The sequence below is a fragment of the Pseudanabaena sp. lw0831 genome, assembly GCF_016584665.1.
Classification (GTDB): Bacteria; Cyanobacteriota; Cyanobacteriia; order Pseudanabaenales; family Pseudanabaenaceae; genus Pseudanabaena.
This window is the reverse complement of the sequence record NZ_BBJB01000048.1, coordinates 57,672-103,695: the sequence shown is the minus strand read 5'-3', so window position 1 is coordinate 103,695 and position 46,024 is coordinate 57,672. Positions and strand designations below refer to the sequence as shown.

Sequence of the window (46,024 nt, the reverse complement as noted above, 5' to 3'; positions counted from 1 at the left end):
GCCCGCCGTAACATTTTGGCTTTTTAATAAGAGAATGCGCTTTGCTCGTTCTCTTACTTTTAGGGATTAAACTGAACCTGAGTTGTCTGGTTCAACTGGCTTTGTAGGATTCTTTTTCTGAATCCCCTCTTCCTTTATGTCTAAACTACCTGACAGAAAATCATCAATTTCGGCTCTAGCTGTGTTGATTGGATCTTCAATAGAATCGAATGCAGAAAAGTCAAACTCAGGCTCACTATCTAATTCACTATTGATATCTTCACCCTCTAAAGACTCATCATTAAAGTTAGGCAAGTGTGGCAATGTTTGCAAGTCTGGTAAATCCATTGATAGACTATCAAACTTTTCATCGGCTTCATTCATGAGACTGTCTAGCAGATTATCAGCAAACCCATATATGTCGCCATCCGATATGGCATTAACTTCATCTTCAGATGGATATCCAATAGATATATCATCATCTGAGTCAGCAAATTTTGCACTACTTACATGACTGTCTTCAACTACCTCATCAAGCCAATTATCTGAGAAATCCAGAGAAAGATCGGGCATGGATTCTGTAAATTCTGAGTCTAACCCAAAGTTACTAGTCTCAGAAATACTCAAGTCTAGGGAATCTTCAGCAGATTCTGCATCTAAATCGTTTGCACCATCAGCGATCGCCTCAAATATAACTGATTCTTCTAAATCAAAAGCGTTGTCAGCAAAGTTTTCTCCATCCATGATTTCACTAAACTTGACCGATTCGTCATCAGACTCTAAACCTCTAGTCAGTTCAGCAAAAGCTGGGGTATTGTCATCTATATCAAAATTAGCTTCAGAATTGCTTACGAATTCATCGTAGGTTAAGTCTGTTCCTTCCTCTAGATTGTCACTTAATACTGAGGATAAATCTGCTTCTGGTTCATTCAGCAGATCTTCGTCAAAAGTTATTGGAGATTCTTCTTCCAACGAATTTGTTGAAACCCCAAAATTATCAGAGTCATCCAATATGCCAAAGTCAAACATTTCATCCATTAATGCATCGTCAGTTTCTTCCATTAGCGACAAGTCTGGAAGAGTAAAGGTTGAAATAGCGCTGCCAGCGACAGAAGAGGGATAATCATCAGCCAACTCTTCCTCAATTTCAGGGATTTCCCCTAAATCTGATGCGATCGCATCAGTCAGCCAGATTGCTTCAGAGCCATGAACTTGTGGATCTTCACTTTCATTAAGCTCTGAGTCACTCACCAATTCATTGGAGGAAAAATCTACAGGAGATTCTTCCTCTAATGAATTGGTGAAAGCATTGAAATTGGGAGCATCAACCGATATGTCAAAGTTAAATTCATCATCCATTAATGCATCGTCAGTTTCTTCCGTCAGAGACAATTCTGGAAAAGCAAAGGCTGAACTAAGGCTATCAGTTACAAAAGAAGATTGACCTTCAGAACCTAGATCCATTTGGTCAGTTGACAGATCCTCTTCTATCTCAAAGGAGAAGTCCTCAGAAAGCTCATCAGACAGTTCGTCAGAAATATTTTCTAACTGTTGGTTAGACAGAACTAACATTGGTGCTTCTGGTATGTCTATTTCCGATGCGATCGCGATTTCTGCGGCAAAAACATCTTCTTCTAGAAGATTTATAGAAAAGTCAAATGGTTCGGAGATTTGCTCGTTGGCTGAGATTTCACTTGCTTCAACGGCAGCAGAAAAGTCTGACTCATCTGAGACTGATTCTTCGGTCTGCCAGATTGAGTCTAACTCATCACTTTCATTGATGGGACTACCATCAAAAAAGCCATCAGAAGAGCTTTCTGAAAACCCATCAAATTCGACTAAATCAGATGGTTCCATCGATAAGCTTTCATTAATTTCAAAAGTAAATTCTGTTGATGACTGAGCAGATACATCTATTGAAGGTGATGATGTGATCTCCAATTCTGGTACGATCGCAGAAACCACCTCATCATTTACTCGATCATCAAAAATCCCAACAATTTCTTCTCCAAATCTCTCATCTCCTTGATTTGAAGTCGCATCAAAGAAATTATCAGTCTCGACTGAATCAGCGTAGTTTGTTAAAGGATCGTCATCGATTGCAAAATTAAACTCATCTGACTCGACTGAATCAGCGTAGTTTGTTAAAGGATCGTCATCGATTGCAAAATTAAACTCATCTGAAAATTCATCATCTAAAGATTCTTCCAGATAAATATCAGGGATTTGAGTCGGCAACTCAGATAATTCAACTTGATTTTCAAGATTGTTAGAATAAATATCTACTGGTTGTTCTAAATTAAATACATCGTTAGGGTCTTGTCCAGATAGTTCGTAGATCAATTCATCATTTATAGCCTCTGGGAGTGACTCCTCAACATCTTCTGCAACAGCAAAAGGCTCATCGAGAGAATCATTAAGTGTTTCATCCAAGGCTCTGTCAAATGGAGACTCATCAAAAGATGCATCAAAGGAATCGCTAAAAGCCTCGTTGGAGGAATTTTCTATTGATCCCTCTAAGGATTCATTGATTGCATCATCAGATGTGAATTGGCTATAATCTTCAAACTCTTTAAATTCAAAGTTTTCAGCAATGTTCTCAGGGTCACTCACTGAGACACTTATATTTGATGAAGTTAATTCAAATACATTGTCATTATCTACGATCGCAGAATCATCGACATCCCCGATTGTTTGAAATACAGTTTGATCATCCATAGCAAATGGATCAAAATCTTCTCCAGCTTGATTAACATCATGAGCTTGTATAGAATTACCGTTATCAAAGAATGAATTGGAATCATCTAGTGTAGATTCTATATTCATTTTGGGGATTATGAAGTCATCATCATCCATGTCTGGAATTGAAAAATCAACAAAAGTTGGCAAGCTCAGATTTGAATCTTCAACAAGTGGTGTAACAGTCCCAAAAGCTGTATCTTCTAAAAATGAAGAGGTAGCAGAGACAATCAGCGGATCACTTGAAGCTTCAACGATCGAAAATTCATTCACTCCCTCCATCTGATTTTTGAGAGCTGGTTCTGTATCGTCTAGTGAAGAAGATTCATCAAGTGAACTATCGTCATAGATTTCTTGTTTGAGATCAGCAAAGAGTGATTCTTCGATGAGAGAGATATCTGTGAGGTTAGAATATGTAGCTGAATCTTGATTTTGACGATCAGTAATATCTCCTGACATGAAATTTTCTGAAACAGAATCAAAACTTTGTTCTTGCGGAGATTCGGCAGCATTATCTTCAATAAGATCACTGCTGGCATCATCGTCAAGTAGATTCTCAAGATATCTACTATCGGTAGCAGTGTTATCTTCGTGGTCAGCCACTTCATATTCATTTGGTAAAGCCTGCTCTGATTGAGACAAGCTGACTGCTGTTGCCGCCGCTGCTACCGCGATCACAGGTACAACTACACCTAAATCCCTATTTGTCTCTGTATTACTCAATTCTGTTGAGGGATCAAACAAACTGTTGACAGATGTATCAGGGCTTATCAGTCCAGATGTTTCAGGGAGGCGGAAGAACTGAATACCTTGTAATAGTTGCTGCGCCTGATTTCCCATCGCTTCAGCTTGTTGTCGAGCAGATCGGGTTAGATTGGCAGTGCGATCGGCTAACTGAGCAATTTCACTCATATAACTCGCTGTAGAGCCTGCCGCATCAGCAATTTCAGTACTAGACTCAGTAATAGTTTGTCCAATTTGGACAACTTCTTCAGTAGCCATTTGAATGCTATTGAAGGCAGATTGTGAGGACTCTACACCCGATGTAAATCCTGAGACCAGTCCACTTAGATTCTGAACTTCAGCATCGATCGCTGTTACCACAGTTTGGATTTGGGATGTACGTTGTTGCAGCACCGTCAAACCGTCATTGGTTTGAGTTGCCAAATCATTAACTTGACCTGCGATCGACTCAAATTCACGGGCTACACTAGCAAATTGTTTAGGATCTTTTTGCTCAGCAGCGCGAGCGGCGACAAGAGTAGCATTGAGCGCCAGAACTTGAGTTAAAGAAGCAATTTGACCTTGATCCTGTACAAATTGTTCTGCAAGACCCACGAATTCCCCCAATGTTTTCATGCGTTGCACGATTTGGGCTGAGCCTGTCTGTAAGACACTGATACTATCGGTTAGGGCAATAATCGCCGTTTGTCCAGAAGCAACTGTGTCGCGTACTTCTTGAAGTGATTGGTTCGCAACGTTGACCTGTGAGGCAGATCTCTCCGCGATTGCCGCGACTTGTTCTGTGAGAGCTTGTCCTTGGGCAACTGACTGGGCTTGTTCGGCGGTGTTAAGCACCACAGTTTTGGCTAATTCTTCAAGATCGGCTGCGCCCTTTGCTACCTGTTTAGCTGTACCTAAAACGCTGGAGATAATCTCTACGAGTTTTTCGCGTAGACGGTTGAGAGTATCAGCGACTAGTCCTGTAGCACGATCATTTACTTGGGCCTCAATAGTTAGATCCCCCTCTTCCATCGATGAGACGACATCTAATAGGTTGCCTACCTCAGCCTCCATCAACTCTGTTTCTGCAAAATTTTGCTGGATCTGCGCAGCCGTCGATATGTCATCATCAGATGACAATGGTTGGTTTAATCCTCCCCGCAAGCGAATTTCATTGTTTTTTACTTGTTGAAAGGTATTCTTCAGCGAGAGCCCAAGACGATCAATTTCATCTTTGCCTGCAATATTTACACCTGAATTTCCTTGCTGGCTCAAGTAGCGATCGCATTCTTCGGTAAGCGGCTTAAGTCGCTTTTTGAGAGAGTTGACAAATAATAATATGGCGATCGCCAAAATTGCACTGATGCTAACAGCCGCAACACCAACTGGAAGCATTAGCTTATTGGTGATTTCTGCCTCAGACAACTGTGCTACAAAGAGCAAATCGCTACCTTGGATTTTGCGGTATGCCCAGAGATAACCTCCAGTTTGGACAATTCCTGATGGTTTGGCTTTAGCTTGTTGAGTAAGACTTGTGAGGACTGCGGCGACCTCAGGATTTTTGGTCTGCGTCGCCTGAAACTGGGAGGAGGCAGTAATTACTTGACCACTACTGCTAGCCACCAAAAAACCAAATTTGCTTTCATAGGGAGGCTCTTGATAGGAAGCTGTATCGATCAATGACAAAAGCTCACTGGCGATCGCATCAGCATTGACAATCCCCAAAACTTTCTGCCCATCGCTGATGGGGGCGCTGTAGGTGATAATCGTCTTGCCCAAAGCAGTATATGGCTGTGACCAAGATGCTTTCCCCTTCAGCGTATCTTGATAAAACGGAGCTTTTTGAATATCAGGGCGATCTCCAGACAACAGTTTGTCATTGGGCGCAGCCAGCTTTTGCCCAGATGTTTCAGTCTTTAAGCCAGACTGTTCTCTCCATACATAAGGAACAAGAGGCTTTGTCGGAGTAAATAGTAAATTACTATTTGAGGCTATCCCCATACCCGCGATGGATTTCTTATTCTGTAATCCATCTACGATCAAACTTTGATAGGGTTCAGAGCCCTTGGGCTTTGAAGGTTGCTGAAATAAGATCTTCGCCCCACTAGCGACCTCATCAACTGTTTGACGAACATCTAAGAGCTTGGACTCGATTTGGCGAGTCTGCGCTTCAGCCGATGTATCAACTTCTCGACGAGCACTACTTAATAATTCTTGATAAAACCAATATCCTAAGCCACCTAAGCCAATCAGCGATGTGCCAATCGCAATCAGCAGCAATCCCAGCCCCATTGAGCCTTTTGGCTTATTAGGTTTGGGGGCGGTCGGCGACTTAGGCGATCTTTTGGGAGATGCCTGATTGCTCTTGCTTACAGAAGTCGCTCGGTTTTTATTAGATGTGCTTGCCATATGCATCCGCTCTAGGGAAAGGACTCGGATATTTTTGTGAGAGCTATCCTACACCATACCCGACCCATTCATTAAGCCCTACAGATAGATTTATCTGTAGATCTTATGATTTAGCCTAGTGTTTTGAGGCGACCTTAATTGATAGCTCCAAGTATTAGCTTGAAAGTTGCCAACGTTGCGGCTGCCAAATGTGGGTAGGAATACTAGATAAGATAATTTCAATGGGAGTATACTCGTTCTCCTTAATATTCGCTACTGTTTGATTGACATTTTTTGTAGAGCTAGTGGTGGAAATCGATGGAAGCGTTGGCTGAGCTAGATCTGAAGAATACAGATTTATTTCTTGATACTCATCAATAGTTAGACTGCCGATCACTCGATCTACGATTACACCGACTCCACCCAGATTTTTGTTACCCAAATCGTCTGCAATTTTACTCAGCCGCACCACCATCAAAGATTCCGTGATTAAAGTGCGTTGTTCCCCCATTAGCAATCGTAATAACAGCAAAGGCATTATATTTGCTTGATGATGCGTTACGCCAATGATTGCTGTTTCATAAAAAGGTAAAGCTACGATTGCATTGCGATCAATAATAATAATTTCTGATACTAATATGTCTGGGAAAGTAACTGAGCGATTTCCAACTTTTGCAACAATATATCGGTTACTCGGTGCAACTAGCTGATCCAGTAATTTCTCTGCTGCACTAGCTTTGCTCATCTCAGGAATGATCATTTCACTCGTTGGGGCAACTTCTTCAAAACTTCAGATAATGACTCGCGACTGACGGGTTTGGGCAAATAGTCATTAGCTCTAGCGCGTTTTAGCCCATAGTCAATTTCCAGTTTAGTGCTTTTGGTTGAGCATAAAATTACATACAGATCGGCAAGTTGATGTTGCGATCGCAGTTCCCGCAAAAACTTATAACCATCTTGCTCTGGCAACACAATATCCAAGAAAATTGCTGTGTAGGAATTGTTGATGATTTTATCCAAAGCGCCAATAGTTGATTCACAGAAATCCACTGTATGACCAAAATCATTTAAGAAAGAACTTAACAAATGCCTCTGGATCGCTGAATCATCAATTATTAAAAAATGCTCGCTCATAATTCTTACCTTGAATTGTACACAGTTAATTAAATACGGCTACTTATGATTAATTTAGAGTGACTGTAAACCTAGACAATTAGTTTTAACTATTCTTTCTTTACTATTTCTAATATCTTGAAGATGTTAGAAATTTTTTGTCAAGATCCATACAAATTAATGAATGTAACCACCAACATTCTTGATTGCTTTATTATTCACAAAATTAGCTTCTTAGTACTGATATGACTAATTTTTAGACTAGTGTATCTGTTGACAAAGGTGCAAGCTCCCTTAATAAGTTACGCAATTCGTCGCGAAATTTTGGGGTGTCTGAAGATGATCTTGGTTTGGCTAGAAACCGACAATTTGCCCATCTTGCTCTAAAGTTATTAGTCATACTGTTTTCAGCAGTAACTAATACTAAAGACAACGAAGCTAGTTCGCGTTGGCGACGAATTTGTTTGATCAAATCAAAGCCATTTAAACTTGGCATATTGATATCAATGAAAACAATAGTCGGTCTGTATTCTAAGATTTTGTCGGTAGCTGATTCGGCATCATCTGTAAAATCAACTTGATAACCCCAACTAATTAACAGTCTTTGCATTTGTTGCAGCAAAACAGGTGAGTCGTCAACGATAAAAACTCTAGGCTCATCTTTGACATTTTTTGGTGCAGTTACATGTTGCCGAGCGCCAATATCGCTGTCTGAATTACGCTCTTGTAATGGCACAATTGAGACAATATTTTTTTGAGCTAACTTGTCTAGTAATAGGGCTGTACGATAAATCGGCTGTTTGAACGTATCGGCGATCGCACAGATCCGATCTTGCCCAGTTGTCACCTTCGCAAAAAGTGGAAAATTGTCATTGCCAACTCTTGCCAGTAAATTTGCCGCATCAACAAGTTGCACTAATTGATAAGGGTGTTTTACACAATCAAATCTTTGCCATTGCCTGACTTCATTGGCGATGCTATTTTCGATTACTGATAGCTGCCAAACAGGTAGATTAATTTGCAGATCGTCGGCGGGTTTCCATACAAAAGAAAATTCATCTTCTAGGTGCAATGACAACAAGTTTTCTAAGATAACTTCTTTTAAAACATCCTTCGTAATTTCGGGATGTTTTTTATAAACATTGCTTACAAATGGGTAACAGTAAGGGCGATTATTTTGGCGCTGTTCCCATTCAGGAATACGCGAAAAATTAATACCTTTGTTATTGTATTTGCGAACTAATGTAGGTATGACTTGCCCTTCTTCTTCTGCTAATACTAGACCTCCTCCCGTAAGTAATAATTTCCACCGATGATATTTAGTCTCTACACGGATTACTCCCGTAGAACGACTCATGACGCGCATAGCGGCTAACAGGATATGTAATGTGGCATTCCTCACTACTTGTCCGTCAGTCAAGTTGTTAGACACAAGGTCTGAGTTAGGCAAGGAACCTGTCATAGCAATCATGTTTTTTGACTGGGAGGCACTTGGATGGGGAAAATACTATAAGTATTACAAAAAAACGGATCACTTCATTATAGATCGTAGCAACTGGAGACAAATTCGATTGGTTGCCTCAGATACATTATCCCAAATTGTATTCAGGTTATTGCCATACCATGTCTAAGCAATTCTACTTAGTTATAGATCTCTCCAGCAGCAATTCTGTATTTTGAAACCGATTTTTATGAGCCAAAAGCTATTTGCGGCGCAAAGCGCCGCAAATAGCTTTTGGCTTACGCTCAGATCAGTAGTAGGGTTTGTTAGCGATAGTGTAACGCACCCAATAAACACAAATGGTGCGTTACGCTATCGCTAACAAGCTCTACGAAAGCAATAGTGCCGATCTCTATAATTGCGATTGAGAGACAAAATCTTGCAAAATCGTCCGAACTTGTTCGCGAAATTCTTGAATATCATCGGATTTGAGAGGCTTACTTAAAAAACGACAATTTGCCCATTTTGCTCGAAAGTTGTTGGTAATAGTATTCTCGGATGTGACCAAAACTAAGGGAATGCCTGCCAGTGATGGCTGACGGCGAATTTGTTTAATTAGATCAAACCCGTTTAAGTTAGGCATATTGATATCAACAAATACAATATCGGGCTTTTCTGACAACATTTGACTAGTGGCGTTAGCGGAGTCATTGACTAGGCTTAGTTGATATCCCCAGTTTTTTAATAAATTGCCAAATTGCTTAAGCAATAAAGGGGAGTCATCAACAATCATCACTTTAGGCAGAGATCGCGGTTCCCGCGCCTGATCAAGAGCTAGATCTTCATTAACTTCCGATGAGCGTAATGTTAGTGGCAAGATAGCAACGGTTTGATTTTCTGCTAGTTTATCAAGCTTGAGAGCGGTGCGGGTAATATGTTGTTGAAAGCAATCGGCAATTTCACAAATCCGATATTTGCCATTTGTAACTTGAGTAAATAATGGAACCTGCGCAATTTTACATTCAGGATCTAGGAGTTGCACCATTTGATAGGGATGACGCACATTGGTAAAAGTGTGCCATTGCTTAGTTGCTTTGGCGATCGCTTTTTCGAGGTCATTGATTTGCCAGATCGGCAAAATAATTGGATGATCTAACTCCAAGGGATTCCATACCAAGGAAAACTTTTTTTCTAAAGAAATTGCTAAAAGGTTTTCTAATAATATTTCTTTAAAAATCATTAGACAGTTTTCGCGATCTTGGGCATAAAGTTTACCCAACAGTTCACAAGTCTCAATAATATTGAGAGGCTTGCTGGTACTACTAAGCAGAACATCCTCTGGGAAATGAATTTTTTGGATTTTCAGTTTACGCCTTAACGTTGGCAAAAAATCACTTTCATCCTCAATAAAAGCGATACGCCCACGATGAATAAAGATTTTCCAACTTAAATGAGGTGTTTCAATATTGACAGTCCCTGTATGATTCTTGAGTAATTTCAACATCGCCATAAGACTGGCATAAGTCAAATTAGGGATAATTTCATCAACTGGAATGATATTGATGTATTTAGTGATTGTTTGACTAATGCTTTTTTCTTTTGGGAGATTGGAAGCATCGTTCTCTTGTGAAGTCTGCGTCATTGTCAAGTTAAGGTAAGTAAGACTTGATTTATTTCAAACGTATTTCTGATGATGAGCGATCGCAGATTAAAAGTTTTATGCTTGCACGGACACCCCGGAAATAGCGAAGCAATGCAGATATTCGCTCAATACTTTTACGATCTAGGTATTAGGGCGATCGCGCCTGATTTACGTGGTTATGGAAATTGTAAGGCAACTGTGAACTTTACAATGTTAGATCACATACAAGATCTCTGGGATCTTTTAGAAAGCGATCGGCAGTCTGATCGGCAAGATTTATTAAACGATTATCTAGAAACGGAATATCTGATTTTAGGATGGTCTCTAGGTGGGATTTTGGCGATAGAGTTGGCGCTGCGAGCTGCTGAGCTGCAAAATTCAGCTCAAAATAACTTAGATCCTAAAATTGCTCCTAAAATTGCAGGTTTGATTTTAATTGCCACAGCTGCCAACCCGCGCAGCAGTTTACCAAAAGTTGCTTGGTGGGAATATGCAAATTTAGTGATTGCTGTTGCTTTGCATTGGATTGTGCCAAAGCAGCAGTGGCATATTGAGTGGTTTGGCAAGCGATCGCTGATTAAATATTTAATTCAGCAGCATACTCAAGGAGCCTACGATCAGATTTCTCACACTGGTGCAAAAGCTTATTTACAAACTTCGCGCTTTGCTCAAAGAGCTTTAATGCAAGCGCTTCGGCGGGGATACGATCGCACTGGTGATTTAGCTAAAATTCAAATCCCCTGCCTTGCGATCGCCGCAGAGCAAGATCGCCATATCACAGCTGCATCAACCATAGAAACCGCAAAATTATTGCCTAATTGTGAATTTATCTCTTATCCAAATACTGCCCATTTATTGCCTTGGGAAATAGGCGATCGCATACTAGCGGATATTGATTCATGGTGCAATCGGCAATTATGATAAGGAAAGCGGCACTTCGTGCCGCTTTCCTTATCATAATAAACTTATGTTTCCCCAAAAATTTCTGACGCGAATGGCTCAAACCCATCAGCTTTCTGCCGATCAGGAAAGTGTTTTCCTATTACGATTTGGGGGAAATCGTGAAGATCGTGAAGTTGCTAGTTTTTTAGGCATTTCTGAAGAAGCCTATCGCAAGCGGATGGGAGAAATTTATCGGAAGTTTGACATCAGTGGAAAGGGACCCGGCAAAAATAATCGTCTCTTACATATTTTGCAAAATTTTTTAGATGTAGAAACCAGTTCGCAAACCAATTCGCAAAGTGAGCAAACCTCAATTCTTTCCAATCAATCTGCATCTAGGCAGAGTGTAGCCTCGGATATCAATATTGAAGAACTGGTGCAGCAACTACGAGATCGCAGTCGTCAGATCATCCAAGAACGCTGCGCCACCATGCGAGTGTTGGACATGTCGCATCCGATTGACCTCGAAAATATTTATACAGGTACAGATGTTCTAGAAAAAATTACCAGTCGCCGCCGTTTGGGAATTGCCGATTTGCTGGCTACTTATCATGGGCGCGATCGCATTGAGATGGGACTCATCAATGAAGATCGTATTTCTAGCATGGAGGCTCTAAATCGCTACAGCAAACTGATGCTGCTAGGTAAACCAGGCGCGGGTAAAACGACGTTGTTAAAATATACAGCTCTGAAATGTTCGCAAGGCAATATTTTTAGTGATTTAGTCCCAATTTTTGTAACACTGCGTCAGTATGCAGGCGCTGAATCTCAGCCACGTTTATTAGATTATATCTCTCAAGACTTTTACGCTTACAACATTGGCGATGAGACAAATGTTAAACAGCTTTTACGACAAGGTCGCGCGATTCTATTTTTAGATGGACTTGATGAAGTTCGCGAAAATGATTTGCATCGTGTTCTCGAAGATTTACGGAGTTTTTCAGAGCAGTTCTATACCAATCGTTTTGTGATTACCAGTCGATTGGGATCGCAGGAATATGTATTTGAGAAGTTTACGGAAGTTGAGGTTGCGAACTTCCAACCATTGCAGATTTCGCAATTTGCCCAGCGTTGGTTTCTTAGTAATTCCCGACATATTGAGTTGTTTTTACGAAAAGTAGAAGACAATCGTCCTATTCAAGAATTGGCTACTAATCCGTTACTGCTGACTCTATTATGTTTAGTGTTCGATGAATTTGGTGATTTCCCAACTAATCGTTCGGAACTCTATCGTGAAGGATTGGACGTACTGCTTAAAAAATGGGATGCTAAACGGAATATTGAACGGCATCAAATTTATAAAAATTTGTCGATGCAACGTAAAGAAGATTTATTGGCACAAGTTGCCTGTACAACATTTTATCAAGGAGATTACTTCTTTCGGCAAGTCGATCTGGAAAGCTATATTACCGAATATATTCGTAATTTACCTAAAGCAAATACCAATGAGGAGGCTTTGCAACTCGATAGTGAAGCAATTATCAAGGCGATCGAATCGCAACATGGGTTGTTTGTAGAACGAGCTAAAGGAATTTATTCTTTTTCGCACTTAACTTTTCATGAATATTTAGCAGCGCGTGAGCTTGTTTATAATGGCACCCAAGATACGTTGACATTGCTGGCAAGTAAAATCACCGATCAGCGTTGGCATGACATTTTGCGCCTTGCCGTTGGTATGATGCGCTCGGCTGACGAGTTGTTACTATTAATGAAGGAGCACTGCGATCGCCTATTAGCTAGCGATCGACAATTACAAAGTTTGTTGCAATGGGTTAACCAAAAAGCGGAATCTGCTCAAGTTCCCGATCGCATTCAATCGGTACGTGCTTTCTATCTAACTCTCGGACGTGCGATCGCCCAAAGCGATCTTCTCAATTTGGCTAATGTCTTAGCACGTAGTCTCGTACTCGATCTTGATCTTTGTCAAAATCGCAATCTCAATATTGATCTCGCTTTTGATCTGGCAAGGGCGATGGAAACTAAAGATGGTGAAGATCTGGGGCTTGATTTAGAACTAGATCTTAGTCTTGCTCTGGAATATGCCCAAGAATACGCTCAAGAAACCTCCGATCTACTCTTGGCAGATGCTTTAACCAAACTAATTGAAACTTGTCCTGAAGATGCAGATAGCGAGATCAAATGGGAGGATTGGGCTAATAACCTGCGTCAACAAACGATCAACCATCGTAATATTGGTCAAATTTGGAATCTTACTCCACATCAACTTGAACATTTACGTCAATACTGTAATGCTAATCGTCTTTTAGTCGAATGCCTCGAAAGTGATTGCTATGTGCGTCAGCCTGTCAGACAAGCGATCGAGCAAAGTTTGCTACTGCCCATGCCCTAATTAATTGTGTTGTGGGCGTAAAGCGCCCACAACACAATTAATTAGCCTGTAAAATCTGTGCTGCTGTTAACTTTAAATCGGCAAATATTATGGAAGCGATCGCCTGTTCACCCTCATATACTTTCTCCTCGTAGAAGCCATCCACCCATTCCAATATTGTTATGCGCCCCAATATCGGATCAACGATCCAATATTCTGCAATCCCTCTCGCTGCATATTCCGATCGCTTATAGCGATAATCACGACTACTTTGATTGGGACTAACCCCCTCAACTACTAACAAAGGCGATGGCATTTCTGGCATGACTGTAGAGCGCCTCGCCCCCTCCATCGCGATCGCTAATTCCTCAGAAAAAAGGCGATGGCATTTCTGGCATGACTGTAGAGCGCCTCGCCCCCTCCATCGCGATCGCTAATTCCTCAGAAAATATGACCAAATCAGGAACGCGCAACCTTGAGCCAGTGGTGACAATTTCTGTCTTCATCGATAAACGATAGGCGGGCACACCCTGTTGCAAAAAACAAGCAAACAGAAAAGACGCAATCCGTCGATTGATTTCACTTTCAGCCGTCATTAATATCAACTCTCCATCTTCAAACTCATACATTGCATCAGTGCCATCATCATAGTTAAAGAACTCCTCAAGAGTCATAACTGGGGATATTGCTTTCTCTAATGTGATTGTCATAATCGACTTACCTTCTAGTATCAAAATCAATTGCTCCCTTTCCAGTGAATAATTGGTGGTGCGCGGCGAAGCCGCGCACCACCAATTATTCACTTTATAGCGCCTATTCTTTTAGTGGGAAGGGAGTGGCTTATTCTATTATGCAAAAAAAAGAGGCGGTGCAAAGCACCACCTCTTTTTTTAGAGTGCGGCTAGCAACGCTTCTCCCATGGCGATGCAGCCTAATCTTTCACAGCCATCTGCCATGATGTCGCCTGTACGTTTACCAGAATCGAGAACCTTATTTACGGCAAGCTCGATCGCATCAGCAGCATCTCCTTCATTAAAGGCATAGCGCAACATCATCGCCGCACTTAAGACTTGAGCCAAAGGATTCGCTAAATCTTTACTAGCAATATCAGGAGCAGAACCATGTACAGGTTCAAATACCCCCGGTTTTCCTGCTTCGCCAAGGCTAGCTGATGGCAACATGCCGATGCTACCTGTTAACATCGCCGCCGCATCGGAGAGAATATCGCCAAATAGATTACTGGTGAGAATTACATCAAACTGTTTAGGATTGCGAATGATCTGCATAGCAGCATTATCCACATACATGTGGGATAACTTCACATCTGGATATTCGCTGGAAATACTAGTTACGCGATCGCGCCATAGTTGCGATACTTCCAAAACATTGGATTTATCAACGGAACAAACTGAACCGCGACGTTTTTGAGCAGCTTCAAAGCCAACTCTGGCAATGCGATCGATTTCTGGCTCCGTATAAACCATCGTATTAAAACCACGCCTCACCCCATTTTCATCGGTGACAATGCCCTTAGGTTTACCAAAATAAATGCCGCCTGTCAGTTCGCGTACCACCAGAATATCTACGCCTTCAATCACTTCCCGCTTCAAGGTCGATGCATCAATTAGTTGGGGCAGAATCTGAGCAGGACGTAAATTGGCAAATAAGCCCATGCCACCACGCAAGCCTAGTAAAGCTTGCTCAGGGCGCAAATTTGATGGCATCGTGTCCCACTTTTCGCCGCCAACTGCGGCTAGCAAAACCGCATCACTATTTTTGCAAATCTGCAAAGTTTCTTCGGGCAAAGGATGTCCCGTAGCATCGATCGCTGCACCACCAACCAGAGCCGTCTCAAAGGCAAAGGTAATCCCAAATTTGGGTGCGATCGCCTGTAGCACCGCCACCGCCACCTTCATGATTTCGGGACCAATCCCGTCCCCAGGGAGAAGGGTAATTTTATAGTTTTTAGACATTACAAAAAATACTTAAAGACAGATTTCCTAAGATAACATTGTAGCGATTCAAACCCAAACAAAGAGATTTTGTAAAAGCGTTGATTCGCAACGTTTTTACAAAATCTCTTTGTTTGGGTTTGAGTGCAAAGCTCTGTAAGTTAGGACTTTGTCAGAAATGCGATCGCTTCTACGTGGGAAGTTTGGGGGAAGAAATCGATGGGTTGAATGCGCGTGAGTTGATAGCGATCTCCTTCACATAATAATTTTAAATCTCTTGCCTGTGTGGCAGGATTGCAACTGACATAAACAAGGCGATCGCAAGGATTTTCGCGTAGATAGTCAATTACTTCAGGCTCACAACCTTTACGTGGTGGATCGAGAATTACGATATCAGGTTGCAAATTGAGCGTACTGATCAATTCTTCGACTTTGCCAGTATGAAAAACTACGTTGTCAATACCATTGAGTTCGGCATTGAGTTTGCCTTGAGCCGTAGCCTGTGGCTGGATTTCGATTGCGATCGCTTGTTTGACTTGCTCAGCTAAAGGTAATGCGATCGTGCCAATTCCTGCATAGGCATCTAGGAGAATTTCGGTTCCTTTTAGATCAAGTTCTGCTTCAATGACTTTCAGCATCTTTTCGGCTTGCTCTGTATAGACCTGAAAGAAAGTGTCAGCACGTAAACGGAAGGTTAAACCCGCAAACTTCTCCAATAGATAATCCTTACCTGCAATGCAACGGCTTTCTTTGCCCAAAATGGCATTGGTTTTATCAGGATTGCAATTGAGAATTACCCCAACTACTTTGTCATAGCGTTTCATCCAAGTTTGGGCAAATTCAATCAAGTTCGGGACATCCCAATCTCGCGTTACTAGAGTAATTAGAACCTCGCCCGTGTTTCTACCAATACGTAGCCCTAGATGACGCAATAGCCCTGTGTGCGTCTTCTCATCATAGATTTCCCAACATTGGTTATGTATATCACGCTTAATCTCTTCCAACATCGGATCGAGGCGGATATCTTGGGCTGGGCATTGATTGAGATTGACAATTTTATGGGTTCCCTTTTGATAATATCCTGCCTTAATATTGCCATCGCGTCCCGTGGCTAAGGGATAGGTGGCTTTGTTGCGATAATGCAAGCCTTCTTTTGCAGCCACAATCGGAGAAACTAGTGTTTCTAACATCTCAGCATCAAAACCACCGATGCGCTGTAATGCTTGCAAGACAATGTTTTGCTTGGTTCGCAACTGAGCAGGATAACCTACCGTTTGCCATTGACAACCGCCACATTTATCGGCAACGATGCATTTAGGGTAGACACGATCGCTTGAAGGTGTGAGGATTTTCTCAATACTTGCGTGAGCAAAATTCTTTTTGACAAATTCTAATTTTGCAGTAATGCGATCGCCAGGAACACTATTGGGAACAAAGATGGCGATATTTTCATAACGTCCCACCCCATCGCCGCTATCAGCTAGATCGTCGATGGTGAGCGTGATTTTTTGTCCCTGTAGTAGCATGGCTTCCTAAATTAATCTGTGGCTGGAGATATTTGATTATAGCTTGTCGCAAAGCCCGAGAATTAAAGATGGCGCGGAGCGCCATCTTTAATTCTCGGGCTTTGTTTTTTGAAAGCTGCAATTTGATATTATTTAAGTCGTTATGTTAAGACAAAAAATTAGCCAGAAGATTAACTTTTATCTTGATGACCTTGCTACACCAATTGGCAAACTAATCAATATTACGATCGCGATTCTTGTGCTTGCTTCTGCTATTAGTTTTGTTGCCCAAACCTACGAAATAGCTGAGATCACCCGTCATCGACTCAATTTGCTAGATGACATCATCCTTGGTGTATTTGTCTTTGAATATTTTCTGAGGCTAATTTGTGCTGAACAGAAACTCAAACATCTATTTAGCCTCTATGCAATTATCGATCTAGTCGCAATTTTGCCATTCTTTTTAGGCGCGATCGATGTGACGTTTATTCGGCTATTGCGCTGGTTTCGGATTTTGCGCCTGATTCGTTTGGTGGAGTCAAAGGCTCTATTTGCCCATAAGACCGAAGATATCGCCATTTTGTTTAGGATACTCTTCACATTATTTGCGATCGTGTTTGTCTTCTCAGGTTTGGTCTACCAAATCGAACATCCTAGCAATCCTATGTTCCATAACTTTCTTGATGCTTTCTATTTCTCGATTTTCACGATGACTACCGTGGGCTATAGCAATGTCATGCCCCAGTCTGACGCGGGTAAACTGACGACTGTGATCATGGTTCTCACTGGTATTGCGCTGATCCCAGTACAGTTAGGAGAGCTATTTAAGCGCTTGGTGCAAACTGCAAACCAAAGCGATCGCGCAAATGACATGATGAAGGAGTCTATTTGTTCTGGCTGTGGATTGTCATTGCATGATGCAGATGCGGAGTTCTGTAAGGTATGTGGTACTAAACTATGAGCCTTTATTTTTTGAATAGAATATCAGTTATATGACCTTTAAATAAATCAATTCCTAAGGCGGACTTAAGAAGATAGAGAATTAAAATTGTAACTGCACTAATTAGTAAACTCATGGCAATAATCAATAAAATTGCGGCAATTTTGTTGGCAAATTTAGCAAAGCCTTTAACTTCATATTGTCTATCTTGTTTACGCCTATCTTTGCCGATCATTAGCACAACAAAGTAGCGCATAAAAATAATATCAATCACAAATCTAAGATCGATTAACTTCGGTGCAGATTTAGGAATTGCTGTATGGATAACTGATTTTAGTTGCTCTCTCTCCACTTCATCTAATTTCTCCAAAACCTGTAAAGGGATTTGATGCATATAGTAATCTACGTCTCTTGAATTGTAGCTTCTAGGAGATTGGCTCACGTCTTTTCCTTGTATTTATTGTGGACTAATCCATTGATATAGATGCCAGCCAAGTGTCATCGCTCCCCATGTAAGTATAATTAATCCATAGATAGATTTACGCTTATCTAGTCCTAATTTATGCATTCTTGCTCTAGCAAATGCTAGTAAAAAAATCATACTAGTAGCTAGTATCCAACATGATAGTAACAATAAAGCGACAGTTTTAGCACTTATTTCTACTAAGATAAATGGCTTTGCCCATGCAAATACAGCACCCCAAATCCACAGAGAAATCCAAGCGATCGCTAAACTAATTGAAGATGCTCCTGTTTGCGCTAATCTTAAAGCAACTAAGTAGTTTCCGATCAAAATAAATTGATTTACATTGTAAGCGGCAAGTAGATAACCCCCAGCTATATATCCTATTAGCAAAAACATAAGATAAGCAATTGCACCATAAGGAATTGAGAGTAGTTTCATTATTTCAATCTCGGTTAAGAGAGTACGATTTTTGATCGCCTTTTGGACATTGTAGCAAGTAGGTTGGGGTTCATTCTTCAGCTCAATTTACGAGATCGCTGATCGCACGAGCCAAAAATCAACAACTAAAACCGCGATCGCATGTTGCCAATTTTAGAAATTCTAAATTACAGAAAGCAGTTTGGGTGGAGCGTCAGCTATCCCCAACAGTTTGTTTGGTGTACTTAATATCACTGTGGACTTTAGCTTTCGATAAACTGGCGCTTACATTACTTGCAGCGATAATGCTATTTTTTTTGCAACACCTGTAGATGCGCTACTTAAACTTTATCCCAGACATTAGGATTGTCAACATCTTCAGGGACTTGAGGTTTACCACCAGGCTTGTAGGTTGCTTTATTGGTGTCGTCAATAATATCGAAGATTGCTCCAACTTTGCTAGACCAATCATCTAAAGTTACATCCTGATCTATACCAAACATATCTCGTAACCCACGCAGTTCAAAAATAGGTGCTTCCTTTGGTGCTTTCTTAGTTTCTACTTGTTCAACTTGTTCAACTTGTTCAACTTGTTCAACTTGTTCTTGTGAACTATCTAAATTCAACTCGTCTACTAGGGCTTCCGAAGCAAGTTCTGCTTCATTCTCTAAAACTTGAACATCTGTTGAATCACCATAGGCTCCCATACCCTCAAAACGTTTGTCAGTCTCCTTGCTAAGTAGATCTTGGTTAGGCATATTTCTGAGCCACTCTTCTCGAGTGACATTGAGTTTATATCCCTGACCCTTTTCATCTCCTAGCAAAGCTTCTACACCCATTAAAGGCATTCCTAGTACTGCTTCTTGTTTTACATCTTTTAGCGATCGCTTCTTAGTCTCTGGGATCATCATAGTCTTAACATCTCGCTTATAGTCTCCAAATCCTTTGCCGGGCTTCCAATTTCGTTTGAATTTACCAGTTTCTTCTTTGTCAAAGGATGGAACCATTTTCTGAGCTATAGTCAAAATCATATCCACCCATTTGTCTATGTTCTTAGGTGTACTGAAAAAGCCATATTCTGGTACAAGTTGAAACATCTTAGTGAAAGATGTTCGTGCCATAATTGTAAAAGCTGATTTTGGATAGAACAGTGCTTGTTTGCGAGATCCTTGCTCTAAGTAGGACACAATTAGCGTCACTAATCCCATTAGCTCTTCACTAGGTGCTTCTTTCCCCAAGAATTTCTTTTTAAAATCTTTGTCATTCATTTCTTGAGTTAGCTTATCAACGTAACCTTGATAAGAGCTACCAACACCGTGTCTATACAAATCGGGAATTTTATCTAGTGAAACAGAAGGAGATGCCTGCATCTTTCCAGCAGAACTACCTGGGATAATAGTAATATTGTCTTCTCCACCAACTTGATCGGCTAAGATTGGTTCACCAAGTAATTGATGTACTGTACTCATAAATTTTAGAGATTTACGAGCATGTTCAACTGAAGTAATTGCTTCTTCCTTAGTATCATAAGGTTTAGTTACCACTTCAATAGCAGAAGCATCAGTTAGTCCGTCTTCACCTTCAATTTTATAACCTGGACCTCCGACAATCTTTTCTCCTTTAGTCAGCCTACTGTCATTATCACTATGATATGTATTCCAAGTGCCAAATTCAAACTCAAAGCCAATAGCACGTTGAATTTGCTGACGCTGAACTTGTCCCGTTTTTTGTTGTATTACATGGGTAAGTTCATGGGCGATCAGCTCCTGACCACCTCGACTACTTGGGTTATATGCCCCCTGCCGAAAAAATACGTCTTGTCCCGTTGTAAAAGCCTTTGCTTGAATTGATTTATTTAATTGGTCAGATTGCGAATCTGTATGCACTTTTACACCGCTAAAATCTGCCCCCATCGCTTGACCCATCTTTGATTGTAGATCAGCGTCTAGCGACTGACCGATACCCCTTGCACTTTGAATCGATGACTCTAAATCAGCTGATGCTTCTCCCCCACCAAGATTTCCACGTCTCTGCACCAAAGGTTTCATTTGCAATTCATCCTCTTCCTCCATTGATTCTCGTTGGACAGATTTATCCTGAGTTGGGGAATTTATCTGCTGAACAACTTTAGAGGCAGTAGCATCAGCTTCCTGCTCATACTTATCATTTGGCTCACCAATACTCAGCTTGGCTTGGATCGCCATACGCTTAGATTGAAGCGGCTTGATCAAGCAGTTCATTGGTTTTGCTTGGACTGGCGTATCAGACGATTCAGTACTGCGCTGATTAATTATTTTTTCGAGAAAATTTTCAGTGTATCCAGATGGTCGAAAGGTACCATCCTCAGCCAAATCCGTCTGAAGTGGCGCGAAGCCTCTAGTTTGTAAATATGTTGCTTTGGGTTGGACTAAAGTCGTGGGTTGGGAAGGCTTTTTTTCGTTATCGAAAGTACGCTTCATGTCACTAACCCCTAAATTTACTTACTGAGACACAGCATGAATTTGCATATTGCATATTCTCGCATAATCAAAAAAAATTAACGGCAATTTTGATTATTTATTGCCTCATCTTGCAGAGTCGTGTTACATAACTTCGCTTTTGTTAAATTTGTATTAATTAATGAAGCATTTTCGAGATAAGCATCAACTAAATTCACTTCGCCGAGATTAGCTCTTCCGAAAGAGTCGGTTGGGTGGAACATCAGCTATACCAAACAGTTAACCCAAAAGAGATCGCACTGTATATAAGTTTTGTTAGTGTTGGGTTTCATTCTTCGGCCCAACCCACGCTATAGGCGATCACACCAGCTAAAAATCAATAGCTAGAACTGCGATCGCGTAATTCACATTTTTTGAATTTGAGATTTTTGAGTATTGCGATCACATCAAAATCAATAACTGAAACTACAATCGCACTGAATATAAATTTCGTTGGTGTTGGGTTTCACTCCTCAACCCAACCTACGATATCGGCGATCACACTAAAAATCAATTTAGCTAGAACGATTAAGCATCTTCGCTGCAGAAATATCGCTCAACCCATCTTCAGGTATCTCTGTTAGTCGCGCCACTTGATAGTATGCATGTTCGATTGATAAAAAGCCCAACATACCATGCTTTGGTAAACGAACTCTAACCCATTCGCCATAGTCATAGCAATCCAAAGCTAAAATTGATTGCAACGCACTAAAAAACTCTCCTACATATACTGGTGGTTGAGAGGCAGTTTGTGGGCTTATCCCTAAGGATTCACTATTTCTTAGCGCACTAAAAAAATTTATTAGCCATGATGGAATATTTTCATCACGCTCCATGCCATTCTCTGTGAGAATGGTATGGATGTCTTCTAGAATTGGGGAGTCTGTCAAATCTTCATCCAATTCATGTTGTACGATCTGCCGTAAAAGTTGTTCAAAATCAGATTTCATTATTGTACCTTCTTGTTTCTATGCAGTGGCATTAAAGTCTATAGCATGTGCTCCTGGGTAAGCAGTTGTCATACACAGAATATTGCCAGTTCTTTCCTCTACCTTGAAGATCACCACAGCAGTGTCCATATCAGATTTTGTTACCTTATCAGTCCCACTATCATAAGTCCATGTGAATCCGCATTTCGCCAAATTGACATTTACAGTCCATTTCATCTTCCATTTATTAGCCGTTTTTTTGATTGATGGCCCCGTATGAGTCGCCTTTGCATTCACTACGGCTTTTTTCATCATAGCCTCTGAAGCCCATCCACTAGATGAATAAGTAGGCGCATTAGTTTTTGCTCTAGTCTCATGAGCTGATTCTGCCACACCAACACCATGTCTTTCCAAAGCATGTCCACCATCATCATCATAGGTACTGGGAGCCGTGGCATCAAAAGCACGTTGCACCATACATTGTGGAGATGGTGTTGCTGTCTTTGACCCATTTTGCTGAACTACATGAGTTAGCTCATGAGCAATCAACTCCTGTCCACCTCGACTACTTGGCTCATATGCCCCCTGCCGAAAGAATACATCTTGTCCAGTTGTAAAAGCTTTAGCCTGAATGGATTTATTTAATTGGTCAGATTGCGAATCTGTATGTACTTTCACACCGCTAAAGTCTGCTCCCATCGCCTCTCCCATCTTAGCTTGCAGACCAGCATCTAGCGACTGACCGCTACCCCGCGCACTCTGAATCGATGACTCTAAATCAGTTGATGCTTCACCTCCACCAAGATTTTCTCTTCTCTGCACCAAAGACTTCATTTGCAATTCTTCATCCTCTTCTTCCATCGACTCTTGTCGTTGGATTGTAGAGATTGGTTTCATTTGCAATTCTTCATCCTCTTCTTCCATCGACTCTTGCCGTTGGACAGATTGCTCCTGCGTTGGTGAGTTAATTTGTTGCACCACCATTGCTGCCGTATTATCAGCCTCTTTCTCGTACTTGTCGTTGGGTTCGCCAATACTCAATTTAGCTTGGATCGCCATACGCTGAGATGCGATCGCCTTCAATCGTTTCTGTGGTTTTGCTTGGATTGGCGTATCAGACGATTCAGTACTGCGCTGATTAATTATTTTTTCGAGAAAATTTTCAGTGTATCCAGATGGTCGAGGTGGAACGTCTTCATCCAAATCCGTCTGTAGTGGCGTGAAGCCTCTAGTTTGTAAAAATGAAGCCATGGGTTTGACTGAAGCCGTGGATTGAGAAGGCTTTTTTTCGTTATCGTAAGTACGCGACATGTCACTACCCCCTAAATTTACTTACTGAGACACAGCATGTATTTGATATTGTATATTCTCGCACAATTGAAAAATTTAATAACAATTCTGATTATTTATTGCCACATCTTGCAGCGTCTTGTTACATAACTTTGCATTTGTTAAATTTGTGTTGATTAATGAAGCATTTTCGAGATACTCCCTTCTCACAGTAAGAATTGGCTTTACAAAGTAGACTTCATCGGAAATAAAGAGGAGACAAGACACAAGACACAAGCATATTTCCCGATTGTTACTCTGAAGTTAAGCAACCTTCCCTTGTCTCATCGTAACTTTAAAGCAATGGCAGCGCGAGGTAATATTGAAGAAGGATTACGCATACTAGATAAATTAGATTCACAAAACAAATAAAAGTAATGAAAGTATGGAAGAACAGCAAAATTTTCTTTACGAATACACTAAGTTTTGCTTAGAGCAAGCTCAGCATGGAGTCGATACTCTGGGAACAAAGCTCTCAGGGGTCATGGAAATTAGTGCTTTGTTATTGTTGGGTCTGCGCGTTACTTCCACCTTTCAGATCTACGTCAAGCCAGAGCAGGCAAATCTGTACTTTGTCTATTTGAGTCTCAAACTTTCGGCATGTGTGGCTCTAGCGATCGCGATCGCCTTTGCGGTACTTGGGCTATATCCACGCAAAGTCTCGACCACAGGGCTTTCTCCTGAAGTATTGATGCAAAAAAATGAAAGCTTGCAAACTGCGATTACGACAACATGGATGCAGCAAATTGAAGATCTCCAAACTTATAAAACTGAACGAACAGTTTTTTTGCGGAAAGCGATGATCTCATTAGGAATTGGGATTGCGATCGCTTCTCTTGCGACTACCGATGCTTTTATGATGGCGATTACCGCTAAGCAATAAACCCAGAGAGAAGCGGCGCTTCTCCCTGGGTTTATACTTTTAGAAATTGCAATGCTAACCCAATCAAGAAATTAGAAAACTATGCAAAACCATAATTTTCAAAAGACCATCAAACGTAGTAAATTGAGGTTATGGGTAGGGCGATATTTCTACATTCTTAAGCGTCGATTTGAGTGGATTTTCTCTGATATAAAATTTGCCACAGAGATTCTGACCGATCGCTTACCTGCGCAAATATTTACCCATCAATCGGTTCTACTGCGTCAGTTAAAAGATGTGGAAATGTGGCTGCAATATAACAAAGTTACCAACTTGCGTCTAGCGATCGCACAAATGGATGGATTGGTGATTCAGCCCAATCAAGTCTTTTCTTTTTGGTATTTAGTAGGCAATCCAACCAAGCACAGAGGATTTGAATTGGGGATGGTTTTAGATAATGGTAAAGTTCGCACTGGTTATGGTGGGGGATTGTGCCAATTAGGAAATTTAATTTATTGGATGACTTTACATTCTCCTCTATCGATCAAAGAACGTTGGCGGCATAGTTATGATGTTTTTCCTGATGTTAATCGGACATTGCCTTTTGGAAGTGGTGCAACATTGTCGTATAACTATATCGATCTGCAAATTGAGAACAAAACAAATCATAAATACCAGCTTTGTTTGTGGCTAACTGAAGAGCATTTATGTGGAGAGATCCGTTCTGATACTGAAAGTCTCTATAGGTACGAAATAATCGAAAAGAACCACCTGATTACTGGTCCGATCGCAGGACGATACATGCGGCAAAATCAGCTTTTTCGACAAATCTATGACTTAAATACAAACCAGCTCTTAAATGAAGAGTTTGTTACGGAGAATTTCGCTTTAATGATGTATTCTCCACTCTTGAGTGCGGGGAAATAACAAACCAAGAAATTTTTTGAAAGTTTTGCAAAGCAAAACTTTCAAAAAATTTCTTGGTTTGGGTTTGAGCGTAAATTGCTTTAGGACTCAGCAATTTGTTGACGCGATCGCACTAACATTCCATGCTTCGGTGCAAAAATCATTGCCGTTAGAAATAATAAGGTTTGCAAAACGACGATGCAGCCGCCCGTAGAGCCGTCAATGTGATAACTGATGTAAGTTCCCATCACGCTGGAAAACATCCCTGATGCCATCGCAATCAACATCATGTGGTCAAAGCGATCGCTTAATAAATAAGCAGTTGCCCCTGGGGTGACCAACATAGCTACGACGAGAATAATCCCTACTGTCTGAAGTCCTGCAACAGCAGTGAGTGATAACAAAGATAGGAGAACGTAATAAAGAAACGTGGTATTTAAACCGATGGAACGAGCATGGGTAACATCAAAGCAAAATAGGACTAAATCTTTGCGTAAAAGTGCAAGGGTTATTAAGGTAATGACGCTAATGATTACGGTTTGGAGAATATCGCTATCGCCGATTCCGAGGACATTGCCAAAGAGAATATGCCCTAAATCGACTGTGCTTTTAACTTTGGAAACTAACACAATCCCGAAGGCAAATAGTCCCGTGAATACCAATCCAATTACCGTATCTTCTTTAATGCGTGTATTAGATTTGATAAATCCGATCGCCATGACTGAACCCACGCCAAACACAAACGCGCCGATCGCAAAGGGAATATTCATCACATAGGCAAGTACCACGCCTGGGAGTACAGCATGGGAAACGGCATCTCCCATGAGCGCCCATCCCTTGAGGATCATAAAACAAGATAGCGCCGAACAGACAACACCGACCAAGGCACTCACCCAGATCGCTTTGACCATAAACCCATACTGTAAGGGTGCTATAAACCAATTCACTATTTCCATTCCGATTATTCCTGCTAAACTACCCAATTTTGTGAGGTTGCGCCCCGCAGGTGCGCAACCTCACAAAATTGGGTTTGTAATTATTTTTGAACGCGATAAATCGATAACCGAACCGCCAAAAGTGCGTGAAAGATTTTCTTCGGTAAATACTTCTGAAGTCTCACCATAGGCAAGAATTGTGCGATTGATGAGGACTACTTGATCGCAAAATGTGGTGATCGAATCTAAGTCATGGGTGGAAATTAAAATCGTATAACCTGCGTCGCGGAGTTCCATGAGCAGATTGATCATTATCTTCTCGGTCTTGACATCAACTCCTGCAAATGGTTCATCTAGTAACAATACTTTGGCTTGCTGGGCTAAAGCGCGTGCAAAAAATGTGCGTTTCTTTTGACCGCCTGATAGCTCACCGATTTGCCGATCGCGCATTTCCCACATTTCGACTCGCTCCAAGCTATCACGCACAGCATGTTTATCTTGAGAATTCGGAATACGCAGGAAGTTCATGTAGCCATAACGTCCCATCATCACTACATCATGGACACTCACAGGGAAATTCCAATCTACTTCTTCTGTTTGTGGTACATAGGCAACTAGATTATTCTTTTGGACGAGGCGGATCGGTAATCCATTAATTAATACCCTTCCACTTACAGGTTTCACAAAGCCCATCACCGCTTTAAATAGTGTGGACTTACCTGCGCCATTCATCCCGACTAAGCCGCAGATTGTACCTGCTTTGAGTTGGAGTGATGCGCTATGCAAGGCAACTTTGCCATGATAGGCGACGGTTACATTCTCAATGTCAATGCTAAATGTATTCATAATTGTTTTCTAAAGAATCTTTCATCATCTAGACATGAGTCGGACTTAACCCCCTTTAATTCCCCCTTGCCAAGGGGGAAAACTAGAAATCTAGTTCCCTCCCCTTTGCAAGGGGAGGGTTAGGGTGGGGTAAAGTTTAAATCAGAAATCAACTTATTTGACCTGCAAACCTTTGATTAAAGTATTGACGTTATATTCCAGTAGTTTGAGATATGTCGGGGTGAGTCCATCGGGAGGAGATAGAGAATCCACATAAAAGACACCTCCATACTTTGCTCCAGTTTCTTTTACTACCTGTTGCATCGCTTTATCACTGACTGTACTTTCACAAAATACGGTCGGAATCTTGTTGGCTTTCACTGCTTCTATTACTTTCTCTACTTGCTTAGGAGTGGCTTGCTGCTCGGCATTTACTGGCCAAATATAAACTTCCTTCAATCCGTAATCACGGGCAAGATAGGAGAATGCACCTTCACAACTGACGATGTAGCGCTTGTCTAGAGGAATGGTCGATATAGTTTGTTTGAGCTTGGCATCGATCTCTTGAATTTGTTGGCTATAGGCTTTTGCATTAGCGTCATAGGTTGCGGTATTGACGGGATCGGCTTTACTCAGAGCTTTGCGAATATTTTCGACATAGATCAATGCATTTTGGGGCGACATCCAAGCATGAGGATTGGGCTTACCTTGATAGGAGTCTTCGGCGATGTTGATGGGTTGAATGCCTTCGCTCAAGGTTAGGCGATCGACTTTAGGAAAACTGTTATAAAAGCGCTCAGCCCAGCGTTCCAAGTTCATCCCATTGTCAAGAATTAGATCGGCTGATTGACCGCGACGGAGGTCACTGGGTGTAGGCTCGTAGCCATGAATCTCAGCGCCTACCTTCGTAATCGACTCAACGATCGCTTTATCACCTGCGACGTTTTGCGTCATGTCGGCAAGCACTGTAAACGTGGTCAGGATCACTTTTTTGTCTTTGCGATCCGATCTAATTGGGGAATTGGAGATATTGCTAGTTTGTGGCGAGGTAGTCGGGAAGTTACATCCACTCAGACTAACTGCAAACACAAGACTAGTAAGGATAGTTTGATAGCTTTTCAGGGACATCAAACTTTTAATGCAACTGAGTTTAGGCTCCATGATTATTTTTCATAATCGTTTCATTTTTTAAAATATAGCATATAAAGGCGAAAAATGAAACGATTATGAAAAGAAGCGCAGAGGGCTAAACCTTTATGGTCTTGCGGCAATTAAATTACTATCTCACCATACGCAGAGTGAAGATCTGCGCTCATCACCTAACCCCTTCTCCTGCAGGAGAAGGAGAGCAAGACCGTATTATTTTCTTATTCCCCTCTCCTGCGGGAGCTACCGTGTACACACAAGTCAATTTGTCTTCGTTTCGATTTATATAAGCCCCCTAAATCCCCCAATTCTGGGGGACTTTGAAAGACAGTTCTTTTCTTGTTCCCCCAGAATTGGGGGCTAGGGGGCGATTAATTGTTGACTTAGCTAGGTTTTATGACTTGTGTGTACATCGTAGCCTGCGGAAGAGGGGCTAGGGGTGAGGGTTTGGCAAACTTCTGCGTAAGGTTCGTTATTATTATTTCTAAAGATGGAATTTGCAGCGGTTTTGCTAGTATGAAAATACACTATAAAATCTCAGGGAACTAGTAATGTCCGATGCTGCATCGAATTCAGACAAAGAGACTAGTTTATCTGATTTAACGATCGCATCTGAGCAAACGCTGACAGAATGCTCAGCAATCGTTGCAATCGGCGCATCAGCAGGCGGATTAGAAGTATTTGTGCAAATTCTCAGAGGGTTACCAGCGGATACTGGGCTGGGCTTTGTGCTGCTTCAGCATTTAGCTCCGCAACATGATAGCCAGTTAAGTGAGATCTTACGGCGTTCGACAAAGATGCCAGTCAATGAAGCGCGGGAAGGCATGAGAATTATGCCAAATTCGGTGTACGTGATTCCGCCGAATATTTCGATGACTCTGGAGCAGGGCATCTTGAGGCTCGAACCGCGTCAGCGAGTCAAGGGAAAATATATGGTGATCGATGAATTTTTTAGTTCCCTTGCTGCCGATCTCGGGGATCGGGCGATCGCGGTGATTTTATCGGGGAGCAATGAAGATGGTACAGCAGGTATCGGCGCAATTAAGGCGGCAGGGGGAATCACCTTCGCTCAAGAGCTTGCCTCAGCAGACTTCCCTACCATGCCAATGATTGCAATCGCATCGGGCTTTGTGGATTTTGTGTTGTCACCTGCGGAGATTGCCGCTGAACTGGTAAATATTAGCCTTGGTACAAATGTCCATGATGAAGCAATAAATACTGCCATTACGCTTTATGAACCTGACGATCAATCGGCGTTAGTTTTTACAGAAACGGGAGAAGGTATCGCAGCTTTATCAACTATTTTTGGACTATTGCAGAAAGCGAAAGGAGCCGATTTTCGCCATTACAAGAAAGGGACAATCAGTCGAAGGATGATGCGGCGAATGGGTTTGCTGAATCTGCAAAAAGTAGAAGACTATGCCTTCTATTTGCAAGAGCATCCTAGTGAAATTGAAAAACTATACAATGACATTTTGATTAATGTGACTAGTTTCTTTCGCGACCCCGAATCTTTTAAATCGCTACAGGAATTAGTATTTCCCATTATTTGTGAAAATAAATCGCAGTCTTTACCAATTCGGATTTGGGTGGCCGGCTGTGCAACGGGTGAAGAAGTTTATTCGATCGCGATTAGTTTATTAGAATTTCTAGATGATTATCCGATCAAGCCTGCCATTCAGATCTTTGCTACGGATATTAGCGAACAGGCGATCGAAACCGCAAGGGCTGGAGTTTATCATCATAATTTGCTAATTGATGTCTCTCCAGAGAGGTTGCGGCGCTTTTTTACACCCACAGATGGGGGCTATCAGATTAGCAAATTGGTTAGGGAATTATGTATATTTGCGCGACAAAATTTGACTAGCGATCCGCCATTCTCGAGGCTAGATCTGATTAGCTGCCGCAATATGCTGATTTATCTGGAACCAGTGCTGCAAAAAAAGGTGATGCCAATTTTTCACTACGCACTTAATGCCAATGGATTTTTGATGTTGGGAAGTTCTGAAGGAATTGGCAATGCGGGAGATTTGTTTGAGATCGTTGACAAAAAGAATCGCATTTATAAGGGTAAAATCACATCATCAAGGATGAATTTTAACTTCGTCAAAAGCAACCAGATGCGTGAGATTGTAAATCGGGAACCCCGCAATGAAAACACTGCGGAAACAAACTTGGAACAGCTAGCCGATCAGGTGATATTAAGTCGGTATGCGCCTGCGGGCGTGATCATTAACTCCGATCTGGAGATTTTGCAGTTTCGAGGGCAGACTAGCCCTTATTTAGAGCCATCTCCTGGTAAGGCGAGCCTAAATTTGCTCAAGATGGCTCGTTTAGAATTGCGCCTAGATTTGAGATCGGCGATTTATAATGCCAGAGATCAAGACTTGCCGATCGCTAAAGATGGCATTGAGATGTCGAAGGGGCTGCTCGTCAAGTTGGATGTGATTCCTTTAAGAGCCAATGGCGATCAATGCTTTTTAGTGCTATTTGAGAGCCGTCCAGCGCAAATATTGCTGCCACCTGCCGCCGCAAGCATACTCGCTAAGCCCCGCAAAGAGCGATCGACTAAGACGGATATAGAAGTGGTGCGGCTCACTCATGAGTTAGAAAAAACCAAAGAATATTTGCGATCGATCATTGACACTCAAGAAGCGAATAACCAAGATCTCAAGGTTGCTGGTGAAGAAATCTTATCAAGTAATGAGGAATTACAAAGCACCAATGAGGAATTGGAAACTGCTAAAGAAGAAATTCAAGCCACTAATGAAGAGTTAGGCACGATTAATGATGAATTACGCAGCCGCAATATCCAGTTGCATCAAGTCAACAACGATATGCAAAATCTGCTCAGCAGTGTGAATATCCCAATTTTGATGTTGTCAGGCGATTTGCGAATTAGACGTTTTACACCAATGGCGGAGCAGGCTTTTAACCTGATTCCTAGTGATGTAGGACGACCCTTTAGCGACATTCAGATTAACCTTGATGTTCTCCATATCAGAAGCTTGGTAACATCGGTAATTGATACGCTGATTCCCTATGAACAGGCCGTACAAGATCATTCAGGAAATTGGTTTAGCTTGAGAATTCGTCCCTATCGAACTACTGACAATCATATTGATGGAGTGGTGATTAGTTTATTTGATATCGATCTGCTTAAACGCAATGAGATCGAGTTAGAAGCAGCACGCAATTATGCCACAGCGATCATTGAGACTTTACATCAGCCCTTGATAGTGCTAAATGCCGATCTACAAGTGATTACGGCAAATCGCGCCTTTTATAATATCTTCCAAATGCATCCTCACCAAACTGAGCAGCAGTCGATTTTTGCACTAGGGGATGGAGATTGGGATATTCCTAAACTGCGATCGCTACTAAATGACATTCTCATGTTGGATATTTCTGCCCAAGATTATGAACTTACTCAGGACTTTGTTCGTCTGGGTCGGCGCACGATGTTGATCAATGCTTGTCGGATTGAGCAAGGTAATATCGGGCGGATGATTTTGATTGCGATCGAAGATATCACTGAACGCAATCTCCAAAAGCAGCAAATGGTTGTCAAAAATCAAGAATTGTCGGAAGCAATGACTGCTTATGAACGAGCAAATCAAGCTAAGAGCGTATTTTTGGGTAATATGAGCCATGAATTACGCACTCCTCTCAATGCAATCATGGGCTTTTCCAAAATTCTCCTAGATCATCCGCATCTAGATGCGGAATCTCAGGAATATCCAAGAATCATTTTGCAGTCTAGTGAACATTTGCTTTCACTAATTGAAGATCTGCTCGATATCTCTAGAATCGAAGCCAACAAAATAGAAATCGAGCCAAATCTTTTGTTTATATCTAATTTCTTGGAAGTCACAGTCGCGATGGTTTATTTCAAGGCTATGGAGAAAAAACTCACCTTGACAACGCAGTTTGCACCCAATCTTCCTAAAACTATCTATGCAGACGAAAAACGCTTAAGACAAGTCTTGCTCAATATACTTAGCAATGCGATCAAGTTCACCTCCACTGGGGCGATTACTTTTTCAGTTACGAAATCTCCGGATCAACTAATTCAGTTTGCGATCGCCGATACAGGTACAGGCATGACCGCCGCCGAAATTGGAAAGATATTCTTACCCTTTGAGCAAGCTGGCAAAGCTGAAACGAGAACTAAAGGTGCTGGTTTAGGCTTAGCGATTAGCCAAAATCTAGTCCAAAAAATGGGCGGTGAAATCAAGGTCGTCAGCGAAGTCAATGTGGGCAGTACCTTTAGCTTTGAGTTGGACTTAGCAGGAAATCACCCGCAAGCCCTGATCGAGCAAGCACCCAAAGCGATCGCCCTACTATCACCAACAGATGAAAATGCGATCGAAGAAGCTGCGATCGCGGTTCAGGAAAAAGTAACATCAACCAAGCCATTAAGCATTCTGATAGCCGAGGATGTGGACTATAATCAGATGCTGTTAAAGGTACTCTTGGAGAACTTAGGACACGATGCTGACATCGCTAACAATGGATTAGAGGCGATAACCATGCTACGGGAGAAACCCTACGATGTAATTTTGATGGATATCCAAATGCCTGTACTAGATGGAATCGAAGCCACCAAAAGAATTATTGCTGAATGGGATCAGGACTCTCGCCCCTACATCATTGTGGTGTCTGCGAATGCAGCCCCAGAAGATCAAAAACAATATGCCGCCGCAGGTATGGATGCATATATCAGTAAGCCCATCGACTTTGATCTGTTAGAAAAAGCTTTATTGCGTGCCGCAGAAAGTCATATTGAAAGAGGGTTTGGAGACCAAACCCCTACATTTTTTGTATAGGTAGGGGCTTGGTCTCCAAGCCCAAATCTTAATTAATATTCTTCCCCATTTTTAAGGGAGATTGAGGGGGATCTCTTAGTGCTTTTGACCTGTAACAGTTGTGCGACCCGAAAAGCTGATGCGATCGCACCTTCATGTAATCCATCACCAAGATAGGCTCCCGCATAGTAAGTATTATTTTCACCATTAGTTGCTACCACTTCATCGCGATATCGAAAAGATTCAGTGGTATAAAATGGAGTGTGATGCTTTTGGATATGAATGTAGCGATCGCGAGCAATCAACTCCTCTAATTGATAGGATAGGAAATAACGCTCTGGCGACGAGATATCACAAAGCTGATTTAGGCAACTGTTATAGCCCCAGCGACTATCAGTTTGAAAGAAATCAAATTCTGATGCGTATTTAATCCCATAGCGATCGTACATAGAATTATCCCTATGAACAATACTATCTATATGATTAGCTTGCCAATGGGAAAACCGTTTAGTTTCATTCTCAGTTGGGTCAGCTAACAGCGTCATCACCTGATCTGGAGGCGTAGCAAATACGACCTTATCAAATTCCTGAACTTTGCCTGTGGATCGCACAATTTTGACAGCATTCTCACTTCTAGAAATATGGTCAATCTCCACATTTAGTAAAATCTCCCCCGTGAATTTTGCCAAGATTTTTTCAATATAGGAATACACGCCACCTTTAACCCTGACCCATTTGACCGCAACATCGTCACGTAAAACAGGCATCGCTAATTCTGCTGGAAAATCATCAATCGCTTCCAATGGCATGGAGTAGCTATACATGACTAATAGCTTTAACCAAGTATTGCGAGTGCAAGGACGTTTCAAATAATATGAAAGAGGATGATCGTAGAAATCTTTAATATCCGCAAATTTCATTCTCAGCCATAGTCCTGCGGAGCGGGCATAAAGCGTATCAAGACGTAAATATTCGATGAAACGACGGATACCAGTAAAATTCTTCTGAATTGTGACTCCTGATAAATAGTGGCTGCCATTTTTAAAATACATCGCGGAACCGACATTGACAGGTTCTAGCTCTACTCCTAGTTCTTGCATAAGTGAGATGAAGCTATGGAATACCGTAGGGAATTCAATCACGCCACATTCTAGAATCTCTTGGCAATCGGATTGGTTCGGCTGCACATTTTTGTTTAATGTCCGAATATGTCCGCCTAAACTAGGTTGTCGCTCAAACACCGTGACTTGATGCCCCTGTTTATCGAGTAGGTAGGCTGTGACCATGCCACTAGCTCCACCCCCAATGATAGCGATTTTCATGATTGACCTCCACCTAAAATTACATCACCAGATAATCTTTGATATAACAACGCACCTGTCCAAATGGTGGGCGCAAAGCCTGGATAGCCAGAAGAGGCATTACAAAAATAGAAATGATTGAGTGAAGTTTCGTGATTCAGCCTTCCCAGCCCCATATTGCGCGGGGTTAAGCTAGAGCCATAGGAATTACCATTGGGACACCAGCAGAAACGCTCGTTAGTTGTGGGGCTGCCTGTAATATGGAAAACCATATGTTTTCTAAAATTTGGTACATATTTTGCTTCCACAACATCGAGAATCGAATCGAGAATCTCCTGTTTTCGATGGTTGTAAGTCTTGCGATCGCTCTTCTCTAACTTCTTAAAGTAGTCATAATTTGCCACGGTGAGAAATTCCACAATTTGGCAGTCCTCTGGGCTATCTTGACTTGCTTCTGTAAGCAAAGTAGGCGTGGTGATCGCAAAACTTGGATTAGAGTAGTCATAGCGATCGTACATCTGCGCAAAGGCTTCATTGAGATTTTGATGTCCTGTATGAAAGAGATTCCATTTGCCAAAGCCATAGTCTCGAAGGTCGAGATCTTTAACGACGCAGTAAGCCATATAGTTAGACACCGAATATTCATAGTCGAGTTTTCGGCGTACTGTTTTAGAAAATTGCGACTCGCCGATCATCTTCGCGGCTTTTTTGGGGTCAATATTACAAATTACCGTATCGCCTATAAACTCATGGGTTTCATGGCTAATGAGATTCATCGCCTGAACGCCCATAACCGTTCTATCGATAACTTTAAAACTGGTAACTTCATAATTGAGCAGTACTTTTCCACCATTAGATTCGATCACCTTCACTAATGAGTTAATCACATGCTCAAAATGCTGAGTTGGGTAATAGGCTCCTGCTTGATAACCTCGGAATAGCACTACCCACGCATAGAAAGAGAGTTGATTGGGCGGCAATAAAAAATCTGGCCATTGCAGCGCTAATAGCGTTTGGGCAGCTTGGGGCAGTTGAAATTTGTCAAATACATCCTGAAGCGTACTATTGAGATATTGAACTGTAGAAATCACCTCAATTGGATGTTTTAATAATTCCATCGGGTTGATGGGCGGAGACAGTTTTTTTAAGCCGTGACCAGTTTTTTCCACTGCATTGACGAATTGGCGAAGGCGATCGCTAGCTGCTGGAAAGAGAGCAGACAATCGCTGAATTAGTTCCTCTGGATCTGAGGGAATATCAACGGCATAGTCTGGCATCCGCATATGGTCAAAGCCTTTGGGATCGTAACGTTCAAAGGTGACTTCCTGCTCTAGACCCAGCTTTTTTAGTACTCGATTCACAGTTTGGTCTTCACCACAGTCCCAGACATAGTGAAATTGAGCGTTAAACTTATATTTTTTTGCCATCGTAAACGTATGCCCAAATCCACCAGGATGCTCGTGAGCTTCGAGGATTTGGACTGTCTTGCCTGAATGTGCCATCAAAGCACCAAAGGTCAATGCCGACAAACCACTACCAACTATCAAGTAATCCGTTGCCATATAAATAGTTCCTTGACTATGGTTGAAACTTACGCAGCCCTGCACTCAAGTGCGGGCTAAAAGCTCAAACCCGTTGAAACGGGTTAATTAACTGATGTTACGTGGAACAAAAATCATATTGAAAGTGGGCTTGGAGACCAAGCCCACTATACAAAAAATGTAGGGGCTTGGTCTCCAAGCCCAAATCCCTACTTCCATGTAACTTGAACTCTTGGCTTATTTGCGTAAATCCCAACTCTGTCAGACAGTTGTTTTATTTCCTGAATGAATTGATTGAGTACAATACAAAACGTAATCAAAAAGCCCTTAATCCAGTTCAATCAACTTTATTTGTTAATGCTTAGGGACTCGCAGTAAAATAAGGAACCAGTTTTTTTGTGGCGCGGCTTCGCCGCGCCACAAAAAAAACTGGTTCCTTATTAAATAGCAGCACCCGTATCATAATTTATGACAAATTACCGATCGCCTAAACCATCCCTGCATTGCGGATCATTTTCCAAACTTGTGGCGGCGATCGCCCTAACTACTTGTATCTATATTCCTAATTCTGTAAAAGCTGAAACCTATATTAATAACCGCACTTGCCCTGCGGACTTTCCCAGCTTAAGTAAAGCATTAGCTAAAGACTTGCCAGACTATATCAACCGTGTCTATAGCCGTTTGCGGATTAAACGCGAGGTGATGACCATTAGCCAGCCAGAACTAGAGCCTTTGCCTTTAGCGCCCGATCAAGCTCGCGATCGCCTTCCACAGCAGGTATTCTTGTCGATATTAGAGAGGCAAACGGGTAAAACCGAAACATCGCAACGGGCTTACTGGTTATTTGTGGTTCCCACCTCAAATGGTTGGCGGCTATCGATGGCATTTATGCGAATTGGACAAGCGCCACCTGTGGATGTCAGTGATGCGGCGATCGCGGATGCGACCAATAAGTGGCTGCGCGACTACTGCGATCCTCGTTATCAGCGTTAGGTTAGGATAGTGGGAAATTATGTCTTTATTTGAATCTGTGAGATCGCAAATGCCTGCGGAAATTCCAGCGCAATTAGAACGTATGGATGCTTTCTGGACAAGCTATCGTCAAGGTAGTCAGGAAATCGCGAAGGTAGTTCAGACAACGTCAGAAAAGTTAGGCGATAAAGATTTTGATGCGATCGTTTGTGGTGGCACATTGGGCATATTTATCGCCTGTGCATTGCAGCGTCGAGGCTGGCGAGTGGCGATTATTGAACAGGGTATATTGCGGGGTAGAGCGCAAGAATGGAATATTTCCCGTAAGGAATTAAATGCGTTTCTAGAATTAGATTTATTAACCGAAGCGGAACTAGAAACTGCGATCGCGACAATATATAATCCCGCTAGAGTTGGCTTTCAGGGTGGTAAAGATTTATGGGTGCGCGATATTCTCAATATTGGCGTTGATCCTGTCTATTTATTAGAAATTCTGAAACAGAAGTTTTTAGATGCTGGGGGAATATTATTAGAGAAAACTGCATTTAAACAGGCGATCACCTATGCTGACGGAGTTGCTGTGGAAGTTGCCCTCACCCCTAGCCCCTCTCCCGTAGGAGAGGGGGATAAGAGGATTACGGGGCGATTATTATTGGATGTGATGGGACATTTCTCGCCGATCGTAAAGCAAGCGCGATCGCAAGTACAGGGAAATATCAAGCCCGATGGCGTTTGTATGGTGGTGGGAAGTTGTGCGAAGGGAATGCCAGAAAAGTCCTATGGTGACTTAATTTATAGCTTTACGCCGATCCAAAAACAATGCCAATATTTTTGGGAAGCCTTTCCTGCTAAAGATGGCAGAACCACCTATATGTTCACCTATGTAGATGCCGATCCGCAGCGCCCCAGTTTTGCAGAACTAATGGAAGACTATTTATTTTGGCTGCCCAAATATCAAGAGATAGAACTTAATCAACTAGAATTTCAACGAGTTCTCTTTGGATTTTTCCCTTCTTACAAACAAAACCCTTTGCAAACACCTTGGGATCGGATTTTGCAAGTTGGAGATAGCTCAGGAATGCAGTCGCCACTTAGCTTTGGTGGATTTGGCGCAATGGTGAGGCATTTGCAACGTTTGACCGATGGGATCGATACGGCTTTGCGTTGTGACTTGTTAGCAAAAGAAAATCTGCGATCGCTACAGCCCTATCAACCTAATCTCTCGGTAACTTGGCTATTTCAAAAATCGATGAGTGTATCTGTCAATCAACAAATCGAAAGCGATCGCATTAATTATCTGTTAGGTGTAACTTTTAAATCCATGGAGAAATTAGGCGATCGGGTTCTCTATCCATTCTTGCAAGATGTGGTGCAGTTTATCCCTCTAGCAAGGACGATGCTAGCAATGTCTATTGCCGATCCTGTTTTAGTTCTGAAGATTATTCAGCAGGTTGGGATTCCGACTTTATTAGATTGGCTAAAGCATTATCTCGGTTTAGGAGCCTATAGCTTTTTAAATCAAATTGGTCAGAGATTAGAACCTGCGATCGGGAATTTCTTGCCAGAGCAAAAGTATCAATGGCAACGTCAGATTGACGCTTGGTACTACGGGTCGGGTGGCGACTATGAGATGTAGTCTTTTACTTATCCATTTGCGATCGCAGAACAAACATTTTAAGCGAATAAATCAAGACCAAAGCAAGAAAAGTGATAAGCTAACTTGAGATCGAAATATCGGTGAACTTATGACTACTAACGTTTTCGTCAACTTGGAATTAGTGGATTCCTCTCTAGATGCTGAGGATTTGCAATTGGCGGCGCGTAATTTACTGAAACAGGTTAGGGCAGTCGATGGTGTCGAAGAAGCCGATCTTGTTGCGGTAACTGATGTTCCTGAAGGCTCGATGGCTTTGGGTGGGTTTGTGGTAGGACTGTTGACCGCAGAGGTTAGTGCGGCGAATTTACAAAAATTGGGCGGATTTCTCAAGGATCGGATCGTTGGTAAAACCTTGAAAGTGTCAGTTAAGGCTTATGGCAAGGAATTGGCGATTGAGGCTAGCAGTCAAGCTGAGTTTGATTATGCGATCGCGAAAGCGGATGAACAGATTGCAAAATGGGCAAGTCAAGGTCAGTAAGGAAATTAAGTCTGCATGAAACGTTTGGCTTTGTTGGTTGGCACAAGTGAATATCCTGAATGTGAAAAACTTTCACCTTTGCATGGCTCATTGCTGGATGTAGATGCGATGCAGCGCGTGTTGGTGGCAAATGGTGAATTTGCCACAGAGGACGTTGTAGTTTTAAAAAATGCTTCGAGACAGGCGATCGAGGATGCGATTCACAATTTGTTTAATTCACGAGATCGCCAAAAAGATGATCTGGTGCTGTTTTATTTTTCGGGGCATGGGATTGTTGATGAGGCGAACAAGTTGTTTTTGGGTACTCCCAGCACGCGCAAGGAGGGAAACAAGATCGTCAGACCTACGACTGTGGCAGCAAGTTACTTGCATGATGCGATGAATGATAGCAAGTCACAGCATCAGGTGTTGATTTTCAACTGTTGCTTTAGTGGTGCGTTTGCGCAGGGGATGACGGTGATGGATGATGGTTCGGTGAACCTCAAAAATCAATTGGGCGGCAAAGGAAGGGCGATTTTAACTTCTTCGAGTTCAACTCAATTTTCGTTTCAGACTGATGGCGAGATGTCGATCTATACGCGCTATTTGGTGGAGGGCATTGAGACGGGGGCGGCAGATCGAGATGGCGATCGTAAAATCTCTATTGATGAGTTGCATGAATATGCAGCGTCAAAGGTGTCGCAAGAGTCGCCAAATATGACTCCTGCGTTTTATCCAGTAGAGCAGGGTGGAAAGATTTATATTGCAAAGGTTTCTCAGGCGAAGGACGATCCGCGTCTGGTCTATCGGCGTGAGTTAGAGAGTCGGATTGTGGATGGGAAGTGGTCGATTGCTGCTAGACGTTTGTTAGATTCTTTACGAATTAGATTGGAATTGTCGGCTGAGGAAGCTGAACAGATTAAGACGGATGTGTTGAAGCCAATATTGGCTAAGGCTCGGAAGTTGCAAGAGTATGAGGAATTGCTAAAGGAGATGTTGGAGGAACGGAATCCACCAACGACTCAAGAGTTAAAAGATTTGCGTGATTATCAGAAAGATCATTTGCGATTGCGTGATGAGGATGTTTCGGATATTGATCGCAAATATGATTTGACAAGTTGCGATTGGTTTGAAGAGCTAGAAAGTATGATCAATGATGTTGCGGATATAGATGACAAATATGGATTGATAGTGTCTGCCAGTCCAGTATTCGTGCTGTCTAAAGAGTTTGAGAAACCAAAAAAAGAATCTAATGGTCTAGTTTTGGATTTGCCGAATGGCGTGAAATTAGAATTAGTGGATATTCCTGAGGGGAGTTTCTCAATGGGAAGTGATGACTTTGAGGATGAAAAACCAACTCACAGAGTTAATTTGAAGGCATTTAAAATCGGTAAATATCCGATTACCCAAAAGCAATATCAGTCAGTTATGGGAAATAATCCATCGAACTACAAAGGTGACAATCTTCCTGTTGAGCAGGTATCTTGGGATGATGCAGTAGCTTTCTGTAAGAAGCTATCAGGAATGGTTAAAAAAACTGTAAAACTGCCTAGCGAAGCACAATGGGAATATGCTTGTCGGGCGGGAAGTACTGGAAAATATTATTTCGGTAATGATTTCGATATTGATTATTTCTACTATATTGATTTCGGTGATGATTTCGATGTTGATGTTAATCAATTAGAGAACTATGCATGGTATGGGGAGAACTCGCAAAGTAAAACTCATCCAGTTGGGGAGAAGTTAGCAAATTCTTGGGGATTGTATGATATGCATGGCAATGTCTGGGAGTGGTGCGAAGATATCTGGCATGACAATTACTATGGTGCGCCAACTGATGAAAGAGCTAGGCTATATGGTGGCGAACAAAATTTACGCTCCCTTCGTGGTGGCTCTTGGAGCAACAGCGATTTCGGTTGTCGTTCAGCGTATCGCAATAGGAACAATGCAGGCATACGCAACGACAATGTTGGTTTTCGAGTTGTAGTTTGATTTTCACTCTTCTTGTTTTTGGGCGTGAGGACTTAATTCTTTACACTCTTTCCCTTTTTTCTTTTCCCTATTCATTATATGCTCTTTAGCGTCAGAGGGCGAGCACGTGGGCATCGCCCCAGCAATTCTCATTATGAAAAATGAGGTCTTTGAAACCCTTATACAAAGAGGCTTTAACAATTATTAACAAACCTGTAAATCGCTGAAAGCCAGTAGACTCGTTCCATAATGAGAATTGCTGGCATCGCCCCTACATGGTAATTGCGATTGATAGTTCCATCTGTTTATTTGTTTGTTCAAAATAGACGTAGGGGCAATCCCCCCGTGGTTGCCCTTCTCCGCAGATCGCAGAAAATTTAATTGAGAATTATTTTAATAGATGTAGGGGCGATGCCCCCGTGCTCGCCCTCTTCGCAGATCGCAGAAAATTCAATTGAGAATTGTTTTAATAGATTTAGGGGCGATGCCCCCGTGCTCGCCATTCTTCGCCGATCGTAGAGAATTTCAATATTGAGATATTCCCAAAAATATAAAAAAATATTCCGTATTTGAGAATTGTCCACACACCACGAGAAGGGCGAGCACGGGGGCATCGCCCCTACAGGATTTAATGGGTGTATGGGCATTGCCCTTGTTTGTTCATTGTGGGACAATTTACATCCTGGATTCCAAAAAATGTAATATGCCCTACAATCCTGACATCCATCATCGCCGTTCCATTCGACTCAAAGGATATGACTATTCAAAGGCAGGTGCATATTTTGTTACTATTTGCATTAATCAACGGAAAACATTGCTAGGAGAAATAGGAAATGGCATCATGAAACCCACACCAGCAGGAGAAATGGTACAAACAGTTTGGAATCAAATCCCTTTATATTATTTGAATATAGAGTTGGATGCCTTTGTCCTGATGCCTAATCATATTCACGGCATTGTTGTTTTAAAATCACAATCAAAAGAATCATCAATGACATTAGGCAAGATCATTCATCGCTTCAAATCCTATACGACAGCAAAATATCGTCACGGAGTTAATCAGGGGAAATGGCAAGCATTTGTAGGTAGGCTATGGCAGAGAGGCTATCACGAACGTATTATTCGTTCCGAAAAATCTTGTGATTACCTACGGCAGTATATTGAGAATAATCCTTTATCATGGGAATTAGACACCTTACATCCCCATTCGATTTTAGATAACTCACCTTACGCAAAAGAAAATCCCTGATACAGCCTAAATCTAAGGCTGGCAAGGATACACAGCCCCAAAAAATCTGAATTGTTCTGGTAGGGGTAGTCCCTCCGTGGTTGCCCTATAATACTTTTTCTTATTGAAGCAGATCTTTCAATTCTTTCTCACAGCGTTTCAAACGTTCTACTAACAAGCTCACAATAAACTTATGAACTGAGGCTGCTAATTGAGGATCTTCAATTTCGATTTTTTCAAAGGCTTGGGTCGAAAGATAATAGAGATGGCTAAGGCGATCAGCGATAACAGAAGCAGAACGAGAGGCATTAGTATATAAGCCCATCTCTCCTAAGATCGTCCCATGATTGTAAGTCCGTAGCCGTTTTGTTTGGTCATCAGATAGTTCAAGAACCACACTGACTTGACCTGAATCTAAAAAATACAGCCCATTCGATACATCACCTTGACGGAATAGAAACTTTCCTTCAGGAATCTCCAACATTTCGAGATAACCCATTAGCTTGTTAACTGATTCATCATTAGGGATAAATTCTTGAAGTTGTTCTTGAAAAGGAATAGATTCATTGTCGTACATGTGTTTGTTTTCCAAAACACGATTTTCACACCATTCAATTCCCCGATCTAAGTCGTTAAACTTATGGCAGATATTTGACCCTTGTATAATTAATCCTCCTTGCTCTAGTTGTTCTGCAATCTGTGGTTGAAGTTGGGTAAATACTAAATTCAGGTGTAGATTGGTTGCCAACTGTTTTAGCTTCATAAAACTCAGAACTGCCGAAGAGTCTATGCCATTGACTAAGCGGAAATCAAAAACAACAAATTGCAACTGAGGTAAATCAGGATTGTTGAGGCGATCGCTAATTTCGTCAAGCAAATCATTTGCCGTGCCAAAAAAGATAAAGCCATGTAGGACAAGGATATAGATACAGCCAGCTTCATCATGCAAACACATGCGTTGCGGGAAAGAGCGCTGCACATTACTGCGATATGTTGCCCCCGATAACGTATATTTGATTCCCGAAATACGACCGTAATTAAAAATAAAGAAAAAGCAAGCAATTAAAATCCCTGCGCCAACACCTTGCAAAAATCCCCAAATCGCAATAATTATTAAAATTATAATAATGAGAAAATAATCTACTACTGGAAATTGGAACCATGCATGATAGACCCAACGAATCAACAACCGTAAACCAAGGTATAAGAGTAATCCGCCCAAAATCGTTTTGGGCAAATATGCTAAAAAAGAAGAACCAAAAATCAACGTTCCACCACAAAATCCACCCGCGATAATTGCCGCAAAAGGACTAGTCGCGCCTGCTTGCTGATTTAGAAGAGTACGGTGAATGGAAAGATAGCTCACGCCACCACCACAAAACCCATTAATCAAATTAGCGAGCCCATTTGCGCGAAGCTCACGATTTAAATCGATACTTCTAGAAGTAGCTAGTTCTATGCCTGTAGCATTCAAAAGGATCGAGATCATCACAATAACCGTCATCGCGACTATAGTGCTACTTTGCTGGATGAAGATTGACCAATTAATATGGGTAAAAGTAGACCATTGCCATGTCTGCCAAATTTGCTCCTTTGGAAAAGGCTTAAAAAAATAGTCTTGAGAGTTAAGCTGAAAAGAAAATGAATGAGTCAGCCCCCAAATTCCATCAAAACAAATAATTCCCACCAGTAATAGGCTAGGCAAAGCCAAAAAGTGCTTATAGCGATCGCACATAAATAAGAGAACTACCGTAAATAGTAGTCCCAGCAACCACTGAAATAGAGTTTCTGATTGCATAAACTTAGGCAGGGTTTCCAGCCCCAGTGAAAAGCCAGTCATTACCTTGAAAGAACTACAGGCAATTAACCAACCAGCGCCAGCGAGAAAGCCGCCGATCACTGGATAGGGAATGAATCTTACCCACCTGCCTAATTGAAACCAGCCTAAAATAAATAAAAATAAACCAGTTGTCAGCGTACTAAAAATAATCGTAGCCCAAACCGTTGGATATAAAGATGCTTCAGTATTAGTCTTGTGAAGAGAGGTGGTAATCTCCGCTGCCACCAACGCTAAAATGACGGCAGAGTTGGGATCGGGACCAGCCAAAGCAAAAGGGAAAGAACTACGCCAAGCCACAATAATTGCGGTTATGGTCGCTCCAATTAAGCTAATACCTAAGCCTTGAGGAAAAAAGCGTGCGAGATCTCCAGAAAAAATTAATGCCGCGAACGAAATACTATAAATAAGGTTTACTAATCCTGTCGTTATGCCAGCAGATATGTTAGCTAAAAGAGAGGACGCGGGAGATACACGCATACTTTTTTAAGATCGCAACAATAATTATGCCAAGGATTATATAGCGGCTGGTAAGAGCGTGTTTGAGAAGTCTCCTAGCTAGTATAAATTTCTGCTTTTACCCCCCTTAATCCCCCTTGCAAAGGCATTAATATACTTGACGCACCCCTCATCCCCCAACCCCTTCTCCCGCAGGAGAAGGGGAGAAATATTAGATTTCTTGTTCCCCTCTTCTGCGGGAGAGGGGCTAGGGGTGAGGGCTTAGCGCTTTAGTGTGCCAAGTATATGAACGCCCTTGCAAAGCGGGGAAACTTGAATTCTCCCCCTTTGCAAGCTACGGTGTACACACATCTCAGTTTGTGTATGAAATCAAGGGGGAACAAAAGGGGGTAAGTCCGACTTGTGTGTACACGGTAGGATTAAGGGGGGTAAAAAACTTCTCAAACACGCTCTAAGCCGTAACTCTCTCTTGGGTTTACATCTACTATATGGAAGAATTAATTGTGATGAGAGTACCAAGACAAGACATTGTGCTAGGATTGCTACCTCCTTATAAAACGTCATAAACGTCCATATCCAGACTATGGAGTTGCTTAGATAAATGCAGAACCCTGAACAGCTGATCATCCAACTCATAGCCCAAGAACTTTCTCTTCGCGCCGAACAAATCAAAAATGCTCTAGAACTATTTGCTGAAGGCGCAACTATCCCCTTTGTCGCCCGTTATCGTAAAGAGCGTACTGGCGAAATGAATGAGATCCAATTAAGAGATCTCCAAGATCGTTATGCCTATCTCACCGAACTACGCGATCGCAAAGCCGTAATTCTCCAAGCGATCGCTGACCAAGGCAAGCTAACCGATGCGCTGAAAGCCAAAATCGAGGCAAGCATCCAAAAGACAGAACTCGAAGATCTATATCTGCCCTATCGTCCTAAGCGCAGAACTAGAGCTGCGATCGCAAGAGAAAAAGGACTTGAACCACTTGCGGAAGCCATCAAAGCCTTCAACCGTCCGAACATTAATACTGCGTCGTTATCACAAGAAGCCACTAAATATTTGTCAGAGCAAGTGAAAACTGTCGAAGAAGCCCTCAAAGGTGCATCAGACATTCTTGCTGAAGAAATCGCTGACAGCGCAGAATATCGAGCCTACATTAGAGAATGCTTGATGCAGTCAGGTTTCTTCGTTTCGCAGATCAAGGCAACCCACGCAGTCGGCACAACCAAATTTGAGATGTACCGCGACTATCAAGCAAAAGTCAAGGCGATCGCCCCCCATAATCTTCTTGCTTTGTTGCGCGGCGAAACTGAAGAAATCCTTGCCCTCAATCTAGATTTTGACGAAGAGCATGTGCTGAGTTACTTAGAGGCGCAACAAATTCGGGCGAAGACTCCAGTCGTAAAGCAGTTTTATCAGGATATGCTCAAGGATGCCTTTAACCGCTTGATCAAAGCTTCAGCGATCGCATCGGTCATCACGGAGAAGAAAGCTTGGGCAGATGGGGAGTCGATCAAAACCTTTGAAACTAACCTGCGCGACCTGTTGCTAGCAGCTCCCGCAGGGATGAAACCAACCCTTGCGATCGATCCCGGATTTCGTACAGGTTGTAAAACTGCCGTAATTAGTGAGACAGGCAAGTTTTTGGAATATCAAACTATCTTTCCTCATCAAGCGCTAGCTCAAATAGAACAAGCAGCCCGTACATTGAGAACTTTGATTGAGAAGTATCAGATTCAATTAATTGCGATCGGCAATGGTACAGCAGGAAGAGAAACCGATGCCTTTGTAATGGAATCAATTCAGGGAT

The 46,024-nt window shown here is 41.9% G+C and carries 33 protein-coding genes (1 of these 33 running past the window's edge); 12 read left to right on the top strand and 21 right to left on the bottom strand.

Annotated elements, in window-relative coordinates; translation table 11 throughout:
- Positions 1 to 66: 66 nt before the first annotated feature.
- From APA_RS08715 to APA_RS08695, 5 genes are all read right to left on the bottom strand, one after another.
- Positions 67 to 5,850, bottom strand: a complete 5,784-nt coding sequence (locus APA_RS08715; protein ID WP_201321900.1) for a methyl-accepting chemotaxis protein — start codon at positions 5,848 to 5,850, stop codon at positions 67 to 69.
- Between the two features lie 154 nt (positions 5,851 to 6,004).
- Positions 6,005 to 6,589: a chemotaxis protein CheW gene (locus APA_RS08710; protein WP_201321899.1), complete on the bottom strand. Its 585-nt coding sequence runs from the start codon at positions 6,587 to 6,589 to the stop codon at positions 6,005 to 6,007.
- On the bottom strand, positions 6,586 to 6,963 hold the full coding sequence (locus tag APA_RS08705; protein WP_201321898.1) for a response regulator: 378 nt from the start codon (positions 6,961 to 6,963) through the stop codon (positions 6,586 to 6,588). The genes APA_RS08710 and APA_RS08705 overlap by 4 nt, the downstream gene beginning before the upstream one ends.
- Positions 6,964 to 7,198: 235 nt before the next feature.
- On the bottom strand, positions 7,199 to 8,413 hold the full coding sequence (locus APA_RS08700; RefSeq protein ID WP_201321897.1) for a response regulator: 1,215 nt from the start codon (positions 8,411 to 8,413) through the stop codon (positions 7,199 to 7,201).
- A gap of 382 nt (positions 8,414 to 8,795) precedes the next feature.
- Positions 8,796 to 10,025: a response regulator gene (locus tag APA_RS08695; protein ID WP_201321896.1), complete on the bottom strand. Its 1,230-nt coding sequence runs from the start codon at positions 10,023 to 10,025 to the stop codon at positions 8,796 to 8,798.
- A 51-nt stretch (positions 10,026 to 10,076) separates the two neighbouring features.
- Between APA_RS08695 and APA_RS08690 the strand changes: the two genes are divergently transcribed.
- The gene (locus tag APA_RS08690) at positions 10,077 to 10,946 is read left to right on the top strand and encodes an alpha/beta fold hydrolase (protein WP_236579466.1); all 870 of its coding nucleotides are present in this window, start codon (positions 10,077 to 10,079) and stop codon (positions 10,944 to 10,946) included.
- A gap of 46 nt (positions 10,947 to 10,992) precedes the next feature.
- The gene (locus tag APA_RS08685; RefSeq protein ID WP_201321894.1) at positions 10,993 to 13,317 is read left to right on the top strand and encodes an NACHT domain-containing NTPase; all 2,325 of its coding nucleotides are present in this window, start codon (positions 10,993 to 10,995) and stop codon (positions 13,315 to 13,317) included.
- A 37-nt stretch (positions 13,318 to 13,354) separates the two neighbouring features.
- On the opposite strand, the gene APA_RS25470 is transcribed toward APA_RS08685, so the two are convergent.
- The 4 genes from APA_RS25470 to rlmD all read right to left on the bottom strand — a co-directional run bounded on the left by APA_RS25470 (position 13,355) and on the right by rlmD (position 16,774).
- On the bottom strand, positions 13,355 to 13,621 hold the full coding sequence (locus tag APA_RS25470) for a Uma2 family endonuclease (RefSeq protein WP_268961905.1): 267 nt from the start codon (positions 13,619 to 13,621) through the stop codon (positions 13,355 to 13,357).
- 43 nt (positions 13,622 to 13,664) lie between these two features.
- Positions 13,665 to 14,006 (bottom strand): Uma2 family endonuclease, encoded by a 342-nt coding sequence (locus tag APA_RS25465; RefSeq protein ID WP_201321892.1) that lies wholly within the window; start codon positions 14,004 to 14,006, stop codon positions 13,665 to 13,667.
- A 180-nt stretch (positions 14,007 to 14,186) separates the two neighbouring features.
- On the bottom strand, positions 14,187 to 15,269 hold the full coding sequence (leuB, locus tag APA_RS08670) for a 3-isopropylmalate dehydrogenase (protein ID WP_201321891.1): 1,083 nt from the start codon (positions 15,267 to 15,269) through the stop codon (positions 14,187 to 14,189).
- Between the two features lie 140 nt (positions 15,270 to 15,409).
- Entirely contained in the window at positions 15,410 to 16,774 is a 1,365-nt protein-coding gene (gene rlmD / locus APA_RS08665) for a 23S rRNA (uracil(1939)-C(5))-methyltransferase RlmD (protein WP_201321890.1), read from the bottom strand.
- A 142-nt stretch (positions 16,775 to 16,916) separates the two neighbouring features.
- Here rlmD and APA_RS08660 point away from each other — a divergent pair, with 142 nt between their 5' ends.
- A complete protein-coding gene (locus APA_RS08660) occupies positions 16,917 to 17,714 on the top strand; it encodes an ion transporter (protein ID WP_201321889.1) in 798 nt (265 codons plus the stop codon).
- 4 nt (positions 17,715 to 17,718) lie between these two features.
- Here APA_RS08660 and APA_RS08655 read toward each other — a convergent pair whose 3' ends face one another.
- From APA_RS08655 to APA_RS25135, 6 genes are all read right to left on the bottom strand, one after another.
- Positions 17,719 to 18,087: a hypothetical protein gene (locus APA_RS08655; protein ID WP_236579465.1), complete on the bottom strand. Its 369-nt coding sequence runs from the start codon at positions 18,085 to 18,087 to the stop codon at positions 17,719 to 17,721.
- Between the two features lie 63 nt (positions 18,088 to 18,150).
- A complete protein-coding gene (locus tag APA_RS08650) occupies positions 18,151 to 18,597 on the bottom strand; it encodes a hypothetical protein (RefSeq protein ID WP_201321887.1) in 447 nt (148 codons plus the stop codon).
- Between the two features lie 320 nt (positions 18,598 to 18,917).
- Positions 18,918 to 21,035: a DUF4157 domain-containing protein gene (locus APA_RS08645; protein WP_236579464.1), complete on the bottom strand. Its 2,118-nt coding sequence runs from the start codon at positions 21,033 to 21,035 to the stop codon at positions 18,918 to 18,920.
- Positions 21,036 to 21,112: 77 nt separating this feature from the next.
- Entirely contained in the window at positions 21,113 to 21,277 is a 165-nt protein-coding gene (locus APA_RS08640; RefSeq protein WP_201321886.1) for a pentapeptide repeat-containing protein, read from the bottom strand.
- Positions 21,278 to 21,568: 291 nt separating this feature from the next.
- A complete protein-coding gene (locus APA_RS08635) occupies positions 21,569 to 22,003 on the bottom strand; it encodes a hypothetical protein (protein WP_201321885.1) in 435 nt (144 codons plus the stop codon).
- 18 nt (positions 22,004 to 22,021) lie between these two features.
- The gene (locus APA_RS25135; protein ID WP_236579463.1) at positions 22,022 to 23,293 is read right to left on the bottom strand and encodes a DUF4157 domain-containing protein; all 1,272 of its coding nucleotides are present in this window, start codon (positions 23,291 to 23,293) and stop codon (positions 22,022 to 22,024) included.
- A gap of 403 nt (positions 23,294 to 23,696) precedes the next feature.
- On the opposite strand from APA_RS25135, the gene APA_RS08625 reads away from it, so the two are divergent.
- On the top strand, positions 23,697 to 24,194 hold the full coding sequence (locus APA_RS08625) for a hypothetical protein (protein ID WP_201321884.1): 498 nt from the start codon (positions 23,697 to 23,699) through the stop codon (positions 24,192 to 24,194).
- 81 nt (positions 24,195 to 24,275) lie between these two features.
- Positions 24,276 to 25,100 carry a VanW family protein gene (locus APA_RS08620; RefSeq protein ID WP_201321883.1) on the top strand — a complete coding sequence of 275 codons (825 nt, stop codon included), beginning with the start codon at positions 24,276 to 24,278 and terminating at the stop codon, positions 25,098 to 25,100.
- Positions 25,101 to 25,180: 80 nt separating this feature from the next.
- Here APA_RS08620 and APA_RS08615 read toward each other — a convergent pair whose 3' ends face one another.
- The 3 genes from APA_RS08615 to APA_RS08605 form a co-directional block, all read right to left on the bottom strand.
- Positions 25,181 to 26,035 carry a metal ABC transporter permease gene (locus APA_RS08615; protein WP_201321882.1) on the bottom strand — a complete coding sequence of 285 codons (855 nt, stop codon included), beginning with the start codon at positions 26,033 to 26,035 and terminating at the stop codon, positions 25,181 to 25,183.
- Positions 26,036 to 26,095: 60 nt separating this feature from the next.
- On the bottom strand, positions 26,096 to 26,860 hold the full coding sequence (locus APA_RS08610) for a metal ABC transporter ATP-binding protein (protein WP_201321881.1): 765 nt from the start codon (positions 26,858 to 26,860) through the stop codon (positions 26,096 to 26,098).
- Between the two features lie 153 nt (positions 26,861 to 27,013).
- Positions 27,014 to 28,000, bottom strand: coding sequence for a metal ABC transporter substrate-binding protein (locus APA_RS08605; protein ID WP_236579462.1), 987 nt, complete (start codon positions 27,998 to 28,000; stop codon positions 27,014 to 27,016).
- A 536-nt stretch (positions 28,001 to 28,536) separates the two neighbouring features.
- Between APA_RS08605 and APA_RS08600 the strand changes: the two genes are divergently transcribed.
- On the top strand, positions 28,537 to 32,814 hold the full coding sequence (locus tag APA_RS08600; protein WP_201321880.1) for a chemotaxis protein CheB: 4,278 nt from the start codon (positions 28,537 to 28,539) through the stop codon (positions 32,812 to 32,814).
- Between the two features lie 32 nt (positions 32,815 to 32,846).
- Here APA_RS08600 and APA_RS08595 read toward each other — a convergent pair whose 3' ends face one another.
- Positions 32,847 to 34,115, bottom strand: coding sequence for an FAD-dependent oxidoreductase (locus APA_RS08595; RefSeq protein ID WP_201321879.1), 1,269 nt, complete (start codon positions 34,113 to 34,115; stop codon positions 32,847 to 32,849).
- Entirely contained in the window at positions 34,112 to 35,656 is a 1,545-nt protein-coding gene (locus tag APA_RS08590; protein ID WP_201321878.1) for an NAD(P)/FAD-dependent oxidoreductase, read from the bottom strand. Before APA_RS08590 ends, APA_RS08595 begins: the two co-directional genes overlap by 4 nt.
- Positions 35,657 to 36,103: 447 nt before the next feature.
- Between APA_RS08590 and APA_RS08585 the strand changes: the two genes are divergently transcribed.
- The 5 genes from APA_RS08585 to APA_RS08565 all read left to right on the top strand — a co-directional run bounded on the left by APA_RS08585 (position 36,104) and on the right by APA_RS08565 (position 41,941).
- Entirely contained in the window at positions 36,104 to 36,628 is a 525-nt protein-coding gene (locus tag APA_RS08585; RefSeq protein ID WP_201321877.1) for a hypothetical protein, read from the top strand.
- A gap of 19 nt (positions 36,629 to 36,647) precedes the next feature.
- Positions 36,648 to 38,243, top strand: coding sequence for an FAD-binding oxidoreductase (locus APA_RS08580; protein WP_201321876.1), 1,596 nt, complete (start codon positions 36,648 to 36,650; stop codon positions 38,241 to 38,243).
- A 109-nt stretch (positions 38,244 to 38,352) separates the two neighbouring features.
- Positions 38,353 to 38,742 carry a hypothetical protein gene (locus tag APA_RS08575; protein WP_201321875.1) on the top strand — a complete coding sequence of 130 codons (390 nt, stop codon included), beginning with the start codon at positions 38,353 to 38,355 and terminating at the stop codon, positions 38,740 to 38,742.
- A gap of 15 nt (positions 38,743 to 38,757) precedes the next feature.
- Complete coding sequence (locus APA_RS08570) at positions 38,758 to 40,713, top strand: SUMF1/EgtB/PvdO family nonheme iron enzyme (RefSeq protein ID WP_201321874.1); 1,956 nt, start codon at positions 38,758 to 38,760, stop codon at positions 40,711 to 40,713.
- A 682-nt stretch (positions 40,714 to 41,395) separates the two neighbouring features.
- Complete coding sequence (locus APA_RS08565; RefSeq protein ID WP_201321873.1) at positions 41,396 to 41,941, top strand: transposase; 546 nt, start codon at positions 41,396 to 41,398, stop codon at positions 41,939 to 41,941.
- Between the two features lie 100 nt (positions 41,942 to 42,041).
- Here the strand turns inward: APA_RS08565 and APA_RS08560 are convergent, their stop codons facing one another.
- Entirely contained in the window at positions 42,042 to 44,237 is a 2,196-nt protein-coding gene (locus APA_RS08560) for an SLC26A/SulP transporter family protein (protein WP_201321872.1), read from the bottom strand.
- 580 nt (positions 44,238 to 44,817) lie between these two features.
- Between APA_RS08560 and APA_RS08555 the strand changes: the two genes are divergently transcribed.
- Positions 44,818 to 46,024 carry the 5' portion of a Tex family protein gene (locus APA_RS08555; RefSeq protein WP_201321871.1) on the top strand. It continues 950 nt past the right edge of the window, so only the first 1,207 of its 2,157 coding nucleotides appear in the window; it begins with the start codon at positions 44,818 to 44,820; its stop codon lies beyond the right edge, outside the window.

Bases quoted from the DNA above. Each gene is read 5' to 3' on its own strand.
- APA_RS08570 (WP_201321874.1), top strand. From the start codon at position 38,758: ATGAAACGTTTGGCTTTGTTGGTTGGCACAAGTGAATATCCTGAATGT.
- APA_RS08710 (WP_201321899.1), bottom strand. From the start codon at position 6,589: ATGATCATTCCTGAGATGAGCAAAGCTAGTGCAGCAGAGAAATTACTG.
- APA_RS08705 (WP_201321898.1), bottom strand. From the start codon at position 6,963: ATGAGCGAGCATTTTTTAATAATTGATGATTCAGCGATCCAGAGGCAT.
- APA_RS08715 (WP_201321900.1), bottom strand. From the start codon at position 5,850: ATGGCAAGCACATCTAATAAAAACCGAGCGACTTCTGTAAGCAAGAGC.
- APA_RS08690 (WP_236579466.1), top strand. From the start codon at position 10,077: ATGAGCGATCGCAGATTAAAAGTTTTATGCTTGCACGGACACCCCGGA.
- APA_RS08560 (WP_201321872.1), bottom strand. From the start codon at position 44,237: ATGCGTGTATCTCCCGCGTCCTCTCTTTTAGCTAACATATCTGCTGGC.
- APA_RS08635 (WP_201321885.1), bottom strand. From the start codon at position 22,003: ATGAAATCTGATTTTGAACAACTTTTACGGCAGATCGTACAACATGAA.
- APA_RS08565 (WP_201321873.1), top strand. From the start codon at position 41,396: ATGCCCTACAATCCTGACATCCATCATCGCCGTTCCATTCGACTCAAA.
- APA_RS08660 (WP_201321889.1), top strand. From the start codon at position 16,917: ATGTTAAGACAAAAAATTAGCCAGAAGATTAACTTTTATCTTGATGAC.
- APA_RS08640 (WP_201321886.1), bottom strand. From the start codon at position 21,277: ATGTTCCACCCAACCGACTCTTTCGGAAGAGCTAATCTCGGCGAAGTG.
- APA_RS25135 (WP_236579463.1), bottom strand. From the start codon at position 23,293: ATGTCGCGTACTTACGATAACGAAAAAAAGCCTTCTCAATCCACGGCT.
- APA_RS25465 (WP_201321892.1), bottom strand. From the start codon at position 14,006: ATGACAATCACATTAGAGAAAGCAATATCCCCAGTTATGACTCTTGAG.
- APA_RS08590 (WP_201321878.1), bottom strand. From the start codon at position 35,656: ATGGCAACGGATTACTTGATAGTTGGTAGTGGTTTGTCGGCATTGACC.
- leuB (WP_201321891.1), bottom strand. From the start codon at position 15,269: ATGTCTAAAAACTATAAAATTACCCTTCTCCCTGGGGACGGGATTGGT.
- APA_RS08600 (WP_201321880.1), top strand. From the start codon at position 28,537: ATGTCCGATGCTGCATCGAATTCAGACAAAGAGACTAGTTTATCTGAT.
- APA_RS08695 (WP_201321896.1), bottom strand. From the start codon at position 10,025: ATGACGCAGACTTCACAAGAGAACGATGCTTCCAATCTCCCAAAAGAA.
- APA_RS08615 (WP_201321882.1), bottom strand. From the start codon at position 26,035: ATGGAAATAGTGAATTGGTTTATAGCACCCTTACAGTATGGGTTTATG.
- APA_RS08650 (WP_201321887.1), bottom strand. From the start codon at position 18,597: ATGAAACTACTCTCAATTCCTTATGGTGCAATTGCTTATCTTATGTTT.
- APA_RS08620 (WP_201321883.1), top strand. From the start codon at position 24,276: ATGCAAAACCATAATTTTCAAAAGACCATCAAACGTAGTAAATTGAGG.
- APA_RS08645 (WP_236579464.1), bottom strand. From the start codon at position 21,035: ATGAAGCGTACTTTCGATAACGAAAAAAAGCCTTCCCAACCCACGACT.
- APA_RS25470 (WP_268961905.1), bottom strand. From the start codon at position 13,621: ATGCCAGAAATGCCATCGCCTTTGTTAGTAGTTGAGGGGGTTAGTCCC.
- APA_RS08575 (WP_201321875.1), top strand. From the start codon at position 38,353: ATGACTACTAACGTTTTCGTCAACTTGGAATTAGTGGATTCCTCTCTA.
- APA_RS08700 (WP_201321897.1), bottom strand. From the start codon at position 8,413: ATGATTGCTATGACAGGTTCCTTGCCTAACTCAGACCTTGTGTCTAAC.
- APA_RS08655 (WP_236579465.1), bottom strand. From the start codon at position 18,087: ATGCATCAAATCCCTTTACAGGTTTTGGAGAAATTAGATGAAGTGGAG.
- APA_RS08605 (WP_236579462.1), bottom strand. From the start codon at position 28,000: ATGGAGCCTAAACTCAGTTGCATTAAAAGTTTGATGTCCCTGAAAAGC.
- APA_RS08580 (WP_201321876.1), top strand. From the start codon at position 36,648: ATGTCTTTATTTGAATCTGTGAGATCGCAAATGCCTGCGGAAATTCCA.
- APA_RS08595 (WP_201321879.1), bottom strand. From the start codon at position 34,115: ATGAAAATCGCTATCATTGGGGGTGGAGCTAGTGGCATGGTCACAGCC.
- APA_RS08585 (WP_201321877.1), top strand. From the start codon at position 36,104: ATGACAAATTACCGATCGCCTAAACCATCCCTGCATTGCGGATCATTT.
- APA_RS08685 (WP_201321894.1), top strand. From the start codon at position 10,993: ATGTTTCCCCAAAAATTTCTGACGCGAATGGCTCAAACCCATCAGCTT.
- rlmD (WP_201321890.1), bottom strand. From the start codon at position 16,774: ATGCTACTACAGGGACAAAAAATCACGCTCACCATCGACGATCTAGCT.
- APA_RS08610 (WP_201321881.1), bottom strand. From the start codon at position 26,860: ATGAATACATTTAGCATTGACATTGAGAATGTAACCGTCGCCTATCAT.
- APA_RS08625 (WP_201321884.1), top strand. From the start codon at position 23,697: ATGGAAGAACAGCAAAATTTTCTTTACGAATACACTAAGTTTTGCTTA.